The organism is Streptomyces sp. NPDC024687 (assembly GCF_055559055.1).
This window is the reverse complement of the sequence record NZ_JBVHLJ010000007.1, coordinates 69990-116882: the sequence shown is the minus strand read 5'-3', so window position 1 is coordinate 116882 and position 46893 is coordinate 69990. Positions and strand designations below refer to the sequence as shown.

Here is a 46893-nt window from a genome sequence, read left to right as displayed (position 1 = left end):
GCCGCGCTACGGATGCCGACCCGCGAGCCGGGGAGGCTTGCGCCCGCGAGGGCCTGCACGTCCGCGGCCACGCCGGCGCTGGGGCTCGTCGTGAGCGACGGTTCCGCTGCCGCCGAACGGTTGCCGACCTGCGAGCCGGGAAAGCTTTTGCCCGCGAGGGCCTGCACGTCCGCGGCCACGCCGGCGCTGGGGCTCGTCATGAGCGACGATCCCGCTGCCGCCGTACGGATGCCGACCCACGAGCCGGGGAGACCTGCGACGACCTGCCCGTCCAGGGCCACGCCGGCACCGCTGTTCGCCGCGAGCGACGTGGCGCTCACCTGCGAGCCCAGGAGGGCGCCGCCCGTGCCCGCCACGGCCTGCGCGTCGGGGGCGCCCGCGGCTGTGCCCGCCATGGCCTGCTCGTCCGAGGCCGCGCGCATCCTCGTCGTGAGCGGCGACTCCGAGGCTCGGCCGGCACCCGTGCCGACCCGCGAGCCCGCGCCACCGCTGCCCACCGCGACCCGCGTGTACGACACGCCCCCGCCGCCCACCCTCTCGATCGGCTGCGCCTCCAGGGTTTCGCCCGCGCTTCCCGTGGGCCACGGTTCCGACGCCCCGCTCCCCATGGACCACGCCCCCGAGCCGCCGCCGCTCCCCGCTGCCTCCGGTTTCGAGGCCGTCACGTCCGCCGTGCTTTCCACCGGGGTGCCGTCGACGGCCCAGACGGTGCCGTCGTCGGCGTAGAGACGGGCCGTGACCTTGTGGGTGCCTTGGGGGACGTAGGCGGACGCGAGGCGGTAGGACGGGGTGCGCAGGGTGGTGACGGGGCGGTCGTCCACGAAGAGGACGGCGATGCCGCGGCCGGAGACCGCCTTCGCCTTCGTCGCGGCGGGCGAGAAGGTGAAGTTCTCGACGGTCAGCCGCACGGTCCAGCAGTCGTCGGTGGCCGGCTGCACCTCTATGCCGACGTCGGGGGCGTTCTCCGGGTCCACCTCGCGGTAGTGCCGCCCCTCGTGATCGGTGTCGTCGAGGACCTTGCCCACCGGTGAGACCGACCGTCCGTCCTTGCGTTCCTGTGCCCCATGGGTGCCACAGCTCACGGATCCGGTGACCAGCAGGACACAGACCGCGAGCAGGGCAAGGAGTCCCCGCGTCCACGACATGCCGGGGAGCGTAGAACACGGGTCCGACACCGCGAATCCCCCTGGGGTCTGGTTCTCGTCCTCCTCCATGAGGAGGTCACAGGCGGGACATCGGTTCCATGGAGCGGCCGGGGAGCGGCAAGGGAGCGCCCTCTTGCGCCGGCCACACCGCAATCCTACGGTGTTCCATAGGAATCAGACCGCAAGGGAGCGATCATGACCGGGGACGCAGCGATCACGCGCGGCGACGCACGCAAGACCGCCGAGAGCCTGACCTACCTCTCCGGCTTCGGCAACGAGCACGCCTCTGAGGCCGTCCCCGGCGCCCTTCCCGAGGGCCGCAACGCCCCCCAACGCGCCCCCCTCGGCCTGTACGCGGAACAGCTCAGCGGCACGGCGTTCACCGAGCCGCGCGCCCACAACCGCCGCTCCTGGCTGTACCGCATCCGCCCCTCCGCCGCGCACCCGGCGTTCACGCACACCCACAACGGCCGCATCCGTACGGCCCCCTTCACCGAGTCGGTCCCGGACCCGAACCGGCTGCGCTGGAACCCCCTGCCCGAGCCCGCCGAGGGCACCGACTTCCTCGCCGGGCTGTGGACCCTCGGCGGCAACGGCGACGTCACCCAGCGCACCGGCATGGCCGTGCACCTGTACCACGCCACCGACTCCATGGACCGCGTCTTCAGCGACGCCGACGGCGAACTGCTGATCGTCCCGGAGCGCGGCGGGCTGCTGCTGCGCACGGAGTTCGGGCTGCTCCATGTGGAGCCGGGCCACGTGGCGCTGATCCCTCGTGGGGTGCGCTTCCGTGTGGAGCTCCTCGACACTTCCGCCCGCGGTTATGTGTGCGAGAACTATGGGGCCCCCTTCCAGCTCCCCGACCTCGGCCCCATCGGCGCCAACGGCCTCGCCAACCCGCGCGACTTCCGGGCCCCCGTCGCCGCCTACGAGGACGTCGAGGGGCCCGTGGAGGTGGTCAACAAGTTCTGCGGCAACCTCTGGACGGCGACCTACGACCACTCCCCGCTCGACGTCGTCGCCTGGCACGGCAACCACGTGCCGTACGTCTACGACCTGCGCCGCTTCAACGTCATCGGCTCCATCTCGTACGACCATCCCGACCCGTCGATCTTCACCGTGCTGACGTCCCCGTCGGACACTCCGGGGCTGGCCGGAGTCGACTTCGTGGTCTTCGCGCCCCGCTGGCTGGTCGGCGAGGACACCTTCCGGCCGCCGTACTTCCACCGGAACGTGATGAGCGAGTACATGGGCCTGATCGAGGGGGCCTACGACGCCAAGGCGGAGGGCTTCGTGCCCGGCGGCGGCTCGCTGCACAACATGATGTCGGCGCACGGCCCCGACCGGGAGACCTTCGACCGGGCGAGCGCGGCCGAGCTGAAGCCGCAGAAGGTCGACGACGGGCTGGCGTTCATGTTCGAGACGCGCTGGCCGCTGACGCTCACCGCGCACGCGGCCCGGGCCGACCACCTCCAGCCGCACTACGACGACGTGTGGCGGGGCCTGGAACGTCACTTCCGCCCGTTGCACTGACCGATCCGCGAACGGTACGGATAGCCCGTGACCTCCTTCGCCCCGGACTCCATCGTCCTGAACCGCAAGCTGCCGCTCTGGTACCAGGTGTCGCAGTCCCTGCGCGCCTCGATACTCGGCCGCACCCCCCAGGACCCGCTCCGCCTGCCCACCGAGGAACAGCTCGCGGGGCACTACGGGGTGAGCGTGCTGACCATGCGGCAGGCGCTGAAGGAGCTGGAGGACGAGGGGCTGATCACCCGTCACCGGCGCCGGGGCACGTTCATCGAGCCGGGTGCGACCAGGGGCACCCCGGTCCGGCTGCTCGGCTCGGTGGACGCGATCGTGGCCCAGCAGTCCGGTATGACGACCGAGCTGCTGGAGCACGGCAAGTCACCCGTGCCGCCCGAACTCGCCGGGCACTTCCCGGAACTGGACGAGGTGGCGTCGTACCACCGGCTGCGCAGCGACGAGAAGACGGGCGAGCCGACCAACCACGCCCGCAACTACGTCCGGCCCGAACTGGCCGCCCGCATCGACCCGTCGGACCTGGTGCGCTGGCCGATGACGAAGGTGCTGCGGGATGTCGTCGGGGCGGACATCAGCCGCATCACGGACACCGTGGAGGCACGCCTCGCGGACCCGGAGACGGCTCGGCTGCTCCAAGTCCCGCTACTCAGCCCGATCCTGCACTACACGGGGGTCACCTACGACACCGGCGGCCGGGTGCTCGACGCGGCGGTGATCCACTACCGGGGTGACCGCTTCTCCTTCACGGTGACCCTGGACGCCACATGAGCGCACCGGCCCCGACCGACTGTCGGCGGGAGGTCGTACGATGCCCAGCGTGACGCACGACGACGCTCCGCAGCTGGCGGACCTCATGCCGTGGTCCGTCGCACCGCCGCGGCTCGGCCGAGGGTGGCCGGCGGGCCCCGACGCGGCATCCCTGAAAGCCCGTTGGGACGCCCTGCTGAAGGCCGAGGGGCCCGACCGTGAGGCCCTGTTCGAGCCCACCCGGTCCCGCACCCTGCGTTCCGCGGTCGGACAGCTTCCGGGGCGCACGGGCGGCACCGAGCGGCTCGCGCGCGCCTCCGGCCCCTGCCCGGAGCCGGTACCAGTGCTGCACGCGCCCTTCGACGAACAGTGGCTGATCCCGGACCACCGGCTGATCGACGCGGCCCGGCCCGAGCTGTGGCGGGTGGCGGACGACGACCAGGTGTTCGTGGTGGAGACACCCACGGACGGCCCCGGCCCCCAGCTCCTCGCGACCTCGCTGCTCCCCCTGCTCCGCCCGGGCCGCATCCGCCCGCTGTACCGCCGCCCGGGCGGCGCGGAACCCAACCTCGCTCCCGGCCTCCTCGAGCACCTGCGGACCCGCCTGGGTGTCCCGGTGGAGCCTCTGGACGTGCTCGCCTGGATCCTGGCGGCGGTCCGCCCGGGCCTCACCGTCCCGCTCACCGACGACCCCGAACTGTGGGCCCGCGGTGTCGAGTGGGGCCACCGCGCCCTGTGGCTGATGCGCCGCGACGGCGACCGCCCGAAGCTGCCCGGCGGCCGCCGCCCGTACGTCCGCGCCCCGCTGCCGTCCCGGCCCCTGATCCTGGACTACGACCGCGACGAGGAGGCCCTGCTGCTGGACGAGGGCCGCGTCTCCCCCGTACCGCCCGAGGCCTGGGACTACGAGGCGGGCGGAGTGCGGGTGCTGGAGCAGTGGTTCGCGGCCCGGACCGCGGAACCGGAGCCGGGCACGCTGGCCGCGATCCGCCCGGCGACCTGGCCGCAGGCGTGGACGTCGGAACTCCTCGAACTGATCACCGTGCTGGCTCTGCTGGCGGATCTCCAGCCGCCCCAGGACGAGGTGACGTCACGGATCACGGCGGCCGACCTGCGCGGGGCGGGGGTGCTGCCGGTCCCGGACTCGGCCCGGAGGCCGGCGTCGGTCCTGGACGGCCACGAGGAGGGACCGGAGGGCCAGCTCGCGCTCCTCTAGGTCCCCCAGGTCCTCCGGGTCCTGGGTTCGAAGCCGTCCAGGACCCGCTCCAGCATCCGCTCGAACACCGCGTCCAGATCGATCGGCCCCGCGTCCTCCATGAACGACGCCGCCAGCCGCGGATACGCCCCCGACGCCACCTGACTGCCCAGGTACGCGATCCGCACCGCGTTCTCCTGCTCCTGCGACCACGGCAGCGACCGCACCCGCTCGGCGGTGGACAGCTCGTTGGAGACGTACGTCGTCACGCAGCCGTTGAGCATCGCGACCAGCTCGATCTTCGTGCCGTAGGGGGCGTCCAGCGGATCGAGACAGGCGAGGCAGTGCTCCAGATACCGCAGGGCGTTGGGGCTGAAGCCGTACGCCCCCGACATGAGCCGCGGCATCCAGGGGTGCCGGTGCATCAGCGCCTTGGTCTGGCGGGCGTTGCGCAGCATGTCGGCCCGCCAGTCACCCGTGGGCTCGAACAGCTCGTGCTCCCCGCCGACCGCGTCCACCATCAGCTCGTGCAGGTCCTCCTTGCGGGGGACGTAGTTGTACAGCGACATCGTCCCGCAGCCCAGTTCGGCCGCGACATGGCGCATCGACACCGCGTCCAGTCCCCCGGCGTCGGCCAGCCGCACCGCCGCCGCCGCGATGTCCGCCCTGGTGAACGCGGGTTTCGGGCCACGCCCGGTGCGCTCGGGACGCGTCCAGATCACTTCGGGTACGGCCGCTCGGCGCGCCATCGATCATCACCTCGGCCACCATCCTAGTTACGTACAGCGTACGTAGTGCGCTATGGTCACCCCATGACTTCTACGTACGCTGTACTTAGTGAAGGTCTGGAGAAGCGGTTCGGGGAGGTCCATGCCCTGCGCGGTCTCGATCTCGCCGTGCCCGCGGGCACGGTCTGCGGGCTCCTCGGCCCCAACGGCGCCGGCAAGACCACGGCCGTACGGCTGCTGACCACGCTGCTGCGGCCGGACGCCGGCTCCGCGCGGGTCGCCGGACACGACCTCGTCAGGGAACCGGAGGCCGTACGGCACGCCATCTCCGTCACCGGGCAGTACGCGTCGGTCGACGGGGACCTCACCGGGCGGCAGAACCTCGGGCTGTTCGCCCGGCTGCACCGAGTGCGGGGGCCGGCCGAGCGGGCCGCCGAGTTGCTGGACCGCTTCGGGCTGACCGAAGCCGCCGACCGGGCCGCGTCCACCTACTCGGGGGGTATGCGCCGCCGCCTCGACCTGGCGGCGAGCCTGATCCGCCGCCCGGAGATCCTGTTCCTCGACGAGCCGACGACCGGTCTCGACCCGGCCAGCCGCAACCTCATCTGGGACGCCGTGCGCGAGCTGACGGCGGACGGCACGACCGTGCTGCTGACCACGCAGTACCTGGAGGAGGCCGACCGACTCGCTCACGACATAGCCCTGGTGGACAGGGGGCGGGTCGCGCACACGGGTTCGCCGGCCCAGCTCAAGGCGCTGATCGGGGCGCACGTCGAGATCGTCGTCGCGGACGCGGGCCTGCTGGTAAAGGCGGCCGGGATCCTCGATCAGCTCACCGGCGGGGAACCGTCGTTCGACCACGACCGGAACGCGGTCGGCGCGGTCACCCGGGACTCCACCCTCACCCTGCCCCGGCTGGTGCGTGAACTGGACGCGGCGGGCGTGCCGCTGCTGGACGCGAGCATCCGGCCGCCGACCCTCGACGACGTCTTCCTGCGACTCACCAAGGAGCTTGCCGTATGAGCACGCTGACCCACGACGGCACCGCGATGCTGGGCCGTCAGCTGCGGCGGGTCCGGAACAATCCGGGGCTGCTGGTCCTGACCCAGACCATGCCGATCACCATGCTGCTGTTCTTCGGCTACGTCTTCGGCAGCGCGCTGGCGATGCCGGGCGAGCAGTACCGGTCCTACCTGGTGCCGGGCCTGCTGGTGGCGACGGCGGCGAACGGGATCATGACCGGGATGTTCCAGGCGGCCCAGGACGTCCACCGGGGCGTGACGGACCGGCTGCGCACCCTGCCGATCAGCCGGGCGGCCGTGCCGCTGGGGCAGTCGGTCGCGGACGTGGTGGTCACCGCCGCCGGGACGGTGCCGTTCCTGCTGGTGGGGCTCGCGGTGGGCTGGCGCGTCGAGGGGTCCGCGCTGCAAGCGGTGGGTGCCGCCGGGCTGTTGCTGCTGTTCCGGTTCGCGACCACCTGGATCGGCATCTTCCTCGGCCTGCTCACCCGCAGCGAGGAGGCCGCGGGGCAGCTGGGCGGAGCCACGTTCATCCTGCCGCTGCTGTCGAACGCGTACATCCCGGCCGAGGGACTGCCCGGGTGGCTGCGCACCCTCGCCGAGTGGAACCCGATCAGCGCGGTGACCACGGCCCTGCGGGACCTGTTCGGGAACGCCCCGGTGCCGGAGGGGGCCGCCTGGCCGGTGGCGCATCCGATCGCCGGGTCGCTGATGTGGTGCGGGGTGCTGCTCGCGGTCTTCGCGCCCCTCGCCGTACGGAGGTACGCGCACGGCGAGGGGTGAACGCCTCTTGCCGGGAGGGGAGTTCGGTCACCTGGATCGTGCTGCATGCCGTGGGGATGACGGGCAGGATCGCAGCACGATACCGGGCGGCGAGGGCTCAGTGTCCGCCGAACAGCGAACGGCGCAGTCGGCGCAGTGGCGCGAACAGCGAGACACGGCGAACCCGCGCACCCCTGTCACTGCGCTCCTGCTTGGTGCTGTCACGCGCGGTCAGCTCGCGCATCAGTGACGTCGCCTCCGCCGCCTCGCGCTGCGGGACGGCAGGTCCCGACAGCACCGAGAGATGGCGGTCGAGGCGCGAACTGGTCGCGCTGCTCCCGCAGGTGATCGCAGGGACCCTCGCCCTGCGCACTGTTATCTGTTCCATGTCACTCCCCACCCGTACGAGTCCACCCGGCCCGGGCAGGTTAACCCTATCGCCCCGTCGGGGCACACGTGTATCGGCGTCACAGGATTCACCTTCCCCGCAAGGGTGTTGACGACCCCTCCATGATTACTCTCCGAATCCGGCCGATTTCAGGGCGAGTTGGACAACTGGCTGGGTAGTGGGCTGTGGTGATCCCCCGTCGGGCTCGACCGTCACAGCGAGTGATGTGGCGGACTTGTCGAGTCCGCTCGCGACCAAGGGCGTGTCGGCGGCGAAGAGCCCGAGGGAGCGCGGTTGCTCGTCGGGGCGCATGAGCCACAGTTGGCGCACACGGCCGCTCGGGGGCGCCTCGTACCCGCTCAGGGTGACGACCGCGCGTCCTTCGGACGCGGAAGCGATCACCGCGATACTGCGGCCCTGTGGGTCCTGCCCCCGGGTCGCCCGGGCGTCCGCGGCCTGGAGAACGTGGGCGATCTCACTGGCCTGGGCCTTCTGCGCGTCCAGTTCGTCCTGGGTCCGGTTGGCCTGGACGGCGAACAGGGAGGCGACGACGAGGGCCGCGGCCGCGGTAGCCGTCGCGAAGGGCACGAACAGGGGACGACGCCTCTGACGCTGCCTGGGCGGCGGCTGGGCGCCCCAGACATGCGGCGGCAGCTGCGACCTGCGCGCGCGGGCCGGCTCCGGCCGCGCACGGGCCGGTTCGGGCCGTACGGCGGGCTCCTGCGGGATGGTGCGTACGGCGGACAGCACCCGGTCGCGCATCGCGAGCGGTGGCGGCGCGGCGGCCGACCAGGCGAGCCGTGCCGCGTCCTCGGACAGGGCACGCACGTCCGCCGTACAGCTGTCGCAGTCCTTGAGGTGCCGCTCGAAGCGGGTCCGTTCGGCGGGTTCCAGCGCGTCGAGGGCGTACGGGGCCGCGAGGGAGTGGAGGTCTTCCCGGCGGAAGAGGCTCATGCCGCACCTCCCAGGCACTCCCGCAAGCGGGTCAGTCCGTCACGCATCCGCGTCTTCACCGTCCCCAGCGGCAGGCTGAGCCGCTCGGCCACTTCACGGTACGTGTAGCCGTCGTAGTAGGCGAGGGTGACGGACTGGCGCTGGAGGTCGGTCAGACGCTCCAGGCACCGGCGCACCCACTCGCGCTCGAGGCCCGCCTCGACCTCCTCGGTCACCTGGTCGAAGGCGGGGTGATGGGACCGGCGTGCCTCGCGCTGATCGCGTTCACCGGCCGCGCGGGCGCTGCGCACCCGGTCGACGGCACGGCGGTGCGCGAGAGTGAGGACCCAGGACAGCGCGCTGCCCCGGCGCGGGTCGAACCGCGCGGCGGACCGCCAGCATTCGAGCAGCACTTCCTGCGACACCTCCTCCGACTGCGCCGGATCACGCACCACACGCCGTACGAGCCCGAACACCGGCCCCGCGACGAGCCCGTAGAGCTCCTCGAATGCCCTCTGGTCCCCTCCTGCCACGAGCATCAGAAGCTCGTCCGCCTCCAACTCGCCGCCCCCTCCCGCAAAGCCGCACCTGGGCCGTCCCGTCCCACGAGGTACTCGCAACACACACACCTCCGTATGGGGTTACGGATCAGAGGGCCGAAAACGCGGGTCGAGCAGCAGAAAAGAAGTTTTGAGATTCGACCAATCCGGCCCGCCCACCACTCCGAATCACCGGCGTCAGGCAAGTTGGACTGAGGACGGACGGCATGACACCTATCTCCAGGAACGGCTCGGGACGCAGCAGCCTTGCGACCCTCATCTGTGGCGCGCTGGCCGCCGGTGGGCTCGCAGCCGCCGGCGTGGCCACGCTGGAACCCGGGGCGGCCTCCGCCTCCAGTCACCGGGAGGCCCCGCTGATCTCGGGCGACCCTCAGTACGACAACACGGACGTGTACGCGTTCGTCAGCCCCGACAAGCCCGACTCGACGACCATCGTCGCCAACTGGATCCCGTTCGAGGAGCCCGGCGGCGGCCCGAACTTCTACCAGTTCGCCGAGGACGCGCAGTACGACCTCCACATCGACAACAACGGTGACGGTCAGGGCGATCTGCTGTACCGCTTCACCTTCAAGACGCATGTGAAGAACAAGAAGTCGTTCCTGTACAACACGGGCGTGGTCGAGAGCCTCGACGACCCGGACCTGAACGTCACGCAGACGTACGACATCGAGCTCTTCCAGCTGAAGAACCAGAAGGTCAAGTACAAGACGAAGATCGCGGACGACGTCCCGGTGGCGCCGTCGAACGTCGGCAAGGCGTCCATGCCGAACTACGAGAAGCTGCGGGACCAGGCGGTCTACAAGCTCCCCAACGACTCGGCGTCGTTCGCCGGCCAGGCCGACGACCCGTTCTTCGCCGACCTGCGCGTCTTCGACCTGCTGTACGGCGGGAACCTCACCGAGGTCGGCAACGACACGCTCAAGGGCTACAACGTCAACTCGATCGCGCTGCAGGTCCCGACGGACATGATCGCCGAGTCCTCGCACCAGCCGATCGTGGGGATCTGGTCCACGACCCAGCGCAGGAACGCGCAGGGGTACTACTCGCAGGTGTCGCGCCTGGGCAACCCGCTCGTCAACGAGGTCGTCAACCCGCTGAAGGACAAGGACAAGTTCAACGCGTCCTCGCCGTACGACGACGGCCAGTTCCTGAAGAACGTGACCAACCCCGAACTGCCGAAGCTCATCGAGGCGATCTACAAGATCCCCGCCCCGAAGGAGCCCCGCAACGACCTCGTGGACGTGTTCCTCAAGGGTGTGAAGGGGCTGAACCAGCCTCCCTACGTGCGGCCCGCGGAGGAGCTGCGCCTCAACACGTCCATCAAGCCCACCGATTCTCCGAAGCGGCTCGGTGTGCTTGATGGCGACAACGCCGGATTCCCGAACGGACGTCGGCTGACCGACGACGTGATCGACGCCTCGCTCCAGGTCGTCGAGGGCGAGCTGGTCGGGTCCAAGAACGACCTCGGTGACGCGGTCGACAAGAACGACAAGGACTTCGAGAAGTCCTTCCCGTACGTGGCACTGCCGACCGAGGGATCCCGTGGGCCGCTGGCCAAGGGCACGACCTCGGGCAACGACGTCCGCAACCAGCTCGGCGACGCGCTGTCCCCGGCGGGTGCCTCCGGTTCCTCCGACAACATGAGCCTGATCGCCGGGTCCGCGGGCGCGGGTGCGGCCGGGATCCTGCTCATCGGAGCGGCGCTCATGTGGTGGCGCCGGATGCGGCGGCGGGCGTACTAGGCCCTACCGGCCCCTTTACCGGCGCGGCCCGCACGTACTCATCCCCCACCGTGCGGGCCGCGCCGCACACACGATCACGATCTGACGAGGAGAGGGCAATGTCCGGCTCTACGACCGACAGCGCACCCGAGAACGAGCACGACGGACCGTCGGAGACCGTGGCGCCCTCTGCCCATGAGCCCTCTGCTCAGGAGCCCTCTGCTCAGGCCGACGAGGAGAAGGTCGCCGCCGTGCGGCGGGTCTCGGAGGCCGGGCGGCGCTGGCGGGCGGCTCAACTCGCCGGGTGCGCTGCCCTGTTGGCCGTCGCGCTGACGGGTGGGTCGATCGCCTTCGGAGCGCTGCGGGACGGGGGTGCCGCGACCGTCGCCAGTTCGTCGTCGGCACTCTCTCCCGGGCTCATGGCGAGTGGGAACCTCGACGCGGGCATCACGGCGATCCAGGCCCATCTGCGCGCCCAGCCCAAGGACTTCGGCAGCTGGGCCACTCTCGGACTCGCCTACGTCGAGCAGGCAAGGACCAAGGGGGACCCCTCGCGGTACCCGCAGGCCGAGCAAGCCCTGCAGAGGTCACTGGAGTTGGAGCCCGACAACGACCAGGGGCTCACCGGTCTCGCCGCCCTCGCGGCGGCCCGGCACGACTTCAAGGGCGCCCTCACGTACGCCGACAGGACCCTGAAGCAGAACCCGTACAACGAGCGGGCCCTCTCCTCCCGGATCGACTCCCTCGTCGAACTCGGCCGCTACGCCGAGGCGTCGAAGGCCGCGGACCTCGCGGACGAACGCCGTCCCGGCATCCCAGTGTTCACCCGCTACGCCTACGTCCACGAACTGCGTGGCGACGTGCGCACCGCCCGCACCGTCCTGGAGCGGGCCCTGTCGACCGCGACCACCCCGGGCGACATCGCCTACGTGGCCAGTGCACTGGGCCAACTCGCCTGGAACCAGGGCGACTACGACACGGCCCTGACCGACTACGCCCGCGCCCTCGCCGCCGACGACGCCTACCTCCCGGCGCTGGAGGGCAGGGCCCGCGCCCAGGCCGCGAGCGGGGACCGCGCCGCCGCGATCAAGGGCATGGAGGCCGTCGTGGCCCGGTATCCGCTGCCGGGGCCGCTCGTCGCGCTCGGGGAGCTGTACGAGGACCGGGGCGGTGACGGCGACAAGGCGAAGGCGGGCGACCAGTACGCGCTCGTGGACGCCTGGACGGCCCTCGCCCGCGCCAACGGCGTCAACGCCGACCTCGACACCGCGATGGCCGCCGCCGACCACGGCGACAAGGCCGCCGCCCTGCGCGCCGCCCGCGCCGAGTGGGCCCGCCGGCACACCGTGCACACCGCGGACGCCCTCGCCTGGGCCCTGCACGTGAACGGCCGGGACAAGGAGGCCCTGCCGTACGCCCGGCAGGCCACCGCGACCGGCTACCGCAACGCGTCCTTCCTCTACCACCGCGGGATCGTCGAACTCGCCGCGGGCGACGAGAAGGAAGGCCGGAGCCTTCTCCGTTCCGCCCTGAAGCTCAACCCCGGTTTCTCCCCCCTCGGCGCCCGCGAGGCCCGCAAGGCTCTCAAGGAGGCATCCGAGTGAAGCCCCGCCGTCTGTTCGCGTCCCTCACGGCCGTCCTGACGGCGGCTTGTGCGCTCGCGCTGCTCCCTTCCGGCAGCGCGAGCGCCCACCCCCTCGGCAACTTCACCGTCAATCGCTACGACGGTCTCGTCGCCGCCCCCGGGCAATTGCGCGTCGACCACGTCGAGGACCTCGCCGAGATCCCGGCAACCCAGGCCAAGCCGGACATCGAGAAGCTCGGCATGACCGAGTGGGCCGCCCGGCGCTGCCAGAAGGCGGCGGAGGGCGGCAAGGTCACCGTCGACGGCCGTACGGCCGCTCTCACCGTGCGGACCAGCCACGCGCGCGTGCGTCCCGGTCAGGCGGGACTCGACACCCTGCGCGTGGAGTGCCGGCTGACCGCCCCGCTGCCCGAGGACGCCACCGTCACGCTCGGCTTCCACAGCGCGGGCACCGACTCCGGACCCGGCTGGCGCGAGATCACCGCGCGCGGCGACCGGATGACGCTCACGAGGTCGGACGTGCCCGCCAAGTCGGTCTCGCACGAACTGACCACCTATCCGCAGGAGTTGCTCTCCTCGCCCGCCGACACCGTGACCGCCGCCCTGCGCGTGCGGCCCGGTGGAGCGGCGCTCGGTGAGGAACGGTCGGACGCCCCCGCCGCCTCCGTGCTGCCCCGTGGCGCCGACCGCTGGACGCGCGCCCTGGACTCCCTGGTCGCCCGGCACGACCTCACCGTCGGCTTCGCGGCGCTCGCCCTGCTCATCGCGGTCGTCCTCGGCGCGATGCACGCGCTGGCCCCGGGCCACGGCAAGACGCTGATGGCCGCGGTGGCGGCGGCGCGCGGCGGCAGGGCCCGGATGAAGGACGTCCTGCCGCTGGCCGCCTCCGTGACCGTCACCCACACCCTGGGCGTGGTCGCACTGGGCCTCCTCGTCACGGCAGGTTCGGCGGCGGCGCCCTCGGTGATCGCGTGGCTGGGCATCGCGAGCGGGGTGATGGTGACCGCGGCGGGCGTCACCCTGCTGCGCCGGGCCCTGCGCATCCGCGCACACCAGCACGGACACGGGCACAGTCACGACCACTCGCACGAGGCCGGAGAGCCCGAGGAGCGCTCCCTGGTCCTGGTCGCCGCCCACGCCGAGACGGTCCCGGCGACGGCAGGGGCCAAGGCTCGGACGCCCGCACACGCGTCCGCCCACGCCCACGACCACCCGCACGGACACGGGCACAGTCACCACCACTCGCACGAGGCCGGAGAGCCCGAGGAGCGCTCCCTGGTCCTGGTCGCCGCCGACACGGAGACCGTCCCGGCCACTGCAGGGGACCGGACTCGGACGCACGCACACACGCCCGTCCACACCCACGACCACCCGCACGGGCAGGGCCACAACCACGACCATGACCACCCGCACGACCATCCCCACCCCCACTCCCACGCCGTCGAGCACACCCACGGCGGCTTCACCCACACCCACGCCGTCGCCCCCACCCTCCGCGGCACGCTCCTCCTCGGCTTCGCCGGCGGTCTCGTGCCCAGCCCCTCCGCCGTGGTCGTGCTCGTCGGTGCCGCCGCGCTCGGGCAGGCCTGGTTCGGACTGCTGCTCGTCGTGGCGTACGGCGTCGGGCTGGCCCTGACCCTGACCGCGGCCGGATTCGCCGTCGTCAGGCTGGGCAGTGGAGTCACACGGCTGCTGGACAGGCGCCCCCGCCTGGCCGCGAGCCCGATGACCGCGCTGGTGCGCAGGACCGCGCCCCTGATGTCGGCGTTCGTCGTGGTGGCTCTCGGGGCAGGATTGGTGCTCAAGGGGGCGGCATCCGCACTCGGCTGAGCTACTTTTGTACAGAAATGACGCGTACGGAAATGACGCAACCAGAATTCACGCGCGACATCACGCGGAGTGGAGATTTCGCCCGGATGCGAATGGGGGACGCCCGTGTCCGAAGAACCGGGCAGTGAACGAGTGATCGCGGGCCGCTACCGCCTCCTGTCCCCGCTCGGCGAGGGCGGCATGGGGACCGTGTGGCGAGCCCGCGACGAGGTGCTGCACCGCGAGGTCGCCGTCAAGGAGGTGCGCGCGCCACACGGACTGGCGACCCACGAGGTGGAGCGGTTGTACGCCCGCCTGGAGCGCGAGGCGTGGGCGGCGGCGCGGGTCGCCAACCGCAATGTGGTGACGGTCTACGACGTGGCCACCGAGGACGGCCGCCCGTGGATCGTCATGGAACTGGTGCGCGGCATCTCACTCGCCGAACTCCTGGACGCGGAGGGGCCGCTCAGCCCGCAACGGACCGCGCACATCGGCGCCGAGGTGCTGTCCGCGCTGCGCGCCGCGCACGAGGCCGGGGTGCTGCACCGGGACGTGAAGCCCGCCAACGTGCTGCTGTCGAACGACGGCCGTGTGGTGCTCACCGACTTCGGCATCGCCCAGGTCGAGGGCAGTTCGGCGCTGACGATGACCGGCGAGGTCATCGGCTCGCCCGAGTTCCTGGCGCCGGAGCGGGCGCTCGGCCGCACGCCGGGCCCGGAGTCCGACCTGTGGTCGCTGGGCGTGCTGCTGTACGCCGCCGTCGAGGGCAACTCCCCCTTCCGGCAGAACACCCCGCTGAGCACCCTGCGCGCGATCGTGGACGAGGAGCTGCCGCCGCCGTACCGGGCCGGTCCGCTCACGCCGGTGATCGAGGGGCTGCTGCGCAAGGATCCCGCGGAGCGGCTGCCCGCCGACCGGGCGGAGCAGGAGCTGCGGATCATCGGGGCGGGTGGCACGCCCCGGGCGGACCCCGTGCAGGCGGGGCCCTACGCCCCGACCGTCGCGGCGCCCTTCCCGCAGGAACCATCGACGGCCCCGTACCGGCCCGCGCCCACGCCGACCTCCACTCCCACCGCGCGCTCCCGGCCCCCGGAGCGCAATCGCCGTGCGGCCGTCGTCCTGGTCGCGGGCGTGCTGGCCCTGGCGCTGGCGATCGCGGGGCTGACGTACGCGCTGCTCCACGACAACGGCGACCCGGACGGGGAGACCGCCAAGGACAGTGGTCCGGCGGTGAGTTCACCCGCGCCGACCACCTCGGACGAGCCCCGCGACACCCCGTCCCCGAGTCCGAGCAAGAGCACCACGAGCGCGCCCCCGCCGCAGTCGGTGGACGTCTCACTGACCGGCTCGCACACCGACTACACGGGCAGCTGTCCGCCGGACAGGTCCGCGGCCCCCACCTTCACCGTCACGCTGACGGTCGGCCGGCTCCCGGCGACGGTGACGTACCGCTGGGTGTCGGAGAACGGTTCGGTGAACGGCAGTTGGAAGACGCTCAGCTTCCCGGCCGGTGGTGACAAATCGCAGGAGGAGCGGCGGTTCGTCACCACGCAGGACGACAGCGGGACGTTCGAGGACACCATCGGCGTGGAGGTCCGCGACCCCGTGGAGAAGACGTCCAACTCGGTCCCGTTCTCGTTGACCTGCGTGGCGGAGACCCCGACCGGCAGCACCGGCGAGGCCTCCCCCACTGCGTCCCCGTGAGAGGGGATCAGGCCGCGCTGTTCAGGGCCGGGAGGTAGCCGCCGGACTGGCCGGCCGCGGTCGGGTGGTAGGACTCGCCGATGTTGAGCAGGTTGAGGCTGTGCAGCCAGGCGCTGCCGGAGCAGAGTTCGTGGCCGGTGAAGGCGGAGCGGACGTCACCCCAGGCGAAGCCGTGGTCCGCGGCCCGCTTGGCGATGGCGGTGTCGAGGTAGTCGGCGGCGTCGTTGATCGCCTTCCGTTTGGTCTCGGAGAGGCCGAGGCAGGTGGCGCCGAGCCGATAGAAGCGGGGGTAGCCGAGGACGACCACATGGGCGTTGGGGGCCCGGCTGCTGATCTGCGAGTAGACGGTGTCGAGTTGGCCCGGGAGGGTCGAGTCGACGTACGCCTTCGCGGTGTTGATCCGGGCCAGGCAGGAGCTGTCGGACTGGAGCACACAGGTCGTCATGACGTCGGCGAAACCGGCGTCGTTGCCTCCGACGCTGAGTGAGACGAGGGCGGTGGCGGAGTTCAGCGGGGTCAGCTGATTCGCCAGAACATCACCCGTACGGGCGCCCGAGCACGCGGTGAACGCGAACGACGAGGGTGAATGGGCGGCCGCCCAGAGGTAGGGGTAGGCCTTCGTGCTGCGCTTGCAGTCGCCGCTGGAACTGATGTAGCTGCCTGCGCCGACTCCCGAGGAATAGGAGTCTCCCAGGGCCACATACGGGCCTTCGGCGGCGTGGGCGGTGCCTGTCCCGGTGAGGACTGCGGCGAGTGCGAGGAGGAGTGAGCCGACGTATGCGGCAAATCGGGAACGTCTCATGGAACCTCCCTTTAGCAGGATCTCTGCCGTATCCGTCGTAGCAACGACACGCGGCGACGGGAAGTGTCCATGCCAAAACTGGCAATGATTTCGTGGACATGACAGGTTTGTTGACTCCTCCTCAACTCCCTTGTTCTACCCCCGTAGATGGTCCAGCGTTTACCTCGGCCCGGAGCGGAACGCGACGCTCCCGGTCGTGTGCGCGATCCCGTGCACACCCCCCACGGACGCGCGCCCGACCCAGGCGCGCGTCGCCCATGAGGAGGACTCCCTCGTAATGGCACAACTGCGTAGCAACACCTTCCGGTTCGCCGCGATAACCACCCTGACGGCCGGCGCCCTCGTCGGCGGGCTCACCGCCCTTCCCGCCCAGGCCTCCCCGGCCGAGGGCCGGGTCCTCGCCGCCGGCTCCCCCACGGCCGTCAAGGACAGTTACATCGTCACGCTGAAGAAGAACGCGGGCTTCACGTCCTCGTCCGGCACGGGCAAGGGGCTCATCAAGGAGTACGGCGGGACGGTCGGCAAGACCTTCGGTTCCGCGCTCAACGGCTACACCGCCACGCTCTCGGCGACCGAGGCGAAGAGACTCGCCGCGGACCCGTCGGTGGCCTCCGTGGAACAGAACCAGCGGGTCCAGGTGGCCGACACCACGCAGTCCAGTGCCCCGTGGGGCCTGGACCGCATCGACCAGACCGCGCTCCCGCTCTCCGGCACCTACACCTACCCGGACTCCGCGGGCAGCGGTGTCACGGCGTACGTCATCGACACCGGCGTCCGCATCACCCACAGCCAGATCAGCGGCCGCGCCTCCTACGGCTACGACGCCGTCGACGGCGACACCACCGCCTCCGACGGCAACGGCCACGGCACCCATGTGGCCACCACGATCGCGGGCTCCACCTACGGTGTCGCCAAGAAGGCGAAGATCGTGGCGGTGCGCGTGCTCGACAACGCCGGCTCCGGCACCACCGCCGGCGTCATCGCGGGCATCGACTGGGTCACCGCCAACCACTCGGGCCCCTCGGTCGCCAACCTGTCCCTCGGCGGCGGCGCGTCCACCACCCTGGACACCGCGGTCAGGAACTCCATCGCGAGCGGCGTGACCTACGCGGTCGCGGCCGGCAACAGCAGCGCCAACGCCTCCTCGTCCTCCCCGGCCCGCGTCACCGAGGCGATCACCGTCGGCGCCACCACCAGCACCGACGCCCGGGCCGGCTACTCCAACTACGGCTCGGTCCTGGACGTCTTCGCCCCCGGCTCCTCCATCACGGCGGGCTGGAACACCAGCGACACCGCGACCAACACCATCTCCGGTACGTCGATGGCGACCCCGCACGTCGCGGGCGCGGCCGCGGTCTACCTCGCGGGGCACACCTCGGCCACCCCGGCCCAGGTCGCCACGGCCCTGGTGGGCGGGGCCACGTCCAACGTGGTCACCAGCCCCGGCTCGGGCTCGCCCAACAAGCTCCTGAAGCTGGTGCGGTAGTACCCGAACAGGTGGCCCCCGGAGGTGACTCACGCCTCCGGGGGCACACCCCTGTCCAGGTCCGTACCAGTCGGCCTTGACGGCTCCCACGGGACTGCGCGACATTGAAGCCCGGCATCCGGCGCTTTCTGGGGGGAAACGTCGCCCATGCAGACCACACGTACCGGGAAATCCACGACGACGTCGGGCAGAGACCTGACGCCACTGCTCGCCGGCGCCGCGACCGCCGTGGGGGGATTCGGCGCACTGCTCGCGTTCACCGGCTCCGACTCACCGCTGCGCGCCCCGCTCACGCTCTTCTTCCTGCTCGCGGCACCCGCCGCCGGTATCGCCGCCGCACTGCGCGGCTTCGATCCGTTCGCCCGGGCGCTGGCCTCGCTGGCCGGCTCGGTCGTCCTCAACATGCTGGTGGCCCAGGGCATGTTGGCCACGCACCGCTGGTCGGCGCGCGGCGGCGTCCTGGCGATGGCCGTGATCAGCGCCCTCGTCCTCCTGCTGGTGTGGATGCGGCAACGCCGTACGGCGAAGGGCCGGGACCTCTGACGTGGACATCAGCGTGTACCGCCCCGGCGAGCTGACCGCGGCCGACCGGGTGGCGTGGACCGCCCTGCAGTCCAAGGCCCATCTGCACGGCTCGCCGGGCCTGGCGAACCCGTTCCTGTCCCCCGAGTTCGCGCTCGCGGTGGGCCGGTTCAGGCGGGGCGTGCGGATCGCCGTCGTACGGGAGCGGGGCGAGCCCGCCGCGTTCCTGCCCTTCCAGAGGACCACCACCGGTGTCGGCCGGGCCGTCGGCCTCGGCATCTCGGACGCCCAGGGGCTGGTGCACCGGCCCGGATTCACCTGGGACGCCCAGGAGTTGCTGCGCGCCTGCGGGCTGGCCGTCTGGGAGTTCGACCATCTGGTGGAGGGCCAGGGGCCGTTCGAGACGGGAGCCTCCGGCAGGTTCCCGTCTCCGGTCATGGACATCGACCAGGGCTACGAGACGTATCTGGCCGGACTACGGGAACGCTCGCCGAAGTTCACCCGCACCACACTCGCCAAGGAACGCCGACTGGTCCGCACGGCGAGCGAGGTGCGCTACGTCCACGACGAGCGCGACCCGGCCGCCCTGCGCACCCTGATGGGCTGGAAGTCCGCCCAGTACCGCAGGACCGGCCGCAGCGACCGCTTCGCGCACCAGTGGATCGCCCGACTGGTGGAACAGCTGTTCCACACCCGCTCCGAGCCGTTCGCCGGGATCCTCTCGGTGCTGTACGCCGACGGGAAGCCGGTCGCCGCCCACTTCGGGCTGCGCACCGAACGCGTCCTGGCGTGCTGGTTCCCGGCGTACGACCCGCAGTACGCGAAGTACTCCCCGGGCCTGGTCCTGCATCTGCGCATGGCCGAGGCGGCCGCCGCCGACGGCGTCGCGTACCTCGATCTGGGCCGGGGTCAGAAGGAGTACAAGGACTCCCTGAAAACACGGGAACTGACCGTGTCGGAGGGGTGGGTGACCCGCCGGCACCCGGTCGCGGTCGGACACCGCGTCCGCCGGGTTCCGGTGCGGGCACTGCGCAATGCCGTGGTGGCACGTCCGGAGCTGTTCGAACCCGCCGACAGGCTGTTGAAGAAAGTGGGAAAGATCCGCTCGGGCGCGACCGTAACGGTCAAACCAACAAAAACGTGAGACCTCGTTCCAGGTCTTGCCATACGGGTCCAAACGTCAATACCGTCATACATCACACCCGCACCGTCCCGTCATTCAGCGGCTCCAGGGGAGGGCTCAGGACCGCGACGGGGGCGCGGGGCGCGGTAGGGGGGTGCCGTGCTCGGTGACCGCACAGGTGACCGAGTCGTGCCGCGCGACCGGCTGTCGTTTCTCTGGAACGAGCACAGCACGACGGCGGTCGGCCAGCTTTGCCAGCTCACCCGGCACGTACGGAGATTCCTTCCGGCATGCCGTGTGTGAGAACAGAACCCCCCTTTCGAACCGGAGCGACAAACCGGACCGCCCAGGGGCGGGCGGTCCACCGGACGAGAGGGAACCAGACTCATGAGTTCAGTTCTGCGCCCGGCGACTGCGGGCCAGGATGTGCCGACAGCCAGCCAGTACCGGCCCATCTCCACTCACCTGGCCATCACGCCACCGGTGAGTGTCGTCATACCCGCCATGAACGAGGCGGAGAACCTTCCGTACGTCTTCAAGACCCTGCCCGACTGGATCCACGAAGTGGTGCTGGTGGACGGCAACTCCACGGACGACACCGTCGCGGTGGCCCGCGAGCTGTGGCCCGAGGTCAAGGTCGTCAAGCAGCACGGCAAGGGCAAGGGGGACGCCCTGATCACCGGGTTCGAGGCCTGCACCGGTGACATCGTCGTCATGATCGACGCGGACGGCTCGGCCGACGGCAACGAGATCGTCTCCTATGTGTCCGCCCTGGTCTCGGGCGCGGACTTCGCCAAGGGGTCCCGCTTCGCCAACGGCGGCGGCACCGACGACATGACCTTCATCCGCAAGCTAGGCAACTGGGCGCTGTGCACCATCGTCAACCGCAAGTTCGGCGCCCGCTACACGGATCTCTGCTACGGCTACAACGCCTTCTGGCGGCACTGCCTCGAGAAGATCGACCTCGACTGCACCGGCTTCGAGGTGGAGACCCTGATGAACATCCGGGTCGTCAAGGCGGGGCTGAAGGTGCAGGAGATCCCGAGCTACGAGTACCTCCGCATCCACGGCGCGAGCAATCTGCGGGCCGTCCGGGACGGGTTCCGGGTGCTCAAGGTGATCCTCGGGGAGCGGTCGAACCGGCGTGCGCTGCGCCGTCGCGCCCACTACTCGCCCATGCTCGACTCGCGCCGGGGAGAGGTGTCTTGAGCGATCCCGACATCTCCGTCGTGATCTGCGTGTACACCGAGGACCGCTGGGAGGACATCCTCGCGGCGGTCGTCTCGGTGCGGACGCAGTCGTATGCGGCCCTGGAGACGCTGCTGGTCGTCGACCACAATCCGGCGCTGCTTGACCGGCTGACCAAGGAGTACAAGGAAGTCCGGGAGGTCCGCGTGTTCGCCAACGCGGGCCCCCGGGGCCTGTCCGCGGGCCGCAACACGGGGATCACCGCCTCACGCGGTGAAGTGATCGCCTTCCTGGACGACGACGCCGTCGCCGAGCGGGACTGGCTGCGGCACTTCGCCGCCGGATACGCGGACCCGCGGGTCATGGCGGTCGGCGGCCGTACGGTGCCGATCTGGGCGTCGGGGCGGCGGCCGGCCTGGTTCCCCGAGGAGTTCGACTGGGTGGTCGGCTGCACCTACAAGGGCCTTCCGTCCGGCCTGGTCCGGGTGCGCAACGTCCTGGGCGGCAACGCCTCCTTCCGCCGCGGCGCCTTCGACGCGGCGGGCGGTTTCGCCACCGGCATCGGGCGGGACGGCGACAAGCGCCCGCTGGGCTGCGAGGAGACGGAGCTGTGCATCCGGCTGAGCCGGGCCAGACCGGACGCGGTCCTGCTGATCGACGACCGGGCGGTGATCCACCACCGGGTGCCCAGGGCGCGCGAGCACTTCGGGTACTTCCGCACGCGCGCTTACGCGGAGGGCCTGTCGAAGGCACTCGTGGCCCGAAGTGTGGGCGCGGACAAGGGACTCGAGTCCGAACGCCGGTACGCCACCCGGGTGCTGCCGGCCGGGGTGGTGCGCGGGCTGCGGGACGCCGCGCTGGTGCGGCCGGGGGGCGCGGGCCGGGCGGGCGCGATCGTCGCCGGGGTGCTCACGGCGGCCGGCGGGTACGTGGTCGGCACGGTCCGGGCGCGGCGGGGCGGGGCCACGTTCTCGGTCGCGGAGATACCGGCGGAGATACAGGAGGAGCTCCAGGGGGAGAGAGATGGCTGAGCCGCCCGTACCGATCCTCATGTACCACTCGGTCGCCACCGACCCTAGCGACGCCACCCGCGTGCTGTCGGTGTCTCCGCAGGCCTTCGCCCAACAGATGGAAGCGATCGGCGAGTTGGGCCTCACGCCGCTCAGGACCGCCGACCTCGCGGCCCGCTGGCGCGACGGCCGGCCGCTGCCCGAGCGGCCCGTCCTGATCACCTTCGACGACGGCTACGAGGGCGTCCACCGGCACGCCCTGCCCGTGCTCGCCAAGCACGGCTTCACGGCCACGATGTTCGTCTCCACCGGCTGGATCAGGGGCGCGTACGACACGGGCGGCGGCCTGGACACCATGCTGGACTGGGACCAGGTCCGCGAACTCGCCGCGGCCGACGTCGAGATCGGCGGCCACACCCACACGCACCCGCAGCTCGACCAGCTCGACGACACCGCGCTGCGCCACGAGCTGATCCACTCCCGGGAGATCGTCACCGACGAACTCGGCACCGCTCCGGTCTCGCTCGCCTATCCGTACGGCTACTCCAGCCGCCGGGTGCGCGAGGCGGTGCGCGAGACCGGGTACGGCCAGGCCCTCGCCGTGAACAACGGCCTCGCGCGGCGCCGCCAGGGGCCGTACGCGCTGACGCGGCTGACCGTGCGCCGCGCCACCACGGCCGAGGAGTTCGAGCGGCTCGTCCAGGGCCGGGCGATCGCCCGGGACTTCGCCAGGGACCGTGCCCTCACCAAGGGGTACGCGTTGGTCCGAAGAGCACGACAGGTCCGCCGGAAGGTCTCCCGTTCCCGTGTCTGACACGACGACCACGACCGAGCCCGAGTCGACCGCGGCGAAGGCGCCCGAGCAGTCGGGGCGCCGTCTTCGGCTGCCCGGCCTCGGCAGGGGCGCCGGCGGCGGCAACCAGCTGTTCCGCAACGCCTACGCGCTGATGCTCAACACCGGTATCTCCGCGGTCCTTGGCCTCGGCTTCTGGCTGGCGGCCGCCCGCTACTACTCCGAGTCGGCGGTCGGCCAGGGCTCCGCCGCGATCGCCGCCATGAAACTCCTCGCGGGACTGACCGCGGTGACCCTGACCGGGGCGCTGGCCCGCTTCATACCGGTCGCCGGCCGGGCCACCGGGCGTCTCATCGCCCGTACGTACGCGGGCAGTTCGGTGATCGTGGCGGTCGCCGCGGTCGTCTTCCTGCTCACCCTGGACGCGTGGGGGCCGTCGTACCGGTTCCTGCACGGGCCGGTGAACGGCCTCGGCTTCATCGCCGCCGTCGTCGCCTGGAACGTGCTCACCCTCCAGGACGGCGTGTTGACCGGGCTGCGCAGCGCGCTGTGGGTGCCGGTCGGCAACACCGTGTTCTCCGCGGTCAAGCTGGGACTCCTGGTCGCGTTCGCGGTGGCGATCCCGACGGCCGGTGTCTTCGTGTCGTGGGTCGCGGCGATCGCCGTCTCGGTGCTGCCGCTGGGCTGGATGGTGTTCCGGCGTCTGGCGCCGCGCCATGTCAAGGCGACCGAGGACCACGCGAAGCCGCCCTCCCTCAGGGAGATCGGGCGTTTCCTCGCGGGTGACTACACCGGCTCGCTGTTCTCGCTCGCCGTGGTCTACCTGGTCCCGGTGATCGTGGCGTCCCAGGTCAGCTCCCGGGACAACGCGTACTTCTACATCACCACGACGATCGGCGGCACCTGCAACCTGCTCGCCATCAACATGGGCGCCTCCCTGACCGTCGAGGGCTCGCACGACCCCTCACGCCTGGCCGCCAACACCCGTGCCGCGCTGAAGCGGATGGCGCGGATCATGCTGCCGGTGGCCGGGATCCTGTTCTTCGGGGCGCCCTGGATCCTCGGTGTGTTCGGCTCGGGCTACGCGGACGCGGCCACCCCGCTGCTGCGCTGGTTCGCCGTCGGCGCGGTGCTCCGGGTCGTCATGGAGACGTACTTCGCGGTGCTGCGCGCACAGAGCCGTACCTCCGGACTGGCCTGGCTGCAGGGCCTGTTGTGTGCCATGGTGCTCGGTCTGACGCTGCTGCTCCTGCCCCGCATGGGGCTGACCGGAGCGGGCGTCGCCGAGATCTCCTCGCTCGCGGTGATCGTCGCGCTCGCCGCGCCCCGGCTGTACCGGACGATCCGGCACGCCCCGGCCGCCGAGGTCCCCGCGGGCGCGGCTCCCGACGGCGACCTCGCCGACCTCGGGGCGCGCGAGGCACCGGCCGCCGGCCGCGCCCGCCGCCCCGGCTGGGCGCTCGACCAGGACACCCTGGCGCTGGGCATCCACGTCGACTTCGACCACCAGGAACGCCGTCCCGACGTCCGCCCGGGTCCCGGCACCCCGCCCACGGGTACACCCGTGCCGGGCGTGACGCGCGACCGGCCGACATGGGCGCTGCGGAAGCCGTCCGACCTGGGGCTGCCGGTGGACGCGCGGGAGCCGGGCGCCGAGTCGTCCGTCGGGCCGTCCGAGGCGGAGGTGGACGCACCGTTCGAGGTGGCCTTCGACGCGGGCAAGGAGGTCGACGTACCGGAGGAGCCCGCCGTACCGGAGGAGGCGCCACAGTCCGCGGAGCCGCCGCGGCCGCTGTCCTGGCGGGAGCGGCTGCAGCCCACCTGGCTCGGGGTGTTCCTCGGCTGCCTGCTGGCCGTCGCGCTGCTCCTGTACTGGGTGCCGGCCCTCGGCCTGGGCGAGGCCGACCTGGACCGGATGGGCGGGCTCGGGCTGATCTCGATCCTGCCGCTGCCCACGCTGGTCGGCGCGGCGCTCCTGGTCGTGGTCTTCGCCTCGCTGCTCTGGCTGGGCCGTGAGCACAAGGCGCTGCTGCTGGTCACGCTGGTGGCGACCGTGTTCTCGCTGCACGCGCTGCCCGCGGTGATCGAGGCCGAGCCGCGGTTCGCGACGGCCTGGCAGCACCTCGGGTTCATCGACCACATCGACCGGACCGGCTCCGCGGTGCCCGACCTGGACGCCCGCTGGAGCTGGCCGGGCTTCTTCGCGGTGGCCGCGTTCGTGGCGCAGGCGTGCGGGGTCACGGACTTCGCGGAGGTCATCCGCTGGTGGCCGACGGCGATCCAACTCGCCTACCTGGTTCCGATGTTCCTGCTCGTACGGCACATGCGGGCGAGCTGGCGGGCCAAGTGGACCGGTGTCTGGATCTTCGTGCTCAGCGGCTGGGTCGGCCAGGACTACTTCTCCCCGCAGGGCTTCACCTATCTGCTGTATCTGGTGTTCGTGGCGGTCCTGCTCGTCTGGTTCCGCGCCCCGCGCGTGATCTGGACGAAGCGGCGGCCCGGCGAGGCCGAGGTCGAACCCACGAACCGCCGCCAACGGGCCGTCCTGCTGGCGGTGCTGATCGGCCTGTTCGCGGCGAGCGTGCCCGCCCACCAGCTCACCCCGTTCGTGATGCTCGGTGTGCTGGCGGTGCTCGTCCTGGTCGGCCGCAGTGAACTGCGCGGTCTGCCGGTCCTGTTCGCCGTCATGGTGGCCGCCTGGATCGGCTGGATGGCCGAGCCGTACTGGTCGGGCCACTTCGACGACCTGTTCGGCGGGGTCGGCGGGGTCGGCGGCAACGTGTCCTCGTCGGTCTCCGGCCGTATCGAGGGCGGCAGTTCGACCCACAAGCTGGTCCTGTACGTGCGCGTGCTGCTGGCGGGCGGGGTCATGGCGCTGGCCTGCTACGGCTGGTGGCGCCGGCGCGACCACAAGTACCGGGAAGCCGCGCTGCTCGTCCTGACCTTCGTGCCGTTCCTCGGCTTCGGCATGCAGTCCTACGGCGGCGAGATGGCCCTGCGGGTCTTCATGTTCGCCCTGCCGGGCGCCGGTCTGCTCGCCGCCCTTGCGCTCTTCCCGCGCACGGGGGTCACCGCGAAGGAGCGCGAGAAGGACCGGGTCAGTCTCGCTCCGGTGGCCGCGCTGATGGCGGGTCTGCTGCTCGTCGGGGGCTTCCTGGTCGCCCGCTGGGGCAACGAGCCGTTCGAGCGGATCCAGCCCGGCGAGGTCGCCGCCATGGACTACGTCTACGCGCACGACGACCCGACGGTCCGGGTGCTGTGGCTGTCCAACGACACGATCGACAACGTGACGCCGGCGATGCCGTGGGGCGCGAAGGACATGGAGAAGGTGTCCTACGTGCCGACGCTCGCGCCGACCGACCCGGTGCTGGTGTCCGGGCTGGTGAAGGCACTGAAGGACGCGGGCCCGAACTCGTATCTGATGGTCAACGTCAGCCAGGTCACCTATCTGCGGCTGGACGTGGGCTATTCGAGGACGTGGGAGCCGAGGCTGCTCGACACCCTCGACAGCCGCAAGGAGCTCAAGCGGGTCCTCACCAACGACGACGTGACCATGTACGCCCTGCGGGACCAGCCCGCCGGAAAGGTCCCGAAGGCCGATCCCGGGCCGATCGGGCCGCAGGTGACCTGGACGCCCTGGTCGGTGGTGGGGGCGCTGGCGGCGCTGGCGCTGATCCTGCTGCTCTCGGCCCGTGAGGTGGTACGGGTCGCGGTGCGGCCGAGTGTGCGGCAGCTGCGGTGGCTGCAGAGCAGCTTCTGGTTCGCGCTGCCGCTCCTCGCGGTGTTCCTGGCGGCGCTGGTGCAACGGTTCCTGACGATGAAGTGAGGTCCAAGTGGCTCAGCGGGTGAGCCACTTGACCTCGTACGCCCGCATGTCGAACTTCTTCCCGTCGATCTCGGCGCTGATCTGCCGGTTCAAGGTGTTCACCACCAGCACGGTCCTGTCGGTGGCGAGGACGCGGACGTTGGGCACGTCGTCGGCGGCGACGGAGACGTTCTCGTACGCACTCCCCGGCGCGAAGGCCTTGCCGAACCGGCTGACCAGGTCGAACATCGGCAGCTTCCGGCCGCCGCCGCTGCCGCTGGTCGGCGTCCAGAGACAGCCCGCGCAGTCCGTGCCCTTCTCGTTCTCCGGGTTCCAGTAGAGGGCGGACGTGGTGCCGCCCCTGGCCAGCGCGATCATTCCGGCGGCCTGCACCGCGACTCGGCGGTTCTCGGACCAGCCCTCGCGTTCGTCCCGGCTGTCGGCGGGCTCGACGTAGTACTCGGCCCACCACAGCGGCAGGTTCCCGGTCCGCTGCCGCACCCACCGGCTCACCGCGGTGAACTTGTCGGTGGCCGCGAACTCGTTCGGCAGCATCTCGTCGTCGTTGGTGTAGCTGGAGCCGTCCACGACCACGAAATCGGCGCCGGCCTTGTTCCTGTTCCAGTAGTCGAAGGCGTCGAGGATCCGCTGGTCCATCGCACCCCAGGCGCCTTTGAAGCCGGCGGAGGCGTCCGCGGAGCGCGGGTCAACGCTGTCCATCACGAGATACGGTCCGCCCACCATGATCTTGGGGTCGACCTTCTTCAGCGCCTTGTAGACCAGGTTGTAGAGCCGGGTGTACCCCTCGTAGTCCCAGCGGGCCTCGCTGTCGTTCCAGAAGCCCTTGAACTCGTTCCAGACGATGAAGTGGCGTACGTCCGGGTAGCGCCTGGCGACGGTCGCGGCGAGCGCGGCGTAGTCCTCGAAGTGCGCGGGGTCCGGCGCGGTCTCCAGGGCCGCCTTGCTCCAGTCGGTGTTGCCGACGCCCGCCTCGCCGCCCTTCATCCAGTCCGGCGCGCAGCACAGGGTCACGATCGGGGTGGAGCCCGAGGCGCGGATGAAGTCGATGCGCCGGTCGAGGTTCTCGAAGTCGTAACGCCCCTTGACCGGTTCGGGGTTGTCGGCTCCCCAGCCCATGATGTGCTGGTTCTGCGGAAGTCCGCCCGCGTCGGCCAGCAGCCCCTCGACGCGCGCGGTGGCGGCGGAACTGCCCTCGTCGGCGCTGAACTGGGTGTGGGTGAAACCCCAGCCGACCTCCGGGGTGTCCGCGTCGGGTGTGGTCGTCGGGGTGCCGTGGACCCTGTCGCCGTTGCGTGAGGTGCCGTCGGTGCCCGCGCCGCCGCCCGGAAGCGTGTTGAGGAGGGTCACGACCAGTGCCAGGGCCGCCGCGCCCACACCGAGCAGAGCGGTGAGCCGCCACCGCCGTGCCCCCGAATTCCACTCATGACGTCCCATTGAGGGCAACGGTATCCGCGAACACACGTGTGCGGGCAGATGTCGGAGATGCACAGCCTTGTAACAGGAGTTAGCGGACAGACCGGAAAACACCGGACGCCGGCGACACGATCCCCGCACTCCGGAAACCGGGTGCGTACGGGGGTCCCGTGCCGGATCATGGGCCGCATGTCTGCCAACCCACACGACGCTCTGCCGATCCGGCTCAACGTCGACGACAGCGACTCGCCGTCCGACGTCGTCGACGCGCTGTTCCTCGGCCGCTTCGCGACGGGCGAGCAGCCGTACTCCCACGCGGCCAACATCGACCGGGTCCGCACCGGGGCCACGCTCCTGCCGCCGGGCGCCCGGGTGCTGCGCGTCGCCCGCGACGACGACCGCAGCGCGACCCTCGCCGAGGGCGACGGCTGGACCCTGCTGATCTCCCGCTGGAACCGCGGCGCCGACGTCACCGTCACGGCCACCGACGCCGAGCTGGCCAAGAAGGTCCTCGACCAGGCCACAGACGGCGCGGCGGACGAGCCGGAACCCCAGCCGGAGAACGTGACGATGGGCTTCTGGTACGTCTCCCCCAGGCGCGGCCCGCACCGCACGACCCGGCAGATCTCCGCGGGCACCTGGGACGAGGTGCGGCAGAACTACACGGCGCCCGTCGCGGACGCGATGGACACCCTGATGAAGACGACCCCGGAGGACATCGCGGGCCGCCTCCTCCTGCTCCACGGCCCGCCGGGCACGGGCAAGACCTCCGCCCTGCGTACGCTCGCCCGTTCCTGGCGGGACTGGTGCCAGGTGGACTGCGTCCTGGACCCGGAGCGGCTGTTCAGCGACGTCGGCTACCTGATGGACATCGCGATCGGCGAGGAGGACGCGACGGGCAAGGGCCGCTGGCGGCTCCTGCTCCTGGAGGACTGCGACGAGCTGATCCGCGGCGAGGCGAAGCACACGGCGGGCCAGGCCCTGTCGCGGCTGCTGAACCTGACCGACGGCCTGCTGGGCCAGGGCCGCAACGTCCTGGTGGGCGTCACGACCAACGAGGACCTGGAGCGTCTGCACCCCGCCGTGGTGCGTCCCGGCCGCTGTCTGGCCCGTATCGAGGTGGGCCCGCTGACCCGCCGGGAGGCGGTGGGCTGGCTCGGCACCGAGGAGGGCGTGGGCCGCGAGGGGGCCACCCTGGCGGAGCTGTACGCGCTGCGCCGGGGGACGTCACCGACGGCGCTGCCGGAGCCGCGGCCCGGGGCGGACGCGGGGCTGTACCTGTAGTGCTTTGATGGCTGTATGACCTGGTTCGTCGGCACATCGGGGTGGCAGTACAAGGACTGGCGGGGCGTCCTCTACCCCGACGGCTTGCCCGTGCGGCTCTGGCTGGAGGAGTACGCGGCGCACTTCCCGACCGTCGAGATCAACAACGCGTTCTACCGGCTGCCGACCCGGGAGACCTTCGAGGCGTGGCGGCAGCGGGTGCCGGGGGACTTCGTGGTGGCGGTGAAGGCGAGCCGGTACCTGACCCACATCAAGCGGCTGAAGGACCCCGAGGAGCCGGTGCACCGCCTGATGAGCCACGCCCAGGGGCTGGGCGACCGGCTGGGCCCGGTGCTGCTGCAGCTGCCCCCGACGCTGCGCGCCGACCCGGACCTGCTGGACGCCTGCCTGGCCTGTTTCCCCGCCTCGACCCGGGTCGCGGTCGAACCCCGTCACGAGTCCTGGTGGACGCCCGAGACCCGCAAGGTCCTGGAGACCCGCGGCGCGGCCCTGTGCTGGGCCGACGTACGGGCCCGTCCGGTGACCCCGCTGTGGCGCACCACCGACTGGGGGTACGTCCGTTTCCACGAGGGCCGCGCACAGGCGTGGCCGCACTACGGCAGACGGTCCCTGGAGACCTGGGCCGAGCGGATCGGGGGGACCTGGTCCGGGGACGAGGACGTGTACGTGTACTTCAACAACGACCCGAACGGTGCCGCCGTACGCAACGCGCAGCTGTTCGCCTCGCTGTCTCAGTCCGCCCCGTAAGCCGCCCGCAGCGCGTCCCGTACGGCCGCCAAGGCGTCGTTCTCCGTGAGCCCCAGTCGCCGGGCCCGCTCGACGTACGCCTGGGCGGCCGAGGCGAGTTCGCGTTCCGCCGCCGAGCCCGCCGCGGCGACGACCGTGCCGTTGCGGCCCCGCGTCTCGATCACCCCGTCGCTCTCCAGCGCCCGGTACGCCTTGGCGACGGTGTTCGGGGCGAGCCCGAGCGACTCGGCGAGGCCCCGCACGGTCGGCAGCCGGTAGCCCACCGGCAGCACCCCCGCCCGCGCCTGCTCGGAGATCTGCACCCGCACCTGCTCGTAGGGCGGCGCACTGTCGTCGATGTGGATCTTCAAGGTCACGAGCCGATTGTCCCGCACCGCCGGAAAATGAGAGGCACCCGAGGATGCCTCCCCCGTAACGTGCGCCTTCATGACCGTGATCGTGCGCGACCTGCGCCCACAGGACCCGGCCGACGTCGAGAGCTTCGCCCACGTCCGCCATCTGGCCCTTCCGTTCGTGCTGTGGACCCCGGCCGGCGTGCTGCACCGCCTCGTCCACACCCACCCGGACGCGCACTACCGCTCCCTGGTGGCCGAGGAGGACGGCGAGGTCATCGGCACGGCCCAGCTCGGTCTCGCCCACGACAGCGCGGAGCCGGGCCAGGGCTATCTCAACATCTACGTACGCCCGGACCGCACCCGGCGCGGCGCGGGTGCCCTCCTCGTGCGCACCGCCGAGGAGCACCTGGCGGCGCACGGCGCGACCAGGCTGTACTCCTGGGTCCTGGACGAGCCGCACAACCGCGTGTTCGCCGAGCGGCACGGCTACCGGGCCAGCCGCTCCGCGCACTTCCTGCGCCTGGACCTGGCCAACGGCACGCTGCCCCCGCTCCAGCCCCTTCCCCCGGGCGTCGAACTGCGCACCGCCGCCGACTTCGCCGACGACCCGCGCCCCTTCTTCGAGCTGGACGCGGAGACCTCGGGGGACGAACCGAGCGATGTCGACACCGAGTTGACGGACTACGAGACGTGGGTCGAGGAGAACTGGAAGCACCCCCTCCTCGACCATGCCCTGACCACGATCGCCCTGGTCGATGGTCGCCCCGCCGCCTTCAGCGCCGCCCACAGCGACGGCGCCGGCCGCTACGCCACCGCCATGACCGGCACCGCCCGCGCCTTCCGCGGCCGGGGCCTCGCCAAGCTCGTCAAGAACGCGTCCCTGCACCGGGCCCGCGCCGCCGGCTGCACGGAGGCCCTCACCGGCAACGACGCCGCCAACGAACCCATGCTCGCGATCAACAAGTGGTTCGGATACGAGATCTGCGCCACGGAGGTACGTCATGTCCGCGAACTCACCTGAGCCCCGGCAGCGGGTGACCGTCGTCCTGCTCAAGGCGGGCCGCACGAAGATCCGTTACGAGGCCGAGCTCCTCACCGACGACGCCACCCGCGTCACGGTCAGCGCGCCCTGGGCGGGAGAGGGGGTCCGCGACTTCGGCTTCGTCCGCTTCGAGCCGGGCGACGTCTTCACCGAGCACTACTGGCGGGACCGCTGGTACGCCGTCAAGGAGGTCCGCACCGCTTCCGGCACCCTGAAGGGCTGGTACTGCGACATCACCCGCCCGGCGACGCTGAAGGGCGCCGAGCTGGTCGTGGAGGACCTGGACCTGGACCTGTGGGTCTCGGCGGACGGCACGCAGGTGCTGCGTCTGGACGAGGACGAGTTCGAGGAGAGCGGCCTGAGGGAGACGGACCCCGAGGCGGCGTCGGCGGCACTGGCCGCACTGGACGAGTTGGAGGCGATGGCCCACGTCAAGGGCGGTTCCGCGGCCGGCACCCGACACCCCTTCCCACCCCTCTAGTCGCTCCTGGCCACCACCGCGTACCGCTCGTCGTCCACGTCCTTCCCCCACAACAGGGAATCCCCCGAGAGCCGCTCCACCAGCACCCTGGCCCCGAGCGGCTCCACCAACCCGCTCACCACCTCGGCCGGTATCCCGGCCGACCCCCACACCCCCTCCACCAGCACCAGCCGCCCACCCGGCCGCAGCAGCCCCCACCACCGGCGCAGCGCCCGCCCGGGATCCGGCAGCGCCCACAGCACATGCCGGGCCAGCACCACATCGAACCGCTGCTCCCCCACCGGAGGCATCGCGGCGTCACCGATCAGGAACACCGCGTCACGCCCGGCCAGCTTCGCCCGGGCCAGGTCCACCATGGCCGGGGACAGATCCACCCCGGTCACGCGGTGGCCCTGCTCGGCCGCGAGGAGCGACAGGCTCCCGGTCCCGCACCCGAGATCGAGGACGTCGCACGCTTGCTCCGGGAGCCACCCCCGCAGCCGCCCGGCCCAGGCCCCGCGCACCTCGGGGTCCCGCAGCCCGTGGTCCGGCTCCTCGTCGAAGGAGACGGCCTCGGCGTCCCAGTCCACGCCCCCACCACCACTGTTCTCCGTCATGCACCCAAGAGTGACACCCGCCACTGACACTCGAATCGTGACAGCCGCCACTGACAGACCGGTGACCGATGAGGAACTCTCCCCCAAAGCGTCTACCTCCGTGAGAACGCGGAACTCGGTAGGCACTGAAGGAGGCAGCCATGCGCCGTACCACCGTGCAGAAGCCCCTGAAGAGGACGGACGCCCGGCGACTTGCCGAGGAGGCCGAAGAGCGCCCCGCGGGACGACCCGAGGTCCGCAAGGACATCGCGCGGACCTGGTGGCCCGACGGCTGACGGCGGCAGGCATGCCCCCTCCGTGTCAGACCAGTCGCTTGCGGTAGTGGACGCGGTCGTAGGGCCCGTCCACTCGCCGTTCCACGACCTCATAACCGAACTTCGGATAGATCTCCTGGTTCTCCCACATCATCGCGTTGGTGTAGAGCCTGACCTCGGACAGGCCCAGCGCACGCGCGTGTGCCTCGACGAACCGCAGCAGCCGTCCGCCCACGCCCTGCCCCTGGGCCTCGGGCCGGACGGCGATGTTGTCGAGGTACAGATGGTCCGGGTACCGCTCGACCACCACGAGCCCGATCACGGGGTCACCCGTCACGAACACCCGCCCCGCGGCCACGTTCGCCGCGTGGTCCCGCTCCATGGGCTGCGGCACCTGCCCGGTGCGCTCGATGTAGTGCTCGTACGCCGCGTCGGTGACGGCCTTCACGGCCGGTACGTCGGCCGCGTCGGCGGGTCGGATCTCCTCGTTCGTCATACGCGGGACGCTATCTGTCTGATCTCCGTCTCAGCACTCCCTTAAGAGGGCCATAAAGATCGCCGCCGACCGTCACAAGCTCGGGATTTCACGGTTTCTTTGATCCGGCACCCGCCAGTACCGGTTCCGAGGAGATCCCCCATGCCCGCACGCCGCAAGGCCGCCGTCGCCGTCGGCCTGGTCCCGTTCACCCTGACCGCACTGGCCGCCGCACCGGCGTCCGCGCACGGCTCGATGGGCGACCCGGTCAGCCGGGTCTCGCAGTGCTACGCGGAGGGTCCCGAGAGCCCGAAGTCGGACGCGTGCAGGGCGGCGGTCGCCGCGGGCGGCACCCAGGCGCTCTACGACTTGAACGGCATCCGCATCGGCGACGCGAACGGGCGGCACCAGGAGCTGATCCCGGACGGCAGGCTGTGCAGCGCCAACAACGACGAGTTCAGAGGGCTCGACCTGGCCCGCGCCGACTGGCCGGCGACCAGCGTGCACAGCGGGTCGTACACCTTCAGGTACCGCGTGACCGCTCCGCACAAGGGCACCTTCACGGTGTACCTCACCAAGCCGGGCTACGACCCCGCGCAGCCGCTGGCCTGGGACGACCTGGACCTGTCGAACCCGGTCGCGACGGCCACCGACCCGGTCGCCTCGGGCGGCTTCTACACGTTCTCCGGCACGCTCCCCGAGCGCTCCGGCAAGCAGCTCCTGTATGCGGTCTGGCAGCGCTCGGACAGCCCGGAGGCGTTCTACTCCTGCTCGGACGTGACGTTCGGGGGCGACTCCGGTGGTACGACGAGCAGTCCGACCCCGGCCCCGAGCGCCTCCGCGCCCTCCGAGGAGCAGATCGAGGACGGCACCGGCAAGTCGACGGTCGAGCACCACGGGCACGGTGACGACGACGCCGGTACGTCGGCAGAGCCGGTGGCCGCCGAGACGGAGAGCGTCCCGGTCAACGACGTGAAGGCGGCGGGCACTTCGCAGGATCTCGCCGAGACCGGCGGTGACAGCGGTACGCCGTATCTCGCGATGGGCGGCGCTCTCACGCTCGCGGCCGGTGCGGCGATCCTGTTCGGCTCGGTGCGCCGGCGCGCGGTGAACGGCGGTGGTCGGCACGGCCGTTGACCGAATGAACTCCGGGGCCTGACCGGCGGCTCAGGCCGGACAGGCCCCGGCGCGGTCAACTGAACGCCGACGCGCAGGTGGTGGCGGTGGCGTGGGCCGGGTCGAGGGCGTTGGCCACCTCGTGGAAGGCGATCCGGTCGAACAGCCCGATGGCCACGTGCTCGGAGAGGTCGAGCGGACACAGGTCCTGCAGCAGGACGTTGTGGACGCCGGATCCGCTGAGGAACTGGCTCTGGTACGGCGTCACGACCTCGTCGTACTTGGTGGCGAGGACCGTGTACCTGACGCCGGGGACGGTGTCGCCGCCCGCGTTCAGCTTGGTGAGGAAGGGGGAGCCGACGACCTGGTCGGCGAGGGCCGGGGTGTGGGTGGTGAGCAGGTCCTGGATGCCCGGGAAGTACGGCAGCAGGTTGGTGATGCCGGACAGGGTGGTGCCGTGGTTGTCGGGGGCGATGCCGACGAGGGCGTTCACCTTGGCGGCTCCGCCGAGGAACTTGAGGTAGTAGCGGGGCATGAGGCCGCCCTGCGAGTGACCGACGAGGTCGGTCTCGGCGGCGCCGGTGGCGGCGAGCACCTTGTCGACGAAGGTCTTCAGCTGCTCCGCCGACTTGTCGATCGGGCCGAGGCCGTGGAAGAGGGGTACTCCGGACAGTTGGCCGTAGTCGAAGGAGAAGACGCAGTAGTCGCGGTTCTCCAGGTACGGGACGAGGGCCAGCCAGTTGTCGACGGAGTTCGCGAAGGTGCCGTGGGCGAGGACGACGGGGCGGGGGTGGGCGGCGGAGGGCTTGCAGGTGTAGTCGTTCCAACCGCTACTTGGAGCGGTCGCCGCCTGGGCGGCTCCGGCGGCGGGGACGACGGCGACCGCGGCGGTCAGGAGCAGGGCGGCGAGGGGTCTGAGCAGTCGTTTCCAGGGCAGCATCGGGTGATCTCCTTGCGGCTCAAGGGAGTTGCGATGGCTGTACGCCCTGTGACCCGGATCACGAGGATGCTGTTCAATTCGAAAGTTACGGACGAGTAGTGCACTTGTGAAGTTACGCGTCAGTAAAAACTTCCAGTGATAACCGCGCCGGGTGCACCGGCTGATGAACCGTCACCAAGTGGGCCTGATGGGGCCATGGGGAGCAACACGCCCCAACCGCTCACGCAACGCGCGCACTTCACCCTCACCGAGCACGTCGGTCCATGCCCGCACCGCCTCCGCCGCGGCCTCCTCCGCCGCACGGGTGCAGGCCCACCCCCGCTCGGTCAGCACGACGAGCCGGGCCCGCGCGTCCCCGGGATGCGGCCGGCGCTCGGCGTACCCCTTGCGCACGATCTCGTCGACCAGCTGACTCGCGGCCTGCTTGGTCACCCCGAGATGACCGGCGAGCTCGGTGACCGTGGCCCCGTCCGGCGCGAGCCGGGTGAACGCGAAGCCCCAGGCGGGCCGCGCCTCGAACCCCCGGGCCACCACCCCGTCGTTGATGCGCTGGGTCAGGTCACCGGCGGCGGCGAGCAGGGCGGCGGCCAGGGCGAGGGCTTCGGAGTTCTGCACTCAGGCATTGAAACACCCTTGACGAATTGGTCAAGCAGCTTGACCATGGAGGCATATAGTCAACCTGCTTGACCATCTATGACCTGGGGGTCCCGCATGCCCGTAGTCCGCTCGTCCGAGGCCGTCACCCACGAGATTCACGGCGCCCGCTTCGTCTCGTACGCCACTCCCCTCAGCGGCGCCAAGGAGCTCTGTGCCTGGCGCGGTGAGATCCCCGCGGGGACGAAGGCGCCGGCACACACCGTCAACCGCGAGGAGATCTTCCATCTGCTCATCGGCGAACTCCTGGTCACCCTCGACGGCGCCACCCACCGGATCACCGCGGGCGACACGGTGATCGTCAACCCCGGGGTGACCTTCGCCGTCGAGAACCCCACTGATCACACCGCCCTCACCTGGGTCACCACCTCCATCGGCCTGGAGGCGGAACTGGCCGACGGCACCCGCATCACTCCCCCGTGGGCCAACTGATCCCTACGCCGCCAGCGCCCCCGGCAGCACCGCCAGCGGTCCGAACCTCGCCCGGGCGCGGTCCGCGGCCTCCTCGATACGGCGGAGTTTCTCGTCGGTGGGGTCGAAGGTGAGCTGGTGGGAAGCGTGTTCGGCGGGGTCGAGGCCCTCGGCGCGCAGGGCGACGGAGCGGACCCGGGCGCGCTGGAGACCAAGCGCCTCGTACATGCCGTAGGCCGCCCTGGTGAGGGCCGCCGAGTGGGCGGTGGGTTCGCCGAGGGTGCGGCTGCGGGTGGTCCCGGTGCGGTCGGCGTAGCGGACGGTCAGGGTCAGGGTGCGGCAGACCTTGTCGAGGGCGCGCAGCCGGGAGCCCAGCTCCTCGGCCGCGGAGAGCAGCGCGCGACGGTGCAGACCGGGGTCCAACTCGTCGCGGGTGAAAGGGCGTTCGGTGGCGAGGGAGCGTGAGACGCCGTTCGGGACGACCCGGCCGCGGTCGACGCCGTTCGCCTTCTCGTGCAGTTCGCGGCCGGTCTTGGCGCCGACCAGGCGCTGGAGCGTGGACAGCGGGGCGGTGGCGACCCGGCCCAGGGTGTCGAGGCCGTACTCGCACAGGGTGCGGGCGGTCGCGGCGCCGACGCCGGGGAGCGCGGCGACGGGCCGGCCGGCGAGGAAGTCCGCCGCCGTGTCCTCGGGAACCGAGCAGGTCACCCCGGGCCGGGCGTCCTTCAGCGCCATGCGGGCCAGCATCGGCCCGGGCCCGGCGCCGATCGCGCAGTCGACGCCGTGCAGGGCGAGGGCGCGGACCCGGATCACCGAGGCCAGCTCGACGGCGTCCCGCTTGAAGTAGCGTTCGGCGCCGCGCAGATCGGCCAGCGCCCGGTCCGGCGGCAGCGCCTCGACGACCGGGGTGAACTCCTCCAGGAGGCCGAGCAGTTCGGGCAGGGCCGCCTCCCGCGTCGGCGGCAGCTGGAAACGTACGCAGAGGATGGTCATCCCGCACTCCCCGGACTCTGGTGCCACAACTTCCTTACCTGTGAAGCCTCTTGACCCGCCGGTCGCAGATCGGCCCACGGATGCAGTTCGTATCCCGTCGGCATTTGGATTCGTCTGCCGCCGGTCGGATCGCCGGTCGCGTCACCGGCCCGCTCCGGCACCGGCTCGGCCAGCCGTGCCGCCACCGCGTCGAGGCCTTCCCCGTCCCGCAGTTCGACCAGTTCGGCGAGGTTCCAGGCGGCCGCGCCCACCACGCTGAGGCTGCGCGGGCCGCGCCGCTGCACCACCCCGCGCACCAGCAGCAGCCAGGAGTGGAAGACGGTGTGCGCGCAGGCGTCGTGGGAGTCGTCGAAGAAGGCGAGGTCGACCAGGCCGGTGCCGTCGTCCAGGGTGGTGAAGATGACCCGCTTGCCGGACCGGATCGGCGGGGTCTGGGTGGCCGCCTTGGCCCCCGCGACCAGCACGGCCTCGCCGTGCCGCGCCTCCCTCAGCCGTCGCGCGCTGACCACGCCCAACTCCGTCAGGAACTCCCGGTGGTCGTCCATCAGATTGCGCGAGACGTCCATCGACAGCACTCCCAGCTCGGCGCTGAGCTTCTCCACGGAGGACAGGTCCGGCAGCCCGGCCGAGGCCGTCTTCCGCCCGCCGGACAGGGGGAGTTGGGCCCCACGACCCGCGCGAGCGCCCCGGTGCAGCTCGGTCAGGTGCAGTTGCAGATCACGCCGGTTGGCACCGAAGGCGTCCAACGCGCCGACCTGGGCCAGCCTTTGGGCCACCGGGCGGCTCGGCCGCCCCCGCTCCCAGAAGTCCAGCAGCGAGGCGTACGGCTGGCCCTCGGCGATCCGTGCCGCCTCGGCCTCGCTGATGCCGTGCACGTCGGAGAGAGCCAGCCGAAGTCCCCACACGGCAGCGGATTCAGACACCAGTTCGATCCGATGGGCGACCCCCGACTTGTTCACGTCCAACGGCAGGATCGGCACCCCGCGCCGCCGCGCGTCCGCCAGCAGCAGCCGCTTCGGGTACATGCCGGGGTCGTGCGTGAGCAGCCCGGCATAGAAGGCCGCCGGGTGGTGCGCCTTCAGCCACGCCGACTGGTACGTGGGTACGGCGAAGGCGACCGCGTGCGCCTTGCAGAAGCCGTACGACCCGAAGGCCTCGACGATCTCCCAGGTCCGCTGAATCGTTTCCGCGCTGTATCCGTTCGCCGCCGCGTGCTGCGCGAACCAGAACCTGATCCGCCCCTGCGACTCCGGGTCGGACAGCCCGCGCCGTACCCGGTCCGCCTCGCCGCGCCCGCACCCGGTCATGATGTCGACGATGTCGATGATCTGCTCGTGGAAGACGACGACCCCGTACGTCTCCTTCAGCGGCCGCTCCAGATCCGGGTGCGGATACCGCACCGGCGCCCGCCCGTGCCGCGCCTCGATGAACGGCCGCACCATGTCGGCGGCGACCGGTCCCGGCCGGAAGAGGGAGATGTCGACGACGAGATCGTGAAAGGTGGCCGGCTGCAACCGCCCGACCAGGTCCCGCTGCCCCGGCGACTCGATCTGGAAGCACCCCAACGTCTCGGTGGACCGGATGAGTTGATACGTCGCCGGGTCGCCCGGCGGTACGGCGTCCAGGTCGACCCGCTCCCCCGTCGCCCGCTCCACCTCCGCGACCGCGTGCGCCATCGCCGACTGCATCCGCACGCCCAGCACATCGAGCTTGAGCAGCCCGAGATCCTCGACGTCCTCCTTGTCGAACTGCGACATGGGAAACCCCTCGCCGCTGGTCGGCACGACCGGTGTACGGCGGAGCAGGGACGCGTCGGAGAGCAGCACCCCGCACGGATGCATGGCGATCCCCCGGGGAAGGGCGTCGAGGGCCTCGACCAGCTCCCACAGCCGGCCGTGACGCTGCTTCTCTTCCGCCAGCGACTTGAGTTCGGGCAGTTCCTCCAGCGCCGCGCGGGCGTCCCGCGCCCGGATGTGCGGGAAGGACTTGGCGATGCGGTCGATGTCGGCGGGGTCCATGGACAGGGCGGCCCCCACGTCCCGGATCGCGTGCCGCACCCGGTACGTCTCCGGCATCGCGACGGTGGCGACCCGGTCGGTGCCGAACCGCCCGATGATCGCCCGGTAGACCTCGAGCCGGCGCGCGGACTCCACGTCGATGTCGATGTCGGGCAGGACGAGCCGCCGGGTGGACAGGAACCGCTCCATCAGCAGCCCGTGCTCGACGGGATCGGCGTGGGCGATCCCGAGAAGGTGATTGACCAGGGAACCGGCACCCGAACCGCGTGCGGCGACCCGGATCCCCATGTCCCGTACGGCGTCGACGACCTGAGCGACCGTCAGGAAGTAGGAGGCGAAGCCGTGGTGGGCGATGATGTCCAGTTCCTCGTGCATCCGCTCCCAGTACGCGCGCCTGCCCGCGTATCCCTTCAGCACCATCCCCGCCGCCGCCCGTGAGGCCAGTGCCCGCTGGGCGCCGCGCCGGCCCGCGCCGACGAGGTGCGGCTCGGGGAAGTGGACGGTGCCGATCCCAAGGTCGTCCTCGGGGTCGACCAGGCACTCGGCGGCCGTCGCCTGCGTCTGCTCCAGCAGCCGGTGGGCGGTGTCGCGCCGGAAGCCCGCGGCCTCGACGATCCGCTCGGCACCCGCCAGCATGGCCCCCGCGTCCCTGAGCCATGCCTCGCCGGAGTCCAGTTCCTTGACGGCACCGACCGGGACGAGGCGGCGGGCAGAGTCCAGGACGTCGGCGACCGGGCCCAGGCCGGGGTCGGCGTACCGTACGGCGTTGCTGAGCACGGGACGGATCCGCTGCTCGGCGGCGAAGCCGACCGTACGGGCGGCCAGCCGCAGGGAGCCGGGTCCGGTGCCCTTGCGCCCGTGCCAGACGGCTTCGAGGCGCAGGGCGTCGCCGTAGGTCTCCCGCCAGGGGACGAGCAGCCGGGCGGCCCGGTCGGGGCGGCCGGCGGCGAGGGCCCGGCCGACATCGGAGTCGGGGCCGAGCAGCACGGTCAGCCCGTCCCCCCGGTTCTCGGCCCGGGGCACCAGTGGCGTGTCCCGCTCGCCCTTGCCGGAGTGCGCCGCCGTGACGAGCCGGCACAGGTCGGCCCAGCCGCGGGCGCCGTCCCGGGCGAGAAAGGTGACCCGGGGGGCCGACTCGTCGACGAAGGCTCCGCCGCGCACGGGAGCGCGGCGCCGCTCCTGCCGTACGGGCTCGGCCTCCGCCACGGCCAGCTCCGCCCCGAACAACGGCCGCACCCCCGCCTTCGCACAGGCCTTGGCGAACCGGACCGTACCCGCGAGGGTGTCGCGGTCGGTGAGGGCGAGGGCGTCCATCCCCCGCTCCGAGGCACGCTCGGCGAGGCGCTCCGGGTGCGAGGCGCCGTAGCGCAGGGAGAACCCGGAGACGGTGTGCAGATGAGTGAAGCCAGGCATCCGCACCTCCCGCTGTCGAACATCAGTTCCCTATCGCCTCACCTCCACCATAGACCAAAAACCGAACATGCGTACGACAGCGTTCGAGTCGCCTCCCACCTGCGAAAACGAGCTATTCGGACCCGGATGTGTCGGTCTCGGTGGATTCCTCGGCGGGGTGCTCGGCCGCGACGGTCGGCCGGGCGCCGGCGGCCGTCGCGCGCGGCGCGGTCTCCAGGGCGTGCAGGCGCCGTTTGATGTCACGGAGCTCGGTGAGGAGGGTGTCGGGGCGGTTGATCCTGGTCACGGGGAACTCCTCCGGTTCAAGGGATGTCGGTGGCGGGGGTGACGGTCAGCTGGACCTGCTCCTCGCCCGCGTCGTTGCCCGGGGTGACCTCGATCCCGGTGATCCGTACACCGAACCGGGTGCCCTCGGGAAAGAACACGTCCTTGATCACCACGAGGGCGTCGTCGCCGACCTGGTAGGAGCCGAGGACGGGCTCCAGGTCGGCGCGCACGGTCAGCTCGGGCAGGACAACGGGGGCGGAGACGGCGGCGAGGGCCGAGCGGGCCTGGGAGCGCAGAATGTCCGCGTCGGTGAGATGCACGTAGGAGACCTCGGTCTCGGTGAGCGGACGCCCGGTGCCGGGGTCGGGGTCCTCAGCGACCGCGACGAGCTGGCTGCCCTCGCCCTGCTCCCCGAGGGCGAAGACCCGGTTCGCGGTGGAGGCGCCGTCGGCCGGCCAGGTGTAGCCGATGAGGTTGGCGCCGTACTCCCACACGTGCGGGGTGCCCTGCTGGCCGAGGTGCGGGGTGCCGACGCGCAGTCTGCGCACCGGACGGCCGTCGCTGCCGTACGCCATGTCGAAGAGGAAGTCAGGGCCGCGCTCCAGGCTGGCCAGCTCACGCAGCGCCTCCCCCGTGCTCTTGAGGTCGCTGCCGGGGTAGACCAGGGTGCGGGTGATGCCGGACCGGGCATCGGACTCGGGACGTATCCCGATGTCGCCGTGGGAGTGTTCCTGGGCTACGGCGACGAGGGCGCGGGCGATGTCGCTCTGGTCGCGGTCGGTGAAGGTGACGCTGACGGAGCCGAGGTCGGAGGCGGCCGGGTCGAAGGCGGCGGGCAGGACGCGACGGTGGTCGAAGTAGGAGAGGAACCCGGCCGCGCCGATCTCCAGGTGCCGGTCGGCGGAGGTGTACTTGACGGTCCAGACCACCCCGCCCCAGACGAGCACGCCGTCCCGCTCGACGTAGAGGGCGGCGCGTCCCGGTTCGGTGAGCTCGCGCGGGCGGTGGACGGTGATCCGCGGGTCACCGAGCGGCAACCGGGCGCGGAACTCGCCGGCCTCGTTGAGCTCGGTGCTGAACGTGGCGTCGTACAGGGGGAGTTCGTCGGTGATGGCGCCGGTGGCGAGGTCGGCGGTGTAGTAGGTGTAGCGGGTCGGGCGGCCGGTCACTGGCCCACCAGCCAGGTGGTGTTGATGTAGACGATCTGCTCGGCGGGCAGGGCGGTCGTCTGCGGGTAGAGGTTCACGTTGCCGTCGGTGTCGACGATGCCCTCGATGCCCGTCCGGGTACCGCCGAGCACCACGTACCAGTGATGCCGTACCAGCGGGCGGAAGGCGGGCGGGAGGTTCATGAGGACCGTGGGGTTGGCCGACTGGGCGACACCGGTGCGGATCGCGCCGCGCAGGTAGGCGACCGCTCCGACCCTGCGGACAGCCGGCGCCTCGCTGTTGTACACGGTCCAGCTGGTGGGAAAGGTGAGGGGGGCCCAGCCGGTGTCGTTGTTGACCGCCCGCCAGTTGCCCGAACTGTCGTAGAACTCCAGGTGGTTGGTGTCCCAGCGGTGGATGTACATGCCGACGTAGGGGTACGCGGGCCGGCCGCCGTCGCCCCAGACCCGCAGGATGCCGCCGACCGCCGAGGTCCAGGGACGCAGGTCGTCGATGTCGGGAGCGGCGACGGACGACGCGTTCTTCGCCACCCTGATCCGGGCGAGCGGGATGAAGTCACCGGTCACCGCGGGGTCGACGGGGGTGGCGGCGGCGGTTCCCTTGACGAGTTCGACGGTCATGCCGGTGCCGGCGTCGCCGTACTGCGCGTCGCGCTGCCGGGCCACCACGAGATCGTTGCGCGGGTTGCTGGGGTCCGCGGGGTTCGTGCCGAGGACGTCGAGGGTCTTCTGCTGGCCGAGCGTGACGAGATAGGCGCCGGTCGCACTGGCCCTGGTCCCCTGGATCACCCCCTGGAAGGGAGCGACGGTGACCTTGCCGGAGACGGTGGCGGTGGCCTGGACCCGGCCGGGGTCCCCGGTGGCCGGCCGGATGCCGCTGCGGGCCTGGACCGGGCTCGCCCCGGGTGCGGCGAACACGCCGGTGGCGAGACGGGCGTCCTCGGCGTCGACGACCCCGCCGGAGATCCAGCCGGAGTCGCGTTCTGGGGTGGGCGTGCTCATGCGGATGCCTCTTCCGGTCGGGGGGGTCAGGGGACGGGGAACGCCATCACGCGCAGGCCGGTGTAGTGCGCGGCGGGCGAGAACACGCTCGCGGTACCGGTCGTCATCCCGCCGCCCCGGGCGACGTACTGGGTCAGCACGAGCGGTGTCGCGGCGGGCAGCAGCCGGTGCCCCTGGGCGACGCTGGTGGTGATCCCCGTGGGCCCGCCGTGGAAGCAGGCGAGGGACACGGGCGTCCCGTCCTGCATGCGCACCAGGTGGTCCCAGCGCTCGTTGGCACCCGAGGTCTGCGCGGTCAACTGCCCGGTGACCAGGAGCATTCGGGGGTACGGCGCCGCAGGCACGGTCACCTGGTTGAAGGTGTACCCGGTGGCTCCCGCCGAGCCGGTGGTCAGCGGCCAACCCGTGTCCGCCGGCCCGAAGAACTCCACCGCCCCCGTGACCGCGGGACGCCAGGCCGAGCCGGTGCGGACCAGGTCGAGGCCGGTCTCGAGGTCGTACAGCCGCTGCCCGGCGTAGCCGTCGGCCGGGAGCGACTCGTGGATCTGGAGAGGGAGGACCCCGCCCGCCGCGACGGTGGAGACCCGCAGGTCCTTGATGTCGTCCTTGGTGATCGACCCCGCGTTCGCCCGGACGGTGATCGCGGCGAGCGGGAGGTGGTCGCCGGTGACCGTGGGTGCGACCGGCGTCACCGCGGCCTTACCGGCCACCACCCGGACGAGCATGCCGTCGCTCTCGTCGCCGTACTGCCGGTCGGTCTGCTGGGCCACGACGAGTGCGATGCGCGGGTTGGACGGGTCGGCCGGGGCCGCAGTCAGCACGTCGAGGGTCTTCTGCTGGGCGAGCGTGATCAGATACGCGCCCGCGGCGGTGGTACGGGTGCCCTGGACAACCCCCTGGAAGGGGCGGACCGTCACATTGCGCGAGGGCGTGGAGGTCGCTTCGACGTTGCCCGGGCTGCCCGGGCCGGGCCTGATGCCGGTGCGGGCCGCGATCGGGTTGCCGGGGTCGGCCGCCGCCGAGGCGAGCACGCCGGTGGCCAGCCGGGCGTCCTCGGCATCGACGACGCTGCCGGAGAGCCATCCGGAGTCACGCTCGAAGTCAGCCATGCGGGTGCGGTTCCTTCTGTCTGGGGAGTTGTCCGAGGGAGCTGGTACGGGCCGGTCAGAGCCAGGCGTCCCGCCACTCCGCGGTCAGCCGGGCGGCCGAGGCGTAGTCGCGGGCGCGGAAGAGCACGGGCGTCGCGCCCGGCCGCAGCGGGAACCAGTCCGAACCGGGCAGCAGCGTGGCCCGGCGGGAGGCCGTGCCCTGGAGCAGGACCGAGCGCGCGTCGGTGTCGACGAGCAGGAACTCCCCTTCCTGGAGGGTGAGTTCGAAGGCCAGCTCCTCGCCGGTCGCGGTGTTGCTGATCACCGGCTGGACACAGGGCCCGGCGATCCGCCAGACCGGCCAGGTCGGGACGGTGCCCTTGTTCTCCAGCAGCAGCCGGCCACCGGAGGACCCGGACCCGAAATCCAGGGGGAAGGAGAGCGGAAAGGAGACGCCACCGCTGGAGGACGGCAGCGGACAGGTACTGCTGTTCAGACCGTACGAGTACCGCAGCGGGTCCGGCGCGGTCATGGTCAGGGAGAACTCGAAGGCACCGGCCTTGCGGTCGACGATCTTCGTCTCGGCGGTGAGGCGGACCAACGCCCGCCGCACGCGGTGCGGTTCGGTGACGACGAGCGGCGTCAGAGTGCTGCCGTCGGCGAGTACGGCGGCCAGCCGGTCCTTCGCCTCCTCCCGTACGGCGCGTTCGGGGGCGATGGCCAGGCCCTCCAGGGTGACCACGCGAGGTCCCCGGTAGGAGGGGGCGTCGAACGCGCCGTGCCGTTCGGGGCGGTCGGTCAGGGTGAGCCGGACGGGCGGGGTGGCGGCCCAGCCCTGCTCGCTGGTGACCCACCACTCGACGCCGTCGTCGTCGACGGTGTTCCCGGCCCAGCCGTCCACCTCGAACACCGGTTGCTGGAGCTGGCGCCCGCTCATCGCTTGGCCGCCCAGGCGAGTTCGCGGGCGGTGATCCGGCCGATCTCGTACTCGGACTGTCCGGGGCGGGGGTGGACGTTGACGGTGACGGGCCCGCTCGCCGCGGCGGCTCCGGTCCGGGCGGGCGCCCCGCCGGCGACTCCGGCGAGGCTGTAACCGGGTCCGATCACGCTGCGCGCGGTCGCGGTGGCAAGCCGTCCGGCGGCGCCCGCCACTCGGCTTCCCGCGCCCTCCATACCGAGGGCGAGCCCTTCACCGACATTCTCGCCGAAACCCATCATCACCTTGGAAGGGGACGAGATGCCGAGAATGCTGCGGATGGGCCCCGGAATGGTGTTGATGATGAAGTTCTTCACCGTGCTGAGAAGGGCCCCGGCCGAGTTCTTGATGCCGTTGATGAGCCCCATGACGAGGTCGCCGCCCAAGCCCATGAGCTTGCCCGGCAATTCCGCGAAGAAGCCCCAGATCTTTCCGGGAACCCCCCGCAGGAAGTCGACAACGGCGTTCCACTTGTCGACGATCCAGTCCCGCACCGACCCGACCGCCTCCTTGATCCGGTCCCAGTGCTTGACGATCGCGAGCACGGCGATCCCGACGGGCCCGGTGAGAATGGCGACGAGCAGAGGCCAGTTGGCCTTCAACCAGTTGACGACATTCTTCCCGGCGTCGATCAGCCAGTTGATGGCGACCGACGCCCCCTTCATGACGGTCCCCACCACCTGTCCGATGATCTTGAACGCCGCCTGCATGACGGCCTGCACGGTCTTGGACTGCATCGCCATGTCGATGAGCTTGGTGATGAGCGGCATGATGAGGGAGAGGATCGCGCCGAGGATGTTGGCCTTCATGGCGGTGTTGAGCCCGCGCTGGGCGGTGGTGGCGGTACGCAGCCCTTGGCTGAACCGGGAGAAGAGCCCCCCACCGGACGCGGCACTCCGCCCCGCCCGCTGCACGTCGCTCGCCGCCCTGGTGGCGGCGGTCCGCACCTGGTTGAGACCGGCGCTCGCCTGACCGGCCCCGGTCCGCAGCCGGTTGGTGGCCGTGCTCGCCTGCGTCGCCGCGCTCCTGAGCCGGTCGACCGAACCACTGGCCCCGGTCACCGCGGTCCGCATCCGCGTGACGGCCCCGCCGGTGCTGGTGGCCGCGGATCGCATCTGGTTCAGCGCCCGGGTGACCGATACGAGTGACGTCTGCATGGTGGGTTGGCTCCGTCGCTGTCGCCGTTGTCGTGTGAGTCGTTATCGCCGCAGGGCCTGATCGAGGGAGTTGAGGTCGTTGCGCAGCCCCTGGATGGAACGCCCCGCGCCCCGGGCACTGTCCTCCAGCTCACGAACCCGCTGCAGGCCTGACCTGACCTGCCGGTCCAGGTTGTTGGCCTTGATCCGCAGGGACTTGCTGCGCTGATCCGCGTCGTTGGCGACCTGACTGATCCTGCTGATCCTGGTCTTGAGGGAAGCGATCTGGCTGCGTACGCGTTGATCGTCGTTGCGCTGGGTCCGGATCAGTTCTTGGGTCCTGGTCCGCCCGGAGATGCTGCGCTGATTCCCGTCGTTGGCGACCTGACTGACCTTGCCGATCCTGGTCTTGAGGGAAGCGATCTGGCTGCGTACGCGTTGATCGTCGTTGCGCTGGGTCCGGATCAGTTCTTGGGTCCTGGTCCGCCCGGAGATG

General features: G+C 71.3%; 44 protein-coding genes. 23 read left to right on the top strand and 21 right to left on the bottom strand.

Features of this window, described 5'->3' with window-relative positions; translation table 11 throughout:
• Positions 1 to 1145, bottom strand: a 1145-nt coding sequence (locus ACZ39I_RS27010) for a hypothetical protein (protein ID WP_467247122.1), incomplete at its 3' end; no start/stop codon positions are given.
• A 195-nt stretch (positions 1146 to 1340) separates the two neighbouring features.
• On the opposite strand from ACZ39I_RS27010, the gene hmgA reads away from it, so the two are divergent.
• Genes hmgA through ACZ39I_RS26995 form a run of 3 tightly spaced genes read left to right on the top strand, consistent with a single transcriptional unit; the run spans position 1341 to position 4650 of the window.
• Complete coding sequence (gene hmgA / locus ACZ39I_RS27005) at positions 1341 to 2678, top strand: homogentisate 1,2-dioxygenase (RefSeq protein WP_467247120.1); 1338 nt, start codon at positions 1341 to 1343, stop codon at positions 2676 to 2678.
• Between the two features lie 27 nt (positions 2679 to 2705).
• On the top strand, positions 2706 to 3455 hold the full coding sequence (locus ACZ39I_RS27000; RefSeq protein WP_467247118.1) for a GntR family transcriptional regulator: 750 nt from the start codon (positions 2706 to 2708) through the stop codon (positions 3453 to 3455).
• 40 nt (positions 3456 to 3495) lie between these two features.
• Entirely contained in the window at positions 3496 to 4650 is a 1155-nt protein-coding gene (locus tag ACZ39I_RS26995) for a type ISP restriction/modification enzyme (RefSeq protein ID WP_467247116.1), read from the top strand.
• On the opposite strand, the gene ACZ39I_RS26990 is transcribed toward ACZ39I_RS26995, so the two are convergent.
• Positions 4647 to 5378, bottom strand: a complete 732-nt coding sequence (locus tag ACZ39I_RS26990) for a TetR/AcrR family transcriptional regulator (protein WP_467247114.1) — start codon at positions 5376 to 5378, stop codon at positions 4647 to 4649. The genes ACZ39I_RS26995 and ACZ39I_RS26990 overlap by 4 nt on opposite strands.
• A 63-nt stretch (positions 5379 to 5441) precedes the next feature.
• Here ACZ39I_RS26990 and ACZ39I_RS26985 point away from each other — a divergent pair, with 63 nt between their 5' ends.
• On the top strand, positions 5442 to 6380 hold the full coding sequence (locus ACZ39I_RS26985) for an ATP-binding cassette domain-containing protein (protein ID WP_467247112.1): 939 nt from the start codon (positions 5442 to 5444) through the stop codon (positions 6378 to 6380).
• Positions 6377 to 7159, top strand: a complete 783-nt coding sequence (locus tag ACZ39I_RS26980) for an ABC transporter permease (RefSeq protein WP_467247110.1) — start codon at positions 6377 to 6379, stop codon at positions 7157 to 7159. The genes ACZ39I_RS26985 and ACZ39I_RS26980 overlap by 4 nt, the downstream gene beginning before the upstream one ends.
• 97 nt (positions 7160 to 7256) lie before the next feature.
• On the opposite strand, the gene ACZ39I_RS26975 is transcribed toward ACZ39I_RS26980, so the two are convergent.
• The 3 genes from ACZ39I_RS26975 to ACZ39I_RS26965 all read right to left on the bottom strand — a co-directional run bounded on the left by ACZ39I_RS26975 (position 7257) and on the right by ACZ39I_RS26965 (position 9019).
• Positions 7257 to 7526: a hypothetical protein gene (locus ACZ39I_RS26975; protein ID WP_352390887.1), complete on the bottom strand. Its 270-nt coding sequence runs from the start codon at positions 7524 to 7526 to the stop codon at positions 7257 to 7259.
• A gap of 126 nt (positions 7527 to 7652) precedes the next feature.
• Positions 7653 to 8480: an anti-sigma factor gene (locus ACZ39I_RS26970; protein ID WP_467247109.1), complete on the bottom strand. Its 828-nt coding sequence runs from the start codon at positions 8478 to 8480 to the stop codon at positions 7653 to 7655.
• Complete coding sequence (locus ACZ39I_RS26965) at positions 8477 to 9019, bottom strand: sigma-70 family RNA polymerase sigma factor (RefSeq protein ID WP_403659281.1); 543 nt, start codon at positions 9017 to 9019, stop codon at positions 8477 to 8479. Before ACZ39I_RS26965 ends, ACZ39I_RS26970 begins: the two co-directional genes overlap by 4 nt.
• Positions 9020 to 9225: 206 nt before the next feature.
• On the opposite strand from ACZ39I_RS26965, the gene ACZ39I_RS26960 reads away from it, so the two are divergent.
• The 4 genes from ACZ39I_RS26960 to ACZ39I_RS26945 all read left to right on the top strand — a co-directional run bounded on the left by ACZ39I_RS26960 (position 9226) and on the right by ACZ39I_RS26945 (position 15838).
• A complete protein-coding gene (locus ACZ39I_RS26960; protein ID WP_467247107.1) occupies positions 9226 to 10761 on the top strand; it encodes a DUF4331 domain-containing protein in 1536 nt (511 codons plus the stop codon).
• 98 nt (positions 10762 to 10859) lie between these two features.
• Positions 10860 to 12344, top strand: a complete 1485-nt coding sequence (locus ACZ39I_RS26955; protein ID WP_467247105.1) for a tetratricopeptide repeat protein — start codon at positions 10860 to 10862, stop codon at positions 12342 to 12344.
• Positions 12341 to 14155 (top strand): urease accessory protein UreH domain-containing protein, encoded by a 1815-nt coding sequence (locus ACZ39I_RS26950; RefSeq protein WP_467247104.1) that lies wholly within the window; start codon positions 12341 to 12343, stop codon positions 14153 to 14155. The genes ACZ39I_RS26955 and ACZ39I_RS26950 overlap by 4 nt, the downstream gene beginning before the upstream one ends.
• A 105-nt stretch (positions 14156 to 14260) precedes the next feature.
• Positions 14261 to 15838 (top strand): serine/threonine-protein kinase, encoded by a 1578-nt coding sequence (locus ACZ39I_RS26945; RefSeq protein ID WP_467247102.1) that lies wholly within the window; start codon positions 14261 to 14263, stop codon positions 15836 to 15838.
• A gap of 7 nt (positions 15839 to 15845) precedes the next feature.
• Here ACZ39I_RS26945 and ACZ39I_RS26940 read toward each other — a convergent pair whose 3' ends face one another.
• Positions 15846 to 16640, bottom strand: a complete 795-nt coding sequence (locus ACZ39I_RS26940; RefSeq protein ID WP_467247100.1) for an SGNH/GDSL hydrolase family protein — start codon at positions 16638 to 16640, stop codon at positions 15846 to 15848.
• 277 nt (positions 16641 to 16917) lie between these two features.
• Here ACZ39I_RS26940 and ACZ39I_RS26935 point away from each other — a divergent pair, with 277 nt between their 5' ends.
• The 7 genes from ACZ39I_RS26935 (at position 16918) to ACZ39I_RS26905 (ending at position 26588) form a co-directional block, all read left to right on the top strand.
• Positions 16918 to 18126, top strand: coding sequence for a S8 family peptidase (locus tag ACZ39I_RS26935; RefSeq protein ID WP_467247099.1), 1209 nt, complete (start codon positions 16918 to 16920; stop codon positions 18124 to 18126).
• A 147-nt stretch (positions 18127 to 18273) separates the two neighbouring features.
• Entirely contained in the window at positions 18274 to 18669 is a 396-nt protein-coding gene (locus ACZ39I_RS26930) for a hypothetical protein (RefSeq protein ID WP_467247097.1), read from the top strand.
• A gap of 1 nt (position 18670) precedes the next feature.
• Positions 18671 to 19792 (top strand): GNAT family N-acetyltransferase, encoded by a 1122-nt coding sequence (locus ACZ39I_RS26925; protein WP_467247096.1) that lies wholly within the window; start codon positions 18671 to 18673, stop codon positions 19790 to 19792.
• Between the two features lie 366 nt (positions 19793 to 20158).
• Entirely contained in the window at positions 20159 to 20980 is an 822-nt protein-coding gene (locus ACZ39I_RS26920) for a glycosyltransferase family 2 protein (RefSeq protein ID WP_467247094.1), read from the top strand.
• The gene (locus ACZ39I_RS26915) at positions 20977 to 21990 is read left to right on the top strand and encodes a glycosyltransferase family 2 protein (protein WP_467247092.1); all 1014 of its coding nucleotides are present in this window, start codon (positions 20977 to 20979) and stop codon (positions 21988 to 21990) included. The genes ACZ39I_RS26920 and ACZ39I_RS26915 overlap by 4 nt, the downstream gene beginning before the upstream one ends.
• Entirely contained in the window at positions 21983 to 22783 is an 801-nt protein-coding gene (locus ACZ39I_RS26910) for a polysaccharide deacetylase family protein (RefSeq protein WP_467247090.1), read from the top strand. Before ACZ39I_RS26915 ends, ACZ39I_RS26910 begins: the two co-directional genes overlap by 8 nt.
• Positions 22776 to 26588 carry a lipopolysaccharide biosynthesis protein gene (locus ACZ39I_RS26905; protein ID WP_467247088.1) on the top strand — a complete coding sequence of 1271 codons (3813 nt, stop codon included), beginning with the start codon at positions 22776 to 22778 and terminating at the stop codon, positions 26586 to 26588. The genes ACZ39I_RS26910 and ACZ39I_RS26905 overlap by 8 nt, the downstream gene beginning before the upstream one ends.
• 12 nt (positions 26589 to 26600) lie before the next feature.
• Here the strand turns inward: ACZ39I_RS26905 and ACZ39I_RS26900 are convergent, their stop codons facing one another.
• On the bottom strand, positions 26601 to 28022 hold the full coding sequence (locus tag ACZ39I_RS26900; protein WP_467247086.1) for a GH39 family glycosyl hydrolase: 1422 nt from the start codon (positions 28020 to 28022) through the stop codon (positions 26601 to 26603).
• Between the two features lie 168 nt (positions 28023 to 28190).
• On the opposite strand from ACZ39I_RS26900, the gene ACZ39I_RS26895 reads away from it, so the two are divergent.
• Both ACZ39I_RS26895 and ACZ39I_RS26890 read left to right on the top strand, forming a co-directional pair.
• A complete protein-coding gene (locus tag ACZ39I_RS26895) occupies positions 28191 to 29285 on the top strand; it encodes a DUF5925 domain-containing protein (protein ID WP_467247084.1) in 1095 nt (364 codons plus the stop codon).
• A 15-nt stretch (positions 29286 to 29300) separates the two neighbouring features.
• Complete coding sequence (locus tag ACZ39I_RS26890; protein ID WP_467247082.1) at positions 29301 to 30032, top strand: DUF72 domain-containing protein; 732 nt, start codon at positions 29301 to 29303, stop codon at positions 30030 to 30032.
• Here ACZ39I_RS26890 and ACZ39I_RS26885 read toward each other — a convergent pair.
• Complete coding sequence (locus ACZ39I_RS26885; RefSeq protein WP_467247080.1) at positions 30017 to 30388, bottom strand: GntR family transcriptional regulator; 372 nt, start codon at positions 30386 to 30388, stop codon at positions 30017 to 30019. The two genes, ACZ39I_RS26890 and ACZ39I_RS26885, sit on opposite strands and share 16 nt — an antisense overlap.
• A gap of 70 nt (positions 30389 to 30458) precedes the next feature.
• On the opposite strand from ACZ39I_RS26885, the gene ACZ39I_RS26880 reads away from it, so the two are divergent.
• Positions 30459 to 31388 (top strand): GNAT family N-acetyltransferase, encoded by a 930-nt coding sequence (locus ACZ39I_RS26880; RefSeq protein ID WP_467247078.1) that lies wholly within the window; start codon positions 30459 to 30461, stop codon positions 31386 to 31388.
• The gene (locus ACZ39I_RS26875) at positions 31369 to 31890 is read left to right on the top strand and encodes a ribonuclease FAU-1 family protein (RefSeq protein WP_467247076.1); all 522 of its coding nucleotides are present in this window, start codon (positions 31369 to 31371) and stop codon (positions 31888 to 31890) included. The genes ACZ39I_RS26880 and ACZ39I_RS26875 overlap by 20 nt, the downstream gene beginning before the upstream one ends.
• On the opposite strand, the gene ACZ39I_RS26870 is transcribed toward ACZ39I_RS26875, so the two are convergent.
• On the bottom strand, positions 31887 to 32486 hold the full coding sequence (locus ACZ39I_RS26870) for a class I SAM-dependent methyltransferase (RefSeq protein WP_467247074.1): 600 nt from the start codon (positions 32484 to 32486) through the stop codon (positions 31887 to 31889). The two genes, ACZ39I_RS26875 and ACZ39I_RS26870, sit on opposite strands and share 4 nt — an antisense overlap.
• 140 nt (positions 32487 to 32626) lie before the next feature.
• On the opposite strand from ACZ39I_RS26870, the gene ACZ39I_RS26865 reads away from it, so the two are divergent.
• A complete protein-coding gene (locus tag ACZ39I_RS26865) occupies positions 32627 to 32761 on the top strand; it encodes a hypothetical protein (protein ID WP_352390865.1) in 135 nt (44 codons plus the stop codon).
• Positions 32762 to 32786: 25 nt separating this feature from the next.
• Here the strand turns inward: ACZ39I_RS26865 and ACZ39I_RS26860 are convergent, their stop codons facing one another.
• A complete protein-coding gene (locus ACZ39I_RS26860; protein WP_467247072.1) occupies positions 32787 to 33236 on the bottom strand; it encodes a GNAT family N-acetyltransferase in 450 nt (149 codons plus the stop codon).
• A gap of 141 nt (positions 33237 to 33377) precedes the next feature.
• Between ACZ39I_RS26860 and ACZ39I_RS26855 the strand changes: the two genes are divergently transcribed.
• Positions 33378 to 34352 (top strand): lytic polysaccharide monooxygenase auxiliary activity family 9 protein, encoded by a 975-nt coding sequence (locus ACZ39I_RS26855; protein WP_467247070.1) that lies wholly within the window; start codon positions 33378 to 33380, stop codon positions 34350 to 34352.
• Positions 34353 to 34407: 55 nt separating this feature from the next.
• On the opposite strand, the gene ACZ39I_RS26850 is transcribed toward ACZ39I_RS26855, so the two are convergent.
• Both ACZ39I_RS26850 and ACZ39I_RS26845 read right to left on the bottom strand, forming a co-directional pair.
• The gene (locus ACZ39I_RS26850; RefSeq protein ID WP_467247069.1) at positions 34408 to 35271 is read right to left on the bottom strand and encodes an esterase/lipase family protein; all 864 of its coding nucleotides are present in this window, start codon (positions 35269 to 35271) and stop codon (positions 34408 to 34410) included.
• A gap of 171 nt (positions 35272 to 35442) precedes the next feature.
• On the bottom strand, positions 35443 to 35886 hold the full coding sequence (locus ACZ39I_RS26845; protein WP_467247068.1) for a MarR family winged helix-turn-helix transcriptional regulator: 444 nt from the start codon (positions 35884 to 35886) through the stop codon (positions 35443 to 35445).
• 96 nt (positions 35887 to 35982) lie between these two features.
• Between ACZ39I_RS26845 and ACZ39I_RS26840 the strand changes: the two genes are divergently transcribed.
• Entirely contained in the window at positions 35983 to 36357 is a 375-nt protein-coding gene (locus ACZ39I_RS26840) for a cupin domain-containing protein (RefSeq protein ID WP_467247067.1), read from the top strand.
• 3 nt (positions 36358 to 36360) lie between these two features.
• On the opposite strand, the gene ACZ39I_RS26835 is transcribed toward ACZ39I_RS26840, so the two are convergent.
• From ACZ39I_RS26835 to ACZ39I_RS26795, 9 genes are all read right to left on the bottom strand, one after another.
• Entirely contained in the window at positions 36361 to 37329 is a 969-nt protein-coding gene (locus tag ACZ39I_RS26835) for a DNA polymerase Y family protein (protein WP_467247066.1), read from the bottom strand.
• The gene (locus ACZ39I_RS26830) at positions 37326 to 40760 is read right to left on the bottom strand and encodes a DNA polymerase III subunit alpha (RefSeq protein WP_467247064.1); all 3435 of its coding nucleotides are present in this window, start codon (positions 40758 to 40760) and stop codon (positions 37326 to 37328) included. The genes ACZ39I_RS26835 and ACZ39I_RS26830 overlap by 4 nt, the downstream gene beginning before the upstream one ends.
• 112 nt (positions 40761 to 40872) lie before the next feature.
• A complete protein-coding gene (locus ACZ39I_RS26825) occupies positions 40873 to 41046 on the bottom strand; it encodes a hypothetical protein (RefSeq protein ID WP_467247063.1) in 174 nt (57 codons plus the stop codon).
• A 16-nt stretch (positions 41047 to 41062) separates the two neighbouring features.
• Positions 41063 to 42196, bottom strand: a complete 1134-nt coding sequence (locus ACZ39I_RS26820) for a hypothetical protein (protein ID WP_467247062.1) — start codon at positions 42194 to 42196, stop codon at positions 41063 to 41065.
• A complete protein-coding gene (locus ACZ39I_RS26815) occupies positions 42193 to 43197 on the bottom strand; it encodes a hypothetical protein (protein ID WP_467247061.1) in 1005 nt (334 codons plus the stop codon). The genes ACZ39I_RS26820 and ACZ39I_RS26815 overlap by 4 nt, the downstream gene beginning before the upstream one ends.
• Positions 43198 to 43223: 26 nt before the next feature.
• Entirely contained in the window at positions 43224 to 44306 is a 1083-nt protein-coding gene (locus ACZ39I_RS26810) for a hypothetical protein (protein WP_467247060.1), read from the bottom strand.
• Between the two features lie 55 nt (positions 44307 to 44361).
• A complete protein-coding gene (locus ACZ39I_RS26805) occupies positions 44362 to 45222 on the bottom strand; it encodes a phage distal tail protein (protein ID WP_467247059.1) in 861 nt (286 codons plus the stop codon).
• Entirely contained in the window at positions 45219 to 46418 is a 1200-nt protein-coding gene (locus ACZ39I_RS26800) for a phage tail protein (protein ID WP_467247057.1), read from the bottom strand. The genes ACZ39I_RS26805 and ACZ39I_RS26800 overlap by 4 nt, the downstream gene beginning before the upstream one ends.
• A gap of 42 nt (positions 46419 to 46460) precedes the next feature.
• The coding region (locus ACZ39I_RS26795) for a hypothetical protein (RefSeq protein ID WP_467247056.1) at positions 46461 to 46893 on the bottom strand (433 nt) is incomplete at its 5' end.

Coding starts and splice junctions, on each gene's coding strand:
- hmgA (WP_467247120.1), top strand. CDS start 1,341: ATGACCGGGGACGCAGCGATCACGCGCGGCGACGCACGCAAGACCGCC.
- ACZ39I_RS26995 (WP_467247116.1), top strand. CDS start 3,496: ATGCCCAGCGTGACGCACGACGACGCTCCGCAGCTGGCGGACCTCATG.
- ACZ39I_RS26990 (WP_467247114.1), bottom strand. CDS start 5,378: ATGGCGCGCCGAGCGGCCGTACCCGAAGTGATCTGGACGCGTCCCGAG.
- ACZ39I_RS26985 (WP_467247112.1), top strand. CDS start 5,442: ATGACTTCTACGTACGCTGTACTTAGTGAAGGTCTGGAGAAGCGGTTC.
- ACZ39I_RS26980 (WP_467247110.1), top strand. CDS start 6,377: ATGAGCACGCTGACCCACGACGGCACCGCGATGCTGGGCCGTCAGCTG.
- ACZ39I_RS26975 (WP_352390887.1), bottom strand. CDS start 7,526: ATGGAACAGATAACAGTGCGCAGGGCGAGGGTCCCTGCGATCACCTGC.
- ACZ39I_RS26970 (WP_467247109.1), bottom strand. CDS start 8,480: ATGAGCCTCTTCCGCCGGGAAGACCTCCACTCCCTCGCGGCCCCGTAC.
- ACZ39I_RS26960 (WP_467247107.1), top strand. CDS start 9,226: ATGACACCTATCTCCAGGAACGGCTCGGGACGCAGCAGCCTTGCGACC.
- ACZ39I_RS26955 (WP_467247105.1), top strand. CDS start 10,860: ATGTCCGGCTCTACGACCGACAGCGCACCCGAGAACGAGCACGACGGA.
- ACZ39I_RS26940 (WP_467247100.1), bottom strand. CDS start 16,640: ATGAGACGTTCCCGATTTGCCGCATACGTCGGCTCACTCCTCCTCGCA.
- ACZ39I_RS26935 (WP_467247099.1), top strand. CDS start 16,918: ATGGCACAACTGCGTAGCAACACCTTCCGGTTCGCCGCGATAACCACC.
- ACZ39I_RS26930 (WP_467247097.1), top strand. CDS start 18,274: ATGCAGACCACACGTACCGGGAAATCCACGACGACGTCGGGCAGAGAC.
- ACZ39I_RS26920 (WP_467247094.1), top strand. CDS start 20,159: ATGAGTTCAGTTCTGCGCCCGGCGACTGCGGGCCAGGATGTGCCGACA.
- ACZ39I_RS26910 (WP_467247090.1), top strand. CDS start 21,983: ATGGCTGAGCCGCCCGTACCGATCCTCATGTACCACTCGGTCGCCACC.
- ACZ39I_RS26900 (WP_467247086.1), bottom strand. CDS start 28,022: ATGGGACGTCATGAGTGGAATTCGGGGGCACGGCGGTGGCGGCTCACC.
- ACZ39I_RS26895 (WP_467247084.1), top strand. CDS start 28,191: ATGTCTGCCAACCCACACGACGCTCTGCCGATCCGGCTCAACGTCGAC.
- ACZ39I_RS26890 (WP_467247082.1), top strand. CDS start 29,301: ATGACCTGGTTCGTCGGCACATCGGGGTGGCAGTACAAGGACTGGCGG.
- ACZ39I_RS26880 (WP_467247078.1), top strand. CDS start 30,459: ATGACCGTGATCGTGCGCGACCTGCGCCCACAGGACCCGGCCGACGTC.
- ACZ39I_RS26875 (WP_467247076.1), top strand. CDS start 31,369: ATGTCCGCGAACTCACCTGAGCCCCGGCAGCGGGTGACCGTCGTCCTG.
- ACZ39I_RS26870 (WP_467247074.1), bottom strand. CDS start 32,486: ATGACGGAGAACAGTGGTGGTGGGGGCGTGGACTGGGACGCCGAGGCC.
- ACZ39I_RS26865 (WP_352390865.1), top strand. CDS start 32,627: ATGCGCCGTACCACCGTGCAGAAGCCCCTGAAGAGGACGGACGCCCGG.
- ACZ39I_RS26860 (WP_467247072.1), bottom strand. CDS start 33,236: ATGACGAACGAGGAGATCCGACCCGCCGACGCGGCCGACGTACCGGCC.
- ACZ39I_RS26855 (WP_467247070.1), top strand. CDS start 33,378: ATGCCCGCACGCCGCAAGGCCGCCGTCGCCGTCGGCCTGGTCCCGTTC.
- ACZ39I_RS26850 (WP_467247069.1), bottom strand. CDS start 35,271: ATGCTGCCCTGGAAACGACTGCTCAGACCCCTCGCCGCCCTGCTCCTG.
- ACZ39I_RS26840 (WP_467247067.1), top strand. CDS start 35,983: ATGCCCGTAGTCCGCTCGTCCGAGGCCGTCACCCACGAGATTCACGGC.
- ACZ39I_RS26835 (WP_467247066.1), bottom strand. CDS start 37,329: ATGACCATCCTCTGCGTACGTTTCCAGCTGCCGCCGACGCGGGAGGCG.
- ACZ39I_RS26830 (WP_467247064.1), bottom strand. CDS start 40,760: ATGCCTGGCTTCACTCATCTGCACACCGTCTCCGGGTTCTCCCTGCGC.
- ACZ39I_RS26815 (WP_467247061.1), bottom strand. CDS start 43,197: ATGAGCACGCCCACCCCAGAACGCGACTCCGGCTGGATCTCCGGCGGG.
- ACZ39I_RS26810 (WP_467247060.1), bottom strand. CDS start 44,306: ATGGCTGACTTCGAGCGTGACTCCGGATGGCTCTCCGGCAGCGTCGTC.
- ACZ39I_RS26805 (WP_467247059.1), bottom strand. CDS start 45,222: ATGAGCGGGCGCCAGCTCCAGCAACCGGTGTTCGAGGTGGACGGCTGG.
- ACZ39I_RS26800 (WP_467247057.1), bottom strand. CDS start 46,418: ATGCAGACGTCACTCGTATCGGTCACCCGGGCGCTGAACCAGATGCGA.